Raw genomic sequence first — 57,671 nt, forward strand, 5'->3', positions numbered from 1 at the left:
TGCGCTGGGATGACGAGCAAAGGAGACACCCCTCATGCGCCTCTGGATCGACGCCGACGCCTGCCCCAACGTGATCAAGGAAATCGTCTTCCGCGCCGCCGAACGCACCGGCGTGGAGACGATCCTCGTCGCGAACCAGTACATCCGCACGCCGCCGTCGCGGCATATCCGCGCGATGCAGGTGCCCGGCGGCTTCGACGCGGCCGACGCCGCGATCGTCGAGCGTGTGGAAGCCGGCGATCTCGTCGTGACGGCCGACATTCCGCTGGCCGCGCAGGCGATCGCCAAAGGCGCCGGCGCGCTCAATCCGCGCGGCGAGCTGTACACGCCCGACACCATCGCGCAGCGCCTGTCGATGCGCAATTTCATGGACGAACTGCGCGGCGCCGGCGTCGACACCGGCGGTCCGGCGGCCTTCCATCCGCGCGACCGTCAGGCGTTCGCGAACCAGCTCGACCGCTGGCTGAGCGACGCGCAACGAACGTCGCATCGGTGAGCGTTTCGTACGAAGGAAGCTCTACACTTGGCGACCCCTCTCGACCAGGACTCGTCTCCATGCTTGCGATCCGCATCACCCGCTCCGTGCTTGCCGCCGCGCTCGTCGCCGCCGCGTCGTTCGCCGCCGCCGCCGACCCGTCGCCGCCGATCGAAAAGGAAATGACGCCCGAGCAGTTCAAGGCCGCGGGCCTGGATCTTCTGAGCCCGGAGCAGTTGGCCAATCTCAACGCGTGGCTCAACCGCAAGATCACGACCGAAACGAAGAAAGCCGCGACGCTGGCCGAGGACAAGGTCAAGACCGAGAACCGCGGCTATTTCAACTTCGGCAGCAGCGAACCGATCGTCAGCAAGCTCGTCGGCGAATTCAAAGGCTTTCGCCAGGGCCGGCTGTACGTGCTCGAGAACGGCCAGGAATGGTCGCAGATCGACCAGGCGACGCTCGCCGGCGTGCGCCTGACGAACCCGCAGGTGAAGATCGAACCGGGCATGATCGGCAATGCGTGGTACCTGTCGATCGAGGGCTACAACACCCGCGCGAAAGTGACCAGAAGCAAGTGACGAACCGGCCCGCGCTTCAGCGCGGCTTTGCCGGTTCGTCATCCCGGCGAAAGCCGGGATCCAACTCGATACTGCGTGCGTAGCGCGGCCTTCTACGAACCGGCCCGCGCTTCAGCGCGGCTTTGCCGGTTCGTCATCCCGGCGAAAGCCGGGATCCAACTCGATACTGCGCGCGTAGCGCGGCCTTCTACGAATTGGCCCGTGCGCGCAGCGCACGGCTTTGCCAATTCGTCATCCCGATGAAGATCGGGATCCAAGACAAATACTTCGCGCGTAGCGCGACCTTCTACGAACCGGCCCGCGCTTCAGCGCGGCTTTGCCGGTTCGTCACCCCGGCCCTGCGCCGGCACTTGCAATGCCTCGCGCCGATACGTACATTCGTACGTATGCACTCAAAAGCCGACCTCACCGCCAACCAGCAGCGCGTACTCGACTTCATCGCCGAGTACAGCGCCGAGCACGGCCGTCCGCCGGCGCTGCGCGACATCGCCGACGCGCTCGGCCTGCGCAGCCACAGTTCGGCGCAGGACTACGTCGAAGCGCTGGTACGCAAGGGCGCGCTCGAACGCCTGCCGCAGCATCGCGGCCTGCGCGCCGCCGAACGCCGCCCTGCCCCGGCGCTGCGCGAACTGCCGCTGATCGGGCGCGTCGCCGCGGGTACGCCGATCATGGCCGACGCGAACGTCGAAAACCACTACGCCGTCGACGCCGCGCTGTTTCGCCCGCGCGCCGATTTCCTGCTGCGCGTCGTGGGCCTGAGCATGCGCGACGCCGGCATTCTCGACGGCGATCTCATCGCCGTGCATCGCACGGACGACGCCGACGACGGCCGCATCGTCGTCGCGCGGCTCGACGACGAAATCACCGTCAAGCGCTTGAAGCGCGAGCGCGGACGCACGCTGCTGTTGCCGGAGAACCCGGATTTCGCGCCGATCGAAGTCGATCCGCGGCGCACCGATTCCTTCGCGATCGAAGGCCTTTACGTCGGCATGATTCGTCAGGGGTGAAGCATGAATGCCGTTGCGTTAAATGAAGTCCTGCGTCATCCCGGCATCTGGCGACGCGCGTCGTCGTCGCTGCCGGCGCAGCGCGCCCAGCCGACCGGCTTCGCCGCGCTCGACGCGATGCTGCCCGGCGGCGGCTGGCCGCTCGGTGCGCTGAGCGAAATCCTCGTCGCGCGCGACGGCCTGGGCGAGCTGAGCCTCGTCATGCCGGCGCTCGCTGAACTGACGCAGCGCCGCCGGCGCGTCGCCTTCATCACGCCGCCGTACCTCCCGTACGCGCCGGCACTGGCGGCGCACGGCGTCGATCTCGCGCACGTGGTCGACATCGACGCGACCGGCGGCGACGGCGCCTGGAGCGCCGAGCAATGCCTGCGTTCCGGCGGTTGCGGCGCAGTGCTGTTCTGGCTGCCGAAGGCCGACTACGCGCAGCTGCGCCGTTTGCAGCTCGCAGCGGAAACCGGCGGCGCGCTCGGATTCGCGTTCCGCCCCGCGTCCGTTGCGCACGGCGCGAGCCCGGCCGGTCTGCGGCTCGTCGTCGACAGCGACGGCACGACGACCGATATCGAGGTGATCAAGTGTCGCGGCGGCTTCGACGCCCGCCGCGCCGCGCGATTGCGATGGCGCGCATAAGAGGGCGTGCGCCGCTCATGCGAGCAGGCGGCACCGCCTGGTGCGATGCGATGGTTTCAGGCAGGGAGCACGACGGCCAGGGATGGCCTCCCGATGCAGCGTCCGATCCGACAAACCGCAGCGGCTGTAAAACGGCCGTCACGAGAACCGGATAGACGCAACGGTGGCAGTGGGTAATGCGGGAGCGGAGGCACTATCGCACGGCGAACTAGAGGCCGCCGTGCGATTGCCGCTCCCGCATTGCTCCTTACTTGCCCCGGTGCCGCGATTTGTCGTTGCGAAGCTCCTGCGACGCAGTCGCGTGTTGATGCGAAGCCACCGTCGCGCCCCAAGCGGTCTGCCACCTGCGTACTTGGTATCGTCGGCTTTACCGCGCGGCGCACCTGTTTCGCGCCGGTCCGTCACGACGCACGGTCCGCCGCATTCCGCACGCCGTTGCCGACGTGCCGCAGCAACTTTGAGTCGCGGTCGCGAAGCCCCCATGCACAGTGCCGCACCGATGGGCGTTCCCGGGCGTGGCGTCCCCGATCCGCATCGACTCATCCCGCAACGCTCCGCATCGCATCCGATCGTCCCACCGTTTGAGACGCACCGACCGCATCCTCGTCCTATCGCCATCAACGTTCGCGCCATGCTCTGGGCCTGTCTGCGCTTTCCCACGCTGCCGCTGGTCGCTGTCTTCGCCGATGCGGCGGCGAGCTCCGTGCCGTGCGCGCTGACCGAAGGCCCGCGTCAGCGACCGCTGATCGCGCAGGCCAACGCCGCCGCGCAGCAACGCGGCGTGCGGCGCGGCCAACCGGTCGCCGCGGCGCGTGCGCTATGCGGCGACGTGCATCTGTTGCCGCGCGACGTCGCGTCGGAGCGTGCCTCGCTTGAGCTCCTGGCCGCGTGGGCCTACCGCTTCAGCGGTCAGGTCGGCATCGCGGAACCGGCGACGCTGCGACTCGAAATCGGCGCCAGCCTGACCCTGTTCGGCGGCTGGCCTGCCCTGCAGCGCCGCTTGCGCGACGAACTGCGCGAACTCGGCTACGGCGAACACGCACTCGCCGTCGCGCCGATCGCGGCGGCGGCGGAAGTGTTCGCCGCGTGCCGCGACGGTCTTGCGATCCGTCAGCCGGGACCGATGCTCACCGCGCTCGGGCAGGCGCCGATCGCGCTGAGCGGGCTTGCGCCCGATGCGGTCGCGCTGCTGCTCGGCATGGGTTTTCGCTCGCTGCGCGACGTGTTCGCGCTGCCGCGCGCGGAGCTGACGCGACGCATCGGCCCGGCCGGCCTGCTGCATCTGGACCGCCTGCGCGGCGAAGCGCCGGAAGCATGGCCGCTGTACCGGCCGCCCGACCGCTTCGCGCGCCGCATCGAACTCGACGGCCATATCGACGGCTGGCAGCCGCTGCTGTTTCCGCTGCGCCGGCTCACGCGCGATCTGGCTCTGTTCCTGCTCGCGCGCGACGGCGGCGTGCAGCGCTTCGAACTCGTACTCGAACACGAAGGCCGCCCGGCGACGCGCATCGACGTGGGCCTGCTCAGCGCGCAGCGCGAAGCCGGCGACCTGTACGAATTCAGCCGCGGCCGTCTCGAACGCGCGCAGATTCCGGCCGAAGTCGAAGCGATCGCGCTGTATGCCGACGACCTGCCGCCGTTCCGGCCGCGCCATCGCGACCTGTTCGACACCGCGCGCGCCGAAGGCCTCGACTGGCCCGAACTGACCGAGCGCCTGCGCGCGCGGCTCGGCGACGATGCGCTGCGCGGCCTCGCCTGCGTCGCCGAGCACCGTCCCGAACGCGCCTGGCGCCACGCCGCGGTGCCGGCCGAACTGCCGCCGGAAAAAACCGCAAAATCCCAAGGTAAAAAAAGCATCAAACCGCAAGAGCCGCGCGGCGCCGGCGATGCGCGCGCCGCACCGCCTCGACCGCTGTGGCTGCTGCGCCGGCCGATTCCGCTGCGGCCGAAACCGGCGCAGATCCTGACCGGTCCCGAACGCATCGAAAGCGGCTGGTGGGACGGCGACGACGCGCGCCGCGACTACTACGTCGTGCGCTGCGCGAACGGCCAGCGCGCGTGGGCGTACCTGCCCGCGGGCGGTCGCGACGAGTGGATGCTGCACGGGTGGTTCGCGTGAGCGGCAAGACGATCGATCTGGCGGAGCGCAGAAGGCTGCGCGATGCGCGGCGCGCGGCGCAGGGCGATGCGGCGATCGAAGCCCCGAGCAACGCGATGACATTGCCAACGGCGACTCCTTCTCCCGCAAGCGCGCTTGGGGGAGAAGGATGGGATGAGGGGGCGACGCCAGATGCTTCGTCGAGCCTCCTTCAAGCGGAGACGTCGGCAGCTGCATCGATCTGCGCCATCGCAAACGACCGGGCCGGCGCCGCGACCGCACTGCCGCTCATCCCCTACGCCGAACTCCACTGCCTCTCCGACTTCAGCTTCCAGCGCGGCGCATCGAGCGCCCCCGAACTGTTCGACCGCGCGAAAAAACTCGGCTATCGCGCACTCGCGATCACCGACGAATGCTCGCTCGCCGGCATCGTGCGCGCGTTCAACGCGTCGCGCGACACCGGCGTGCCGCTCGTCGTCGGCAGCGAGTTCACGCTCGACGACGGCATCAAGCTCGTGCTGCTCGTCGAAAACCAGAATGGCTACACCGAACTGTGCCGCCTGATCACCGATGCGCGCCGCCGCAGCGAGAAAGGCGAATACCGCATCGCGCGCGGCGATTTCCGCGCCGCCCCCGAGGGCCTGCTCGCGCTGTGGCTGCCCTCTCCCGGCCATCGTGCGAACGACGATCAGGCCGCGTGGATCAAGGCGCAGTTCCCGGCTCGCGCGTGGATCGGCGTCGAACTGCATCGCGGCGCGGACGACACCGCGCGCCTCGACGCCTGGCAGGCGCTCGGCGCACGGCACCAACTGCCGCTCGTCGCGGCCGGCGACGCGCATATGCACGTGCGGCGGCGCCGTGCGCTGCAGGACGTCATGACCGCGATCCGTATCGGCACGACCGTCGCCAACGCCGGTGCGGCGCTGCATCCGAACGGCGAGCGGCATCTGCGCCGCATCGAACAGCTGCGCGCGATCTATCCCGAGGAACTGATCGCGCGGAGCGTTGCGATCGCTGCGCGCTGCACGTTCCGGCTCGGCGATATCCGCTACGAATATCCGCACGAAGTCGTACCGGCCGGCATCCGCGCATCGACGCATCTCGCGGCGTTGACGTGGGCCGGCGCGGCCGGCAAGTGGGAAGGCGGCCCCGACGAGCACACGCGCCGCCAGATCGAGAAAGAACTCGCACTGATCGAAAAACTGAAATACGAGCATTTTTTCCTGACCGTGCACGACATCGTGCGCTGGGCACGCGCGCAGGAGCCGCCGATCCTGTGCCAGGGCCGCGGCTCGGCCGCGAATTCGGCGGTGTGCTACTGCCTCGGCATCACGTCGATCGACCCGGTTCGCGGCAATCTGCTGTTCGAGCGCTTCATTTCCGAAGAACGCGACGAGCCGCCCGACATCGACGTCGACTTCGAGCACGAGCGGCGCGAAGAAGTCATCCAGTACGTGTTCGGCAAGTACGGCCGCCATCGCGCCGCGCTCGCGGCGACCGTGATCATGTACCGCCGCCGCAGCGCCGCGCGCGACGTCGGCCGCGCGCTCGGTCTTTCCGACGACCAGTTGAACCTGCTCAGCAACGTGTATTCGTACGGCCACGGCGAAGTGCCGCTGTTCCAGCGCCTCGCCGAAGCCGGCTTCGATCCCGACAGCCGCCTGATGCGCCAGCTGATCGTGCTCGTCGAAGAGTTGCGCGGCTCGCCGCGCCACCTGTCGCAGCACGTCGGCGGCTTCGTGATTTCCGAGCATCCGCTGACCACGCTCGTGCCGGTGGAAAACGCCGCGATGCCCGACCGCACCGTGATCCAGTGGGACAAGGACGATCTGGAATCGTTGAAATTGCTCAAAGTGGATTGTCTGGCGCTCGGCATGCTCACGTGCCTGCGCAAGTGCTTCGACCTGCTGCGCGCCCACGAGGGCGCCGACTACGAACTGCACACGCTGCCGCCCGAGGATCCGGCGACCTACGAGATGATCCGCAAAGCCGACACGATCGGCGTCTTCCAGATCGAATCGCGCGCACAGATGTCGATGCTGCCGCGCCTGAAGCCCGCGAACTTCTACGACCTCGTGATCGAGATCGCGATCGTGCGGCCGGGACCGATCGAGGGCGGCATGGTGCATCCGTTCCTGCGCCGGCGCGCGGGACTCGAAAAAATCGACTATCCGCGCTCGTCGCTGCCCGACGAGGCCGGCGACCTCGACAAGAAAGGCCGCATCGAGAAGATTCTCGAACGCACCTGCGGCGTGCCGATCTTCCAGGAGCAGGTCATGAAGCTCGTGCAGGAAGTCGCCGGGTTCACCGGCGGCATGGCCGACCAGCTGCGCCGTTCGATGGGCTCGTGGCGCAACGACGGCCAGGTCGAGATCTTTCGCGACAAGATCTACAAAGGCATGCACGACCGCGGCTACGGCGATTTCGCCGACCGGCTGTACAGCCAGATCAAGGGCTTCGGCAGCTACGGCTTTCCCGAATCGCATTCGGCGAGCTTCGCGCTGCTCGCGTACGCGTCGTCGTGGCTCAAATGCCATCGGCCCGCCGTGTTCGCTTGCGCACTGATCAACTCGCAGCCGATGGGCTTCTACGCGCCGACGCAGATCGTGCAGGACGCGCGCCGCCACGGCGTCGACATAAGGCCGCCCGACGTCGCGGCCAGCGACTGGGACTGCACGCTCGAACGCGCCGACGACGGCGCGCTCGCGCTGCGGCTGGGCCTGCGGCTGGTCAAGGGCATGTCCGAAACGGCCGCGCTGCGCATCGTCGCGGCGCGCGCGAACGCGACGTTCGACGGCGTCGCCGATATCGTCCGCCGCGCCGCGCTGACGCGGCGCGAGCGCGACTGTCTCGCCGAAGCCGGCGCTTTCAAGCAGGTCGCCGGACACCGTCATCGCGCGCGCTGGGACAGCGCCGGCGCCGAACGCGACCTGCCGGTGCTCGCCGGCGCCGCCGTCCGCGAAGCACGCATCGCGCTAAGGCCGCCGTCGACCGCCGAAAACGTGCTGACCGACTACGCGACGCTCGGCCTGTCGCTCGAACGGCACCCGATCGGCCTGATCCGCGGCGTGCTGGACGGCGAACACCGGCGCAGCTCGCGCGTGCTCGGCGAACTCGTCAACGGCACGCCGGTGCGCACGGCCGGCCTCGTCACGGTGCGACAGCGCCCGCCGGAAGCCGGCGGCGCGACGTTCATGACGCTCGAAGACGAATACGGGCAGATCAACCTCGTGATCTGGCGCGACGTCGCCGAGCGCTACCGCAGACCGCTGCTCGAATCGACGATTCTGGGCGTCGACGGCATGCTGCAGGAAGAGCAGAACGTGCGGCATGTGATCGCGCAGCGGCTGATCGATCTTTCCGGCCTGCTGCCGCAGATCGGCTCGCAGTCGCGCGATTTTCATTGACGCGCCCGTCCGCGACGACGCCCGTTCGAAGCGACACGCGGTCCACGGATGGACCGCGCGGCCTGCGACTGCGTAGCGGACGCAGGCCGGAGAACGTACGCAAGCTCCTCTTGCGTCGTTCGAGCGAACGCCGCGACGACGCCCGTTCGAAGCGACACGCGGTCCAGGGATGGACCGCGCGGCCTGCGACCGCGTAGCGGACGCAGGCCGGAGAACGTACGCAAGCTATGCTTGCGTCGTTCGAGCCGTGCAGGGGCAGGATGCCCCTGCACGGCCCAATTGCTGCGCAGCAAAGCAACTGGTACGGCGCGGGATACCGTGCTAGCTTTGCCGCATGGCACAAGTCCGAATCATCAAGAAGTATCCGAACCGTCGTCTCTACGACACCGAGATTTCGAGCTACATCACGCTGGAGGAAGTTCGCCAGCTCGTGGTCGACGGCGAGGAATTCGAAGTCCGCGACGCCAAGACCGGCGAAGAACTCACCCGCTCCGTGCTGCTGCAGATCATCGCCGAGCACGAGGAACGCGGCCAGCCGATGTTCACCACGCAGCTCCTGTCGCAGGTGATCCGCTTCTACGGCGATTCGCTGCAGGGCTTCATGGGCGGGTACCTGGAACGCAGCCTGCAGGTCTTTCTCGACCAGCAGCAGCAGTTCCGCAGCCAGCTCAACACGATGCTCGGGCAGACGCCGTGGTCGATGCTCAACGACCTCACCGAGCGCAATATGGACATGTGGAAGTCGCTGCAGCAAGGCTTTCTTAACGCCGCCGCCGGCACACTCAAGAACGCCAAGGACAAGGATCCGGGCAAGTCCTGATCCGCCGTCCGCCCCGCCCCGCCGTCCGTACGCCGGCGGGTTTGACACCCGCTCCCCGCCTTCCTACCATCGGCCGCCTGCTGCGCCGCAGCACGGTGCGGCGGCGCAATATCTGCGTGCGGTCGCGGCGCAACGAATCAGGGGGAGTGCAATGGGCAAGCGCGTAGCGGTGGTGACCGGCGGCATCGGCGGCCTGGGCACCGAAATCTGCAAGCATCTGGCCGACTCCGGCTGCGTCGTGATCGCCGCGGACCTCGCCAGCCGCGCCGAACGCATCGAGGCGTTTCGCGCCGAAGTCGCCGCCTACGGCGACGCGATCCGCTTCGAGCCGCTCGACATCGCCGACTTCGACGCCTGCGCCGCGCTGATCCGCAACGTGCAGAACGAGTTCGGCAGCCTCGACATTCTCGTCAACGCCGCCGGCATCACGCGCGACACGACGCTGCGCAAGATGACGGCCGACCAGTGGCACAGCGTTCTGACGATCAATCTCGACGGCGTGTTCAACATGTGTCGCAACGTCGTCGACAGCATGTGCGAGCGCGGCTACGGCCGCATCGTCAACATCTCGTCGGTGAACGGCCAGACCGGCCAGTTCGGCCAGACCAACTACGCCGCGGCGAAGGCCGGCATGCATGGCTTCACGATGGCGCTCGCACGCGAAGTGGCGCGCAAGGGCGTGACCGTCAACAGCGTTTCGCCGGGCTACTGCAAGACCGCGATGGTCATGTCGATGCCGGAAAACGTGCGCACGCAGATCGTCGCCGACATTCCGGTCGGCCGGCTCGGCGAGCCGTCGGAAATCGCGCGCGTCGTCGACTTCCTGATCTCGCCCGACTCGGGTTTCATCACCGGCGCGAACATTCCGGTGAACGGCGGCTATTTCATGGATTTCTGAGCCGCGCCCGACGCGACGCGCGTTTCTCCCGTTTCCTCAATACTGGAAATGGTCGATAAATAGAAAATCTTCGGGAATGCGCTCGCAGTCGTAGGTCAGCGGGAAACGCGCGCCGGTCTCAAGCACCTGGAAATCGCCGAGCTGCACGGCCGGGTTGCCGACGCCGGGATTGAAGATCTGCGACGTGACGCCGAGCGTCGACCATTTCGCGGTGGTGTAGCGGTCGCTCTCGGCCGTCAGCGCGATGCCGCCGCCGTCGGACAGCACGATCCCGTAGCGCTGCATCGTGCGCAGGATCACGCGGGCCGCGGGATTGTAGTTCGTCAACGGAAAGTCGGCGCGCAGCCGCAGCCGCGAACCGTACGGAATCTTCGACGACGCGCCGCTCGGCGCGCCCGCATGCGTCGCCGGGTGTACGTATGTCGCCGCCGCCATGCTCGGGTTCGGCAGGATGAAGCGGATCGCGTGCCCCAGATCGCCGTCCGGCAGCGCGGCTTGCACTTCGTCGGCGTTGAACAGCAGCGGCGCGACCGGAAAGCCCGCGGCGTCGGCGCTCGTGCATTGCTCGCCGCGACCTTCCGGCGGATACACGCGATCGAGGTTCCAGCGCAGTACGCAGCGCGCCTCGACGGCGCCGCCGACGACGTTCGTGCTGTACGCCTCGAACAGCGTGCGTCCGCGCACGACGATGAGATGGCAGTCGTCGCAGTCGTCGTCGACGCAGCGGTTGTCGCAGGTGTAACCCGCCTGTCCCTCGATCGCGCCGCCGACCGGCAGCGGGAACGTGGTCGACGGCTGGGCCGGGTTGTCGCAATCCGGCGCGTAGTACTCCTCGGGATTCGGCACGACGTCGACCATCGGCGCGGCGGCGGCCGGGTCGTTCAGCACATAGAACGAAAAATCGATCTGCAGCTTGTTGCCGTTGCCCCACCCGCCGGTCGCCGCGATCATCGTGGCGGAATCGGGATGCGGCGGCGCGGCGCTGATGTCGCGATTCCACACCGAGCCGGGCGGGAAACGCGGCAGCGGCGCCGCGGCAAGCGGCGCGCAGCAGACGACGAGAACGAACGACAACAACGCGCGCATGGCCGGCTCCCCCGGTTCGACGGAGCGATTGTGCCGCGCGGCATTTTCGCGCGCGCGGCAATCGATCACACGGGACGTGCCGCCGGTCGGCTTACCAGATCAGGTCGGCGGGTACGTCGTCCTCGGCCGGCGCGTTCGGATCGACCAGCAGCACGAGCGCTTCGGCGCTGAGCGCCTCGACGTCGCGCGCGATCTGCGCCGTCACGAGCAGATAGCGGCCGTTCTGCTGCACGACCGCGAGTTCGCCGCGATTGAGTGCGGCGAGCTGCTCGCTCGTGCAGTAGACGCGGCGGATCTTCGCGCCATGCGGGAAATGCCGCGGGTGCTCGGCGTCGGCCGCGTTGAGCGCCTTGCCGTCGAGCAGCTTCGCGATTTTTTCCTTGCGCTCGCGCTTCTCCTTCGCGCGCAGCTCGGCTTCGCGCTGCTCGCGCTCGCGCGCTTCGCGTTCCTCGCGCGCGCGCATCGCGTACGCCTGCGCCAGATCGGGCTCGCCGCCCGCCGGTTTCGGTTTGTGCTGCTGCGGCGGCTTGTTGTGGTGGTGCTGCGGCGGTTTGCCGCCATGCTTGTTCGGTGCGCCCTTGTTCGGCGCGGAGCCTTGCGGGCGCGGCGCCGGCGCGGCGGGTTTCGCTTCGGATTTCAGCTTTTGGACCAGGCCGCTCTTGAGCAGCTGGTCGCGCAGGGAATCGGCCATGGCGCGGAATCAATAGTGCGGCGGAGGTGGTTCGGAAGCGGCGTCGTGCGACAGCGACGAGCGCACGACGCCGAGCTCGCTGCGCATGCGGCGAAATTCTTCGCGCATGTCCATGAGCAGGCGATCGTGCGAGGCGATCGAGCTGTTCAGCGACGTGACCGCGTCCTCGAGAAAGGCGAAGCGGACCTCGAGCTCGGTCAATCGTTCTTCGAGCGATGTTGCGGACATTTCAACCCAGGCGTTCGATCAGATGTCGACCATGGCGCGATCCTACCAGCCCGGCGGCTTCGCGTTCGGCGAGCAGGAGGTCGGCGCGCGCCATTTCGTCGACGAGCGCGGCGAATCCGGTGCGCGGACGCCAACCGAGCTCGCGCCGCGCGAGGCTGGAATCGCCCACGAGTGTATCGACTTCGGCCGGCCGGAAATACTGCGCATGAATGCGTACGACGACGTCGCCGCGCGCGACCTTTGCGCCCGCGACGTCGCAGCGCGCGACGACGGCGTGTTCTTCGGCGCCGTCGCCGCGGAATTCGAGTTCGAGGCCGATCGCGCGCGCCGCGAGGTCAACGAATTCGCGCACGGTGTGCTGTTCGCCGGTCGCGATGACGTAGTCGCGCGGCGCCGCCTGCTGCAGCATCAGCCACTGCGCTTCGACGTAGTCGCGTGCATGCCCCCAGTCGCGCCGCGCGTCGAGGTTGCCGAGGTAGACGCAGTGCTGCAGCCCGTGCACGCAGCGCGCAAGGCCGCGCGTGATCTTGCGCGTGACGAACGTTTCGCCGCGAATCGGCGATTCGTGGTTGAACAGGATGCCGCTGCACGCGTACAGACCGTAGGCCTCGCGATAGTTCTGCGTGATCCAGTGCGCGTAGAGCTTCGCCACGCCGTACGGCGAGCGCGGATGAAACGGCGTCGCCTCGTTCTGCGGCGTCGCGGCGACCTTGCCGAACAGTTCCGACGTCGACGCCTGGTAGAAGCGGCAGCGCTCGCCGATGCCGAGCACGCGGATCGCCTCGAGCAGGCGCAGCGTGCCGAGCGCGTCGGCGTTCGCGGTGTATTCGGGCTCCTCGAACGACACGGCGACGTGGCTCTGCGCGCCGAGGTTGTAGACCTCGTCGGGCTGCACGAGCTGTACGAGCCGCAGGAGGCTCAGCGAATCGGTGAGGTCGCCGTAGTGCAGATGCACCTTCGGCACGGCCTCGTCGAGTTCGTGGTACAGGTGATCGATGCGCTCGCTGTTGAACGACGAGGTGCGGCGCTTGACGCCGTGCACTTCGTAGCCCTTGGCGAGCAGCAGCTCGGCGAGATAGGCGCCGTCCTGCCCGGTGATGCCGGTGACGAGCGCACGCCTGGTGCCGGTCATAGCCTTCCGTCCGTGTCGGCCGCGGGCAATACGTACTTCACGTCGTAGACGATCGAGCGCGGCTTGCCGAGCGCGCGGATCGCCGCGGCGCCCATGTCGCGAAACTCGCGATGCGCGACCGCCAGCACGATCGCATCGTAGGTGCCCGGCACGAGCGCGGGTATCGGCCGGATGCCGCATTCGCGCTCGCACTCGTCGGCGTCGGCGCGCGGATCGTAGACGTCGACGCGCGCGTTGAGCTGCGCGAGATCCTCGACGATTTCGCGCACGCGCGTGTTGCGCAGGTCCGGGCAGTCTTCCTTGAATGTGACGCCGAGCACCAGCACGCGGCTGTCGACGATATTGATTTGACTGAGCGTCATCAGGCGCAGCACCTGCCCCGTCACGTGCGTGCTCATGCCCTCGTTGATGCGGCGCGCGGCGCTGATCAGTTCCGGGTGATGGCGCGCGGCCTGCGCCTTGTGAATGAGGTAGTACGGATCGACGCCGATGCAGTGCCCGCCGACGAGGCCGGGGCGGAACGGCAGGAAATTCCATTTCGTGCCGGCGGCCTTGAGCACTTCTTCGGTGTCGAGGCCGAGCCGCGCGAAGATCAGCGCGAGTTCGTTCATCAGCGCGATGTTGACGTCGCGCTGCGTGTTCTCGACGGCCTTGGCCGCTTCGGCGACGCGGATCGACGTCGCGCAGTACGTGCCGGCGCGGATGATGCGCCGGTACAGCGCATCGACGAACCGCGCGGCGTCCGGCGTGGAACCGGCGGTCACCTTGACGATGTCGGCGAGGCGGTGCACGCGGTCGCCCGGATTGACGCGCTCGGGGCTGTAGCCGACATAGAAATCCACATTGAAACGCAGGCCGGAAGCGCGTTCGAGAGCCGGCACGCAGTGTTCTTCGGTCGCGCCGGGATACACGGTCGATTCGAAGATCACGACGGCGCCGCGGCGCATGTGCCGGCCGACCGCGTCGCTCGCGGCGACGAGCGGCGCGAAGTCGGGCCACTTGTGCGCGTTGACCGGCGTCGGCACGGCGACGACGAAGACGTTGCAGGCGTCGAGCGACGCCGCGTCGGCCGAGAAACCGAGCGACGTCGCGGCGGCGAATTCGGCCGCGTCGACTTCGCCGGTCGCGTCGATGCCGCGCGCGAGTTCGGCGATGCGCGCGGCGTCGACGTCGTAGCCGAGCGTCGGCAGCACGCCGCCGAACGCGACGGCGAGCGGCAGGCCGACGTAGCCGAGGCCGACGACGGCGATGCGGGTGTCGTCCTGCGCCGGCAGCGGCGCGAGCGCGGCGCTCACCGGCCGCCCTGCACGCGCACGCTGCGACCGCGGCCGATGCCGTAGTAAGCGATGCCGGCGCCTTCGACGGTGCGCGGCTCGTACATGTTGCGTCCGTCGAAGATCGTCGGCCGCGCGAGGCTTGCGGCGATGCGCTTGAAATCCGGACTGCGGAACGCCTTCCACTCGGTCACGATCGCCAGCGCGTCGGCGCCGTCGAGCACCGCGTAGGCTTCGTCGCAGACGACGAGGTCGGCGCGTTCGCCGAACACGTGCCGCGCTTCGGCGCGCGCTTCCGGGTCGTACGCGCGCACGCGCGCGCCGGCGTCCCACAGCTGCTGCAGCAGGCGCCGGCTCGGCGCTTCGCGCATGTCGTCGGTGTTCGGCTTGAACGCAAGGCCCCACACGCCGATCGTACGGCCGGCGAGATCGCCCGCGAAGTGATCGCGGATCAGTTCGAACAGGCGCGACTTCTGCGCATGGTTGACCGCCTCGACCGAACGCAGCAGACGCGCCTCGTAGCCGTGCGCGTCGGCGATGCGGTCGAGCGCCTGCACGTCTTTCGGAAAGCACGAACCGCCGTAGCCGGCGCCGGGATAGATGAAGTGATAGCCGATGCGCGGGTCCGAACCGATGCCGTGGCGCACGAGCTCGATGTCGGCGCCGACGCGCTCGGCGATGTTCGCCATCTCGTTCATGAAGCTGATCTTCGTCGCGAGCATCGCGTTCGCCGCGTACTTCGTCAGTTCCGCCGAGCGCACGTCCATCGGCACGATGCGTTCGTGGTTGCGGTTGAACGGCGCGTACAGGTCGCGCAGGCGAGCGACGGCGCGCGCGCTGTCCGAGCCGATGATGATGCGGTCGGGGCGCATGCAGTCGTTGACCGCATCGCCTTCCTTGAGAAATTCGGGATTGGAGACGACGTCGAATTCGATCGTCTCGCCGCGCGCGGCGAGCTCGGCCGAAATCGCCTCGCGCACCCTGTCGGCGGTGCCGACGGGCACGGTGGATTTGTTCACGACGATCGTATAGCCGCCCAGATGCCGCCCGATCGTGCGCGCCACCGCGAGCACGTGCGTGAGGTCGGCGCTGCCGTCCTCGTCCGGGGGCGTGCCCACCGCGATGAAGACGATGTCGCCGTGCGCGATCGCGGGCGCGGCTTCGATCGTGAAGCGCAGGCGGCCCGCGGCGTGGTTGGCGTGCACGAGATCTTCGAGGCCCGGCTCGTAGATCGGAATCTCGCCGGCTTCGAGCCGCGCGATCTTGTTCGCGTCGACGTCGACGCAGACGACGGTGTTGCCCATTTCGGCGAGGCACGTGCCGGTGACGAGACCGACGTAGCCGGTGCCGAAGACGGTGACATTCATGCAGTTCTGCCCTGAACGAAAGTACGCAGTTTATCCGTTCGCAACGCAACGGGGCGCGGCGATCGCTCGCCGCGCCCCGTTGGCGCCCACCGTACCGCTCGCGGGTCTTACTTCTTTTCGGCCGGCTTGGCCGCTTCCGCGGCCGGCTTGGCTTCGGCGGCCGGCGGCAGGATCTTGAGCAGCTCGACTTCGAAGGTCAGCGTCGCGTTCGGGCCGATCGGACCCGGGCCGTTTTCGCCGTAGGCGAGGTTCGCCGGGATGTAGAACTTGTACTTCGAACCGACCGGCATCAGCTGCAGGCCTTCGGTCCAGCCCGGGATCACGCCCTTGAGCGGGAACGAGGTCGGCTGGCCGCGGTCGACCGAGCTGTCGAACTTCGTGCCGTCGAGCAGCGTGCCGGTGTAGTGCACTTCGACGGTGTCGGTGTCCTTCGGCTTCGGGCCGGTGCCCTGCTTGATCACTTCGTACTGCAGGCCCGAGGCGGTCGTCTTCACGCCGGCCTTGGACTTGTTCTTGGCGAGGAACTCGTCGCCGGCCTTCTTGTTGGTCTCGGCCTTGGCCTTCTCTTCAGCCTGACGCTTGGCCGAGAGCTTGGTCATGAAGTCCTGGCGAATCTTGAGCGCTTCTTCCTGCGTCAGGGCGGTCTTGTCGCCCTTGATCGACGCTTCGATCGCCTGCACGACGACCTTCATGTCGATTTCGTCCTTGATCGAGGACAGGCCCTTGCCCACGTCCATGCCGACCATGTAGCTCACCTTGTCCTTTTCGGTCTTCAGCTCCTGGCCGAAGCTCGCGGTGGCGGCGCCGAGCGCCGCGACGACGGCAGCGGCGGTCAGGCTCTTGCGCAAAAACTGGCTCATGCAGTTGCTCCTAAGATTCTTTTGGATGGCGGCCCGACGGCCGCAAGGCGCTACGGGGCGGCGTATTGTGGCGACGCCCCGGTTCGAAGGCAAACGACGCGAGGGCTGCGACAGGCGCGTTTTCAAATGGTTCCCGGAAAACCTGAACGAATCCGCAGATTCGCCCCGGAACGGTCACCGGCGAGCGCTGCCGAGCCCGCCCCGGCTACACTAGCGGGATGCTCAAGTTCGATTCGGTCGCGCTGCGCCGCGGCTCCAAACTGCTGTTCGAGGACGCCACCGTCCAGTTGCACGCCGGCTGGAAGGTCGGCGTTACCGGGCGCAACGGCGCCGGCAAGTCGAGCCTGTTCGCGCTCGTCGGCGGCGAACTGGCGCCCGACAGCGGCGAATTTTCGCGGCCGCGCGACTGGACGCTCGCGCACGTGCGCCAGGAAACGCCGGCGCTCGCCCGGTCGGCGCTCGACTACGTCCTCGACGGCGACGTCGAATACCGCGCGATCGAGCGCGACCTGGCCGCCGCCGAAGCCGCGCACGACGCCGTGCGCCAGGCGGCGCTGCACGAACGCCTGCACGTGATCGGCGGTTACGCGGCGCCCGCGCGCGCCGGCGCGCTGATGCACGGCCTCGGCTTCGTCGCGGCCGACGAGCCGCGCCACGTGTCGGAATTTTCGGGCGGCTGGCGCATGCGCCTGAATCTTGCACAGGCACTGATGTGCCGTTCCGACCTGCTGCTGCTCGACGAACCGACGAACCACCTCGACCTCGACGCCGTGTTCTGGCTCGAAGAATGGCTGCGCCGCTATCCGGGCACGCTGCTCCTGATCTCGCACGACCGCGAATTTCTGGACAATGTCGTCAGCCACGTGCTGGAAATCGCCGACGAGCGCGTCGAACTCTTCGCCGGCACGCTGTCGGGCTTCGAGCGCAAGCGCGCCGAACGGCTCGTGCTGCAGCAGGCCCAGTACGAACGCCAGCAGCGCGAACGCGCCCATCTGCAAAGCTTCGTCGACCGCTTCAAGGCCAAGGCGAGCAAGGCGCGCCAGGCGCAAAGCCGCGTCAAGGCGCTCGAACGCATGGTCGAGATCGCGCCGGTGCGCGCCGCCTCGTCGATCCGCTTCGAATTTCGCGAACCCGAGGCGCTGCCGTATCCGCTCGCTCGGCTCGACGAGGCCGCAGCCGGCTACGGCGACCGCACGGTGCTCTCCGGCGTCAAGCTGAGCCTCGTGCCCGGCGACCGCATCGCGCTCCTCGGGGCCAACGGCGCGGGCAAGTCGACGCTGATCAAGCTGCTGTCCGGCGCGATCGCGGTGCGCGAAGGCGAGCGCTTCGAGGCCAAGGGCCTCAAGATCGGCTATTTCGCGCAGCACCAGCTCGAACAGCTCGATCCGCGCGCGAGCGCGGTCGAACACTTGAAGCGCCTGGACCCCGCGCTCGGCGAACAGGCCGCGCGCGACTTCCTCGGCGGCTTCGGCTTTCTCGGCGAGCGCGCGCTCGAACTCGTCGCGCCGTTCTCCGGCGGCGAGAAGGCGCGCCTGTGCCTCGCGCTGACCGTGTGGCAGCGCCCCAACCTGCTGCTGCTCGACGAACCGACGAACCATCTCGACCTCGACATGCGCGAGGCGCTGACCGAAGCGATCAACGGCTTCGACGGCGCGCTGGTGCTCGTCGCGCACGATCGCTCGCTGATCCGCACCTGCTGCGAGACGCTTTATCTCGTCGGCGGCGGACGCCTGCAGCCGTACGACGGCGATCTCGAAGACTACGCCCGCATCGTGCTCCGGCAGACGGCCGCGGCCGACGCCGAGGCGAGCGCGGCGGCGCCCGCCGGCGGCACACGCAAGGACGATCGCCGCGAACGCGCCGAGCAGCGCGCGCGGCTCGCGCCGATGAAGAACGAAGTCACGCGCATCGAAAAGCGCATGGCCGAGGTCGACGCGAAGAAGCGCAAGGCCGAGGAACAACTGCAGGACCCGGCGTTGTACGAGCAGCCGTCGTCGCCGCGCATCGGCGAGCTGACGCGCCTCGTCGCCGAGCTGCGCGCACAGTTCGCGCAGCTCGAGGAAGACTGGCTGCACGCGCAGGAAGCGCTCGAACAGGCATCCGGTTGAATATCACCATCCACTTTCATCAATCACTCTTTCACAGACCACTGGAACCCGCCACGCCATGAGCCAACTGATCGCGCCGCACGGCGGCCGTCTCGTCGATCTCTTCGTCGCCGCCGGCGAGCGCGAAGCGCTCAAGCACGCAGCCGCGCAACTGCCGGCGTGGGATCTCACGCCGCGCCAGCTGTGCGATCTCGAACTCCTCGCCAACGGCGCGTTCTCGCCGCTCGAAGGCTTTCTCGGGCGCGCCGACTATGAATCGGTGTGCCGCGACATGCGCCTCGCCGACGGCACGCTCTGGCCGATGCCGGTCACGCTCGACGTCAGCCGCGAATTCGCCGACAAGCTCGGCGACGGGGCGCAAGTGGCGCTGCGCGATCCCGAGGGCGTGATCCTCGCGATCCTCGACGTCGCCGACCGCTGGGAACCCGATCGGCAAGCGGAGGCTCGCGACGTGTTCGGCACGACCGACCGCCTGCACGCGGGCGTCGCGTATCTCGTCGACCGCGCGAACCCGATCTATCTCGGCGGTCGCGTGCGCGCGATCGAAGCGGCGCCGCACTACGATTTTCGCCACCTGCGCCTGTCGCCGCGCGAAGTGCGCGCGCATTTCGACAAGCTCGGCTGGCGCCGCATCGTGGCGTTCCAGACGCGCAACCCGATGCATCGCGCGCACCTCGAACTCACGTTCCGCGCCGCGCAGATCGCCGAGGCGAATCTCCTGATACACCCGAGCGTCGGCATGACCAAGCCCGGCGACATCGACCACTACACGCGCGTGCGCTGCTACGAGAAGCTGATCGCGCACTACCCCGAGCAGACGACGCTGCTGTCGCTGCTGCACCTGGCCATGCGCATGGGCGGCCCGCGCGAGGCGCTGTGGCACGCGATCATCCGCAAGAACCACGGCTGTTCGCATTTCATCGTCGGCCGCGACCATGCCGGCCCCGGCAACGGCGCCGACGGCAAGCCGTTCTACGGCCCCTACGATGCGCAGGAACTCGTCGCGCGCCATCACGACGAACTCGGCATCGCGATGGTGCCGTTCCAGGAAATGGTCTACGTGCAGGAGCGCGCGCAGTACGCGCCGGCCGACGAGATCGCGCCCGGCGAAACGGTGCTGAACATTTCCGGCACCGAACTGCGCCGGCGCCTGCACGAAGGGCTCGACGTGCCGGAGTGGTTCACGTATCCCGAAGTGATCGACGAGCTGCGCCGCACGCACCCGGCGCGGCACAAGCAGGGTTTCACGGTGTTCTTCACCGGCCTTTCCGGCGCGGGCAAGTCGACGCTCGCCAATGCGCTCCTCGTGCGCCTGCTCGAACTCGGCACGCGGCCGGTCACGCTGCTCGACGGCGACATCGTGCGCAAGCACCTGTCGAGCGAACTCGGGTTCTCGAAAGAACACCGCAACCTCAACGTGCAGCGCATCGGCTTCGTCGCGAGCGAGATCACGAAGAACGGCGGCATCGCGATCTGCGCGCCGATCGCGCCGTACGCGCAGGCGCGCCGCGAGGTGCGCGAGATGGTGTCGCAGTACGGCCTGTTCGTCGAAACGCATATCGCAACGCCGATCGACGTGTGCGAACAGCGCGACCGCAAAGGCCTCTACGCGCTGGCGCGCGCGGGCAAGCTCAAGGAATTCACCGGCGTCAGCGATCCGTACGAAGTGCCCGAATCGCCGGAGCTGCGCATCGATACGAGCGACATCGCTCCGGACGAAGCGGTGCAGCGCATCGTGCTGAAGCTCGAAAGCCTCGGCCTGATCCGGCCGAGAGACTGATCCTCGCGGGCGATCCGGCGTCGCGCCGGATCGCCCGTCCGCGACGCCGATTGCGTCGCGATTACTTCGGCGCCGCTATCGCCTTCTCGATCGCGCCGACGAGCTCGGGCGCGTCCGGCGCCACCTTGCTCGGGAAGTCGCCGATCACCTTGCCGTCGCGGCCGACGAGATATTTATAGAAGTTCCAAGTGGGATAACGCCCGCCGCTCGCGTCGGCGAGCTTCGCGTACAGCGGCGTCGCCTGCTCCTTCGTGACGTGCACCTTCTCGAACATCGGAAACTTCACGCCGTAGGTCAGCGTGCAGAAATCCTGAATCTCCTTTTCGGAGCCCGGCTCCTGCTGCTTGAAGTCGTTCGACGGAAAGCCGAGCACGGCGAAGCCCTTGTCCGCGTATTTCGCGTTGAGCGCCTCCAGGCCCTCGTATTGCGGCGTGAAGCCGCACTTGCTCGCGGTGTTCACGACGAGCAGCACCTTGCCCTCGTACTGCTTGCACAGGTTGACCTTTTCCTTGCCGGCGAGCGGCCGGTAATCGGCGTTCAACAGATCGCTGCACGCGTAGGCCGATGTCGAAACGAGGCCCAGGGCCAGCCAGATCACGGAAAAACGGCGCATAGCACACTCCGGCACGCGGTGAGAGAAGCGCGAGCATAGCGCGAGTGCGCAACAAGTGCTTGTGTCCGCAGCAGTTTTCGACTCCGCCGGCCGGCTGAGACACCGCTTGCGAAAAAGTGCTTGACCCTCGCAGATTAGGTGTTATAGTTCACTACAACACCAGTCAAATCGAACACCAGGAGCCGTCATGAAACCGCAGGTCGTCGCCACCGTACTGTTCGCCGCTTCGTTCTTCGCGATCGGCGCGTCCGTCGAACGTTCCGCGCGCGCACCGGTCGCCGCGCCCCGGCCCGCCGCTCCCGCGCCGCGCGTCGCTCCCGAGCGCATCGCCGAAATCGTCACGCTGCCCGAAGTGACCGTTCGCCCGAGCAAGGAAGACGTCGCGCTGGCCCGCGCAACGCCGGTCGCCGCGAGCGCCGCCGCGCCGGGTCCGACGCGCCTGGCCGCGAACGGATCGCCGAGACTCGCTTTCGACATGCCCTACTATTCGTTCGGCAAAGTACTGCCGCAAGTCAGCCGGGAATAACGACGTATGAGCATCACCTGGAACGACAGCGCCCCGATCTACCGCCAGCTGCGCGACCGCGTCGTGGCGATGATCCTGGACGGCGTGCTGAACGAGGGGGACGCCCTTCCCTCGGTTCGCCAGGTCGCCGCGGATTTCCAGTTGAATCCGATCACGGTGTCCAAGGCCTACCAGGAATTGGTGGACGAACAGTTGGTCGAGAAACGGCGAGGATTGGGTATGTATGTCAACGAAGGCGCACGGGACGCGCTGCTCAAGAACGAGCGCGAACGCTTCCTGCGCGAGGAATGGCCGGCACTGTACGCGCGCCTGAAGCGCCTGGGCCTCGACATGGACCGGCTGATGCAGGAAAGCCGCAAGCAGGAAGGAGAATCGGCATGAGCGCAGTGGTGCAAGCCCGAAACCTCGTCAAGCGTTTCGGCGCCAACCGCGCGCTCGACGGCGCGAGCTTTTCGATCGCGCCCGGCCGCATCGTCGGCCTGATCGGTCCGAACGGCGCCGGCAAGACCACCGCGCTCAAGGCGATGCTCGGCCTCACCGACGTCGAAGGCGAGCTGTCGGTGCTGGGTCTGGACCCCCGCAAGCAGCGCCACGAACTGATGCAGCAGGTGTGCTTCATCGCCGATGTCGCCGTGCTGCCGCGCTGGATCCGCGTGCGCGAGGCCGTCGATTTCGTCGCCGGCGTGCACCCGCGCTTCTCGCGCGAAAAGTGCCGGCATTTCATCGAACGCACCAAGCTCAAGCCCGACATGCGCGTGCGCGAAATGTCCAAGGGCATGATCGTGCAGCTGCATCTGGCGCTCGTCATGGCGATCGACGCGAAGCTGCTCGTGCTCGACGAACCGACGCTGGGCCTGGACATCCTGTATCGCAAGGAGTTCTACCAGAGCCTGCTGAACGACTACTTCGACGACGAGAAGACCATCGTCGTCACGACGCATCAGGTCGAGGAGATCGAGCACATCCTGACCGACCTCATGTTCATCCGCGACGGCAAGATCATTCTCGACACGTCGATGGACGATCTCGCCGAGCGCTTCGCCGAAGTCATGGTCGCGCCGGACAAGGCCGAACGCGCCCGCGCGCTGTCGCCGCTCGGCGAGCGGCAGATCTTCGGCAAATCGATCTTTCTGTTCGACGGCGTCGACAAGCCGCGTCTGGCCGAACTCGGCGAAGTGCACAAGCCGAGCATCGCCGACCTGTTCGTCGCCACCATGAAGGGGACCTACGCATGAACACGTTCACCTGGCTCCTCAAGCGCGAATACTGGGAGCATCGCGGCGGCTTCAAATGGGTGCCGCTGATCACCGGCGTGGTGCTCGTGCTGATGATCGCGTTCGCGCTCGTCACCGCGCTCATGACCGCGAACCGCCACGGCATCGTCGTGGGCAACCTCAATCTCGACGACATCAGCCGCGCGGCGACGCCGCAGCAGCTCGAACAGGTCGGCGCAGCGATCAACGTCAGCATGTACATGCTCTCGATACCGATCGCCTGCCTGCTCGGCATCGTCAGCTTCTTCTACCTGCTGGGTTCGCTCTACGACGAGCGGCGCGACCGCAGCGTGCTGTTCTGGAAGTCGCTGCCGGTGTCGGACGTGCAGACCGTGCTGTCGAAGGTCGTGACGGTGATGTTCGTCGCGCCGCTGCTCGCGCTCGTCGCGACGTTCGCGACGCTGCTCATCTACCTCGTGCTGCTGTCGATCGTGTTCGCGTTCTACGGCATCAATCCGTTCACGGTGATCTGGCTCAACGCATCGCCGCTGATGGTCGTCGTCAAGCTCGTGGCGCTCGTGCCGGTCAACGCGCTGTGGGCGCTGCCGACGATCGGCTGGCTGATGCTGTGCTCGGCCTTCGCCCGGCGCGTGCCGTTCCTGTGGGCCGTGCTGATTCCGGTCGGTACCGGCACCGTGCTCGCGATCTACGATGCGATCAACAACCTGCACGTGCCGAGCACGTGGTTCTGGCACCACATCGTCGGCCGCGCCCTGTTGAGCATCCTGCCGGGCGGCTGGATCGACTTCGACCACGTCGGCAACCAGATGGAGCGCTCGCGCCTGCCGTCCGACCTCGCCACGGTGTTCAACAGCACCGGCTTCGCCCACGTGCTGACGCTGCCGTCGCTGTGGATCGGCGCGGCGGCGGGCGCCGCGATGATTGCCGCCGCGATCTGGCTGCGCCGCTGGCGCGACGATTCGTAAGCGCCGCGCGACGCCAAAACGAAAAGGCCGCCCGAGGGCGGCCTTTTTTTGTCCCGAAACGCGATGCTCAGCGAATGTTGTCGCTCAGCACGCGGTACTTGCTCGCGCTGTCCTTGTCTTTCTGCAGGCCGCGCTGATTCAGGTCGATGCCGCCGTCGAGCCAGTAGCGCACGAGCGTCGTGCCGTCGCGGCGTACCACGACGCCGGCCGACTTGCCCAGATACAGGATGTCGCCCTGCTTCAACTGGTCGGCGCGTGCCGAACGCGTGATCGTGCGGCCTTCGCCGTAGGCTTTTTCCAGGTCCAGGCGCTCGGCATCGCCGTCGCCCGGAATCTTGCCCGTGAACAGCTGCGGCGCGCCGGTCGGGTCGTTGCGCAGCGACACTTCGCCGGCCGACAGCGGTTCGAGCACTTCGTAGCGGTTCTCGCCGAGCGGACGCAGTTCGGCGCGCTTGGGATTGAGCTCGCCGGCCAGCCAGTGCAGCGCGGTCTTCAGGCGGTCGCGACGCACGACGGCGCGCACGCTGCCTTCGATGTAGACGGTGTCGCCCTTCTGCAGCTGCGACACGTCGAGATCGCCCGCGGCCGGACGGCCTTCGTTCAGCGACTGCAGCAGGCGCTGACGCACGGCGACCGACGGATCGGCGGGCGATGCGACGGCCGGTGCCGGCGCGGCGGGTTTCGGCGCTTCGACCGGCGCCGGCGGCGGCGCGACAGGGGCCGGCGCGGGTTCGACCGGTGCGGGCGGCGGCGTTTCGACCGGCTTCGGCGCGGGCGCCGGCGGCGGTTCGACCGGCTTGGGTGCCGCAACGGGGGTGGCCGGCTTCGGCGTTTCGACCGGCTTGGGCGCTGGGGCCGGCTTCGGGGCGACGGCCGGCTTCGGCGGTTCGACGGGTTCGGCCGGCTTCGGCGCGGCCTTGTCGCTGACGCGCACGACGACGTTCTCGAAGAAGCTGTCGTTGAGCTTGACGTCGGCCTTGCCGCCGGCCTTCACCTTCGCGGCGATTTTCGCGTGCCATTCCTTCGGCGCGTTGACCACGACCTCGCGGCCGGTGACGGCGGCCTGACGGCCGAGTTCAGCGAGCTTGGCATCGGCCGCGCCGGACTCGATGTCCTTCGCGGTCAGCGCAAGCTCCTGTTGCGCCCAGGCGCTGCTCGCAAACAGTGCCATGGCGAGAGCCAGACGTTTCAGCATTTCAAAGTCTCCACAAGAATCAGCAAAAGAAACAAGATTGAGCCCAATCAATACGTCGAGCGAGCGCCGCCGGCAGACTTCCGCACGCTCCCACGCGGCGCGATCGCGCGATCGTGCCGCCGCAAAACCGAACGTCCGAACCCCGGAGTAAATCGCTCGCATTGTGCCGGGCGGGCGTTTCGGGGCATGTGCTGTTCGACATGACGCGTGTTTTTGCAACGGCCGCAGGACCGTCGCCGTCGCCACTCAGCCGCCGGCCGAACCTCCGCCGCCATGGATGCCGCCGCGGGTCAGCGCCGCCGGATCGAGCAGTCGCGCAAGCTCGGCGTCGGACAGGCCGCTTTCCTCGCGCGCGACGTCGAGGATCGGCCGCCGTTCGCGATACGCCTTCTTCGCCATCGCCGCTGCCTTTTCGTAGCCGACGACCGGGTTGAGCGCCGTCACCAGGATCGGGTTGCGCGCCAGCGCCTCGCGCACGCGGTCCTCGCGCACGGCGAGACCCGCGATGGCGGCGTCGGCCAGCTGCCGCGACACGTTCGCCGCGAGCTCGATCGACTGCAGCAGGTTGTACGCGATCACCGGCAGCATCACGTTGAGTTGAAAATTTCCACTTTGTCCGGCGATCGTGATCGTCGCGTGATTGCCGATGATCTGCGCGCAGACCATCGCCACCGCTTCGGGAATCACCGGATTGACCTTGCCCGGCATGATCGACGAGCCCGGCTGCAGCGCCGGCAGCTCGATCTCGCCGAGGCCCGCGAGCGGACCGGAATTCATCCAGCGCAGGTCGTTGGCGATCTTCATCAGCGTGCACGCGAGCGCGTTGAGCTGGCCCGACAGCTCGACGGCGGCGTCCTGCGACGCGATGCCTTCGAACAGGTTCGGCGCGCTTTCGAACTTGACGCCGGCGAGCGCCGTCAGCGCCTTCGCCGCGAGCTTGCCCTGGCGCGGATCGGCGTTGATGCCGGTGCCGATCGCCGTGCCGCCGAGCGGCAGCCGGCGCAGGCGCCGGGTGCTGTCTTCGAGGCGCTCGATGCCGGACGAAAGCTGCGCGGCCCAGGCGCCGAACTCCTGCGCGAACGTCAGCGGCATCGCGTCCATCAGGTGCGTGCGGCCGGTTTTCACGACCTTCGTCAGCGACTTGGCGCGTTTTTCTATGGTCGCGCGCAGATGCTTCAACGCCGGCAGCAACTGCTCGTGCACGGCCAGCACGCCCGACACGCCGATCGCGGTCGGGATCGCGTCGTTCGAGCTCTGGCCCATGTTGACGTGGTCGTTCGGGTGCACCGCGAGCTTGCCGCCGGCGCGGTTGGCCAGCGTCGCGATCACCTCGTTCGCGTTCATGTTCGTCGACGTGCCGGAGCCGGTCTGGAACACGTCGATCGGAAATTCGGCGTCGAATTCGCCGGCCGCGACGCGCTCGGCAGCCTTGCGGATCGCCTTGGCGACGCCGGGCTTCAAGTGCCCGAGGTCGGCGTTGACCTGCGCCATCGCGGCCTTGATCAGGCCCAGCGCGCGGATGAAGCCGCGCGGCATGCGCAGGCCCGAGATCGGGAAGTTCTGTACGGCGCGCTGCGTCTGCGCGCCGTACAGCGCAGCCGCGGGCACGCGCAACTCGCCCATGCTGTCATGCTCGGTGCGATAGTCGCTCATGCATCGGTCCGGAAGAGGAATGGGGGTCAGACCGGCAAGTATACCCGGTGTATCATTCCGCTTCTTGCCCGCCACTTTGCGCCCCCATGACCGCCAACAGCCTCACCGCCCTGTCGCCGCTCGACGGCCGCTACGCCGCCAAAGCCGACCCCTTGCGCCCGATCTTCAGCGAATTCGGCCTGATGCATCGGCGCGTTCTGGTCGAGGTGCGCTGGCTGCTGGCGCTGTCCGAGCATCCGGCGATCGCCGAAGTTCCGGCGTTCGGCGAGGCGTCGCGCCGCGCGCTGACGGCGCTGGCCGAAGGTTTTTCGCTCGACGACGCCGAGCGCGTCAAGACGATCGAGCGCGAGACGAACCACGACGTCAAAGCTGTCGAATATTTCATCAAGGAGCGCATCGCCGGCGACGCGGAACTCAAACCCGCGCTCGAATTCGTGCATTTCGCGTGCACCAGCGAGGACATCAACAACCTCGCCTACTCGCTGATGCTCGCCGACGCGCGCGAGCGCGTGCTGCTGCCGGCGATCGACAAGCTGACCGCGACGCTACGCCAGATGGCGCACGCGTTCGCCGGCCAGCCGATGCTGTCGCGCACGCACGGCCAGACCGCGTCGCCGACGACGCTCGGCAAGGAAATCGCGAACGTCGTCGCGCGCATCGAGCGCCAGCGCCGGCAGATCGCCGCGGTGGAACTGTCGGGCAAGATCAACGGCGCCGTCGGCAACTACAACGCGCACGTCGTCGCGTATCCCGACGTCGACTGGCCGGCGTTCGCGCAGACCTTCGTCGAAGGCCTCGGCCTTTCGTTCAACCCGTACACGACGCAGATCGAGCCGCACGACTGCATCGCCGAGATCGGCGACGCGATGCGCCGCCTGAACACCATCCTCGTCGACTTCGCGCGCGACGTGTGGGGCTACATCTCGCTCGGCTATTTCCGCCAGGCGCTCAAGGCCGGCGAAGTCGGCTCGTCGACGATGCCGCACAAGGTCAATCCGATCGATTTCGAAAACGCCGAAGGCAACCTCGGCATCGCCAACGCGTTGTTCGAGCACTTCGGCGCGAAGCTGCCGATCAGCCGCTGGCAGCGCGACCTCACCGATTCCACCGTGCTGCGCACGCTCGGCACCGCGTTCGGCCACAGCCTGATCGCGCTCGACGCGCTCGGCCGCGGCCTCGCCAAGCTCAAGGCCGATCCGGATCGTCTCGCCGCCGATCTCGACGCGAGCCAGGAAGTGCTCGCCGAAGCCGTGCAGACGGTCATGCGCCGCCACGGCCTGCCCAATCCGTACGAGCAGTTGAAGGCGCTCACGCGCGGCCACGGCATCACGCGCGAGGCGATGCGCGAGTTCGTCGCGGGTCTCGACCTGCCGGCCGACGCGAAGCGGCGCCTCGTCGACCTCACGCCGGCGACCTACACCGGCCTTGCCCAAACGCTGGCCCTCGCCGTCTGAGTTCGCGATGAAGCTACCGATCGAAGTCCGTGCGACGCAGGCGCTGCCGCTCGGCATGACGCCCGCGGCATTCCTGCGCGACTACTGGCAGAAGCGCCCGCTCCTGATCCGTGGCGCGCTCGCCGACTGGACCGTGCCGATCGCACCGGAAGATCTCGCCGGCCTCGCCTGCGAAGACGCCGCGCTGTCGCGGCTGATCCAGCACGACGTCAAGCGCGACCGCTGGTCGGTGCGTTCCGGCCCGTTCGACGAAAAAGACTTTGCCAAGCTTCCGCGCACGCACTGGACGCTGCTCGTGCAGGACGTCGACAAGTGGGACGCCGACATCGCGCAGCTGCTCGAACGTTTTCGCTTCCTGCCGCGCTGGCGCGTCGACGACGTGATGATCTCGTACGCCGTCGACGGCGGCGGCGTCGGCGCGCACGTCGACCAGTACGACGTGTTTCTCGTCCAGGGCCTCGGCAAGCGGCACTGGAAGATCAGCGACGATCCGGACGCGCCGACCGCGTTCCGCGACGACGTCGAGCTGAAACTCCTCGCGCAATTCGAACCGACGCACGACTTCATGCTCGAACCCGGCGACGTGCTGTATCTGCCGCCCGGCGTCCCGCACGACGGCGTCGCGGTCGGCGACTGCATGACCTTGTCGGTCGGCATGCGCGCGCCGGCGGTCTCGGAACTCCTCGCCGACCTCGTCGACACGGTCGCCGAACCCTTGACCGAGGACGATCGCTACGGCGACGCCGACCTTGCCGAACCTGCCGATCCGCACGAGATCGACGCCGCCGCGTTCGCGCGCGCGCGCCATGCGCTCGCCGCGTTGCGCGACCTCGACGACGCCGCGCTCGACGCCTGGTTCGGCCGCTTCATCACGCGCTACCGCTCGGCGCAGACGCCGCAGCCGCCGGCGAAACCCGTCACCGCGGCGCAGCTCGACGCCGCGATCGACAAAGGCGGTGGCGTCGCGCGCTACCCGTGGGCGCGCACGGCGTGGGCGCAGGCCGGCGACGGCGCGACCTTGTATACCGCCGGACACGCCTACACGTCGTCGCTCGCGTTCGCCAGGCTCGTCTGCGAACGCCGCGAGATCGACGCGAGCGCCCTCGCCGCGCTCGACGCGCGCGACCGCGCGGCGCTGCTCGCGCTCGTCAACGACGGCAACCACGTGATGACCCGACCGCGCCGGAGCCGCTGATGATCGACACCTCGCTGATGGACTCGGGCTTTCGCATCGAACCCGCCGACTGGAAGACCGAACGCGACCAGGCCGACCTGCGCCACGTGCGCACCGAAGTGTTCATCCTCGGCCAGAACATTCCCGCGCACGAGGAATGGGACGATCTCGACGCGCGCTCGATCCACGTCGTGGCGCGCGACGCGAACGACGCGCCGATCGGCACCGGCCGCCTGACGCCCGACCACAAGATCGGCCGCATGGCGGTACTCGCGTCGTGGCGCGGCAAGCACGTCGGCGACGCGATCATGCGCGCGCTGATCGAGCGCGCGCGGCAGATCGGCTACCCGGCGCTCGAAATGCACGCGCAGAGTTATGCGATCCCGTTCTATTCGCGTTTCGGCTTCGCGCCTTACGGCGACGAGTTCATGGAATGCGACATCCCGCACTGCATGATGCGGCTCGAACTCGCGCCCGCCGAGGCGCCGTACAAGCCCGTCGCGCGGCTCGACGAGACGCCGGAACCGAAACTCACGGTCGTCGAAAACCGCGAACAGGCGCTCGCCGCGGTGCTCGAACTCCTCGCGCAGGCGCGCCACGACGTGTGCATCTACACGCGCGATCTCGACGCCGACCTGTACGACAACGAGGCCGTGCTCGACGCGTTCAAGCGCATCGGCGTGTCGGGCCGCGGCGCGAGCGTGCGCATCGTGATCCAGCAGCCGGCCGTGCCCGCGCGCGACGGCCACCGCCTGATCCACCTCGCCCGGCGCCTGCCGAGCGTGTTCGTGCTGCGCACGCCGGACACCGAGGACGACCTGCACTACGCATCGGCATTCCTCATCACCGACCGGCGCGGCTACTACTTCCGCACGCTCGGCAGCCGCTACGAGGGCGAAGCGCACACCTACTCCCCGGGCCGGCACGCGCAGCTGCAGGAATACTTCAACCAAGTGTGGGAGCGCTCGACGCCCAGCGAGGAACTGCGCCAGCTGCACTTGTGACGCCGTTGCGCATCGGCGTGGCAAAACGCAAAAAACTTGTCGAAAACCCCGTACTTATGACCAACGTCGCCTTGCCGCATCGCAACACGTTGGGCGTATAATCCCGTAGTTTCGATCGACCCCGATCGTTCCATCAGGCGTGCATGCGGCACGCCGAAGCCCGGTGATTCCCGACGTGACCGCGAACCTGATCCAGCTGTTCCGTGAGACCTCCCAGCTTTCCGGCGGCAACGCCGGCTTCATCGAAGACCTGTACGAATCCTGGCTGCGCGACCCGAACTCGGTGTCGGTCGAATGGCAGCGCTACTTCGACGGCTTCAAAGGCCGCGGCGACGTGCCGCACAGCGACGCGATCGCGCGCATCGAAGCCGCGCAGAAAGCCAACGGCCGCGGCGTCGCGGCGACCTCGGCCGCCTCGCGCGTCGACGAAGCCGCCTCGCACAAGCAGGCCGGCGTGCTCAAGCTCGTCACGGCGTACCGCTCGCGCGGTCATCTCGCGGCGAACCTCGATCCGCTCGGCCTCGCCGCGAAACTGCCGGCGCCCGACCTGGAACTCGCGTTCCACGGACTCGACAACGGCGATCTCGACACCGAATTCTCGACCGGCTCGCTGTCCGGTCCGGCCCGCCTGAAACTCAAGGATCTCGTCGCGCTGCTCAAGGCGACGTACGCGGACACGATCGGCGCCGAGTTCATGCACATCAGCGACGCCGAGCAGCGCCGCTGGGTGCACGAGCAGCTCGAGCGCGCCGGCGGCCGCTTCGGCCTGTCGGCCGACGCGAAGAAGCGCCTGCTCGAACGCCTGACCGCGGCCGAAGGTCTCGAGCGCTACCTGCATACGAAATACGTCGGCCAGAAGCGCTTCTCGCTCGAAGGCGGCGACTCGCTGATTCCGCTCGTCGACGAACTCGTGCAGCGCGGCGGCGCCGACGGCGTCAAGGACATGATTCTCGGCATGGCCCATCGCGGCCGCCTGAACGTGCTCGTCAACACGCTCGGCAAGGCACCGCAGAAGCTGTTCGCCGAATTCGAAGGCAAGTTCGACCACCCGGACGATCCGGCGCATTCGGGCGACGTGAAGTACCACATGGGCTTCTCGGCCGACGTCAGGACGACCGGTCATACCGTCCACGTCGCGCTCGCGTTCAATCCGTCGCACCTGGAAATCGTCGACCCGGTGGTCGCAGGTTCGGTGCGCGCGCGCCAGACGCGCCGCGGCGACGCCGACCGCACGCAGGTGATGCCGGTCCTGATCCACGGCGACGCCGCGTTCGCGGGCCAGGGCGTGGTGATGGAACTCTTCAACATGTCGCAGGCGCGCGGTTTCGCGGTCGGCGGCAGCGTGCACATCGTCATCAACAACCAGGTCGGCTTCACCACGTCGAATCCGGAAGACGCGCGCTCGACGCACTACTGCACCGACGTCGCGAAGATGGTGAACGCGCCGGTGTTCCATGTGAACGGCGACGATCCCGAAGCCGTGCTGTTCGTCGCGCAGCTCGCGTTCGACTTCCGCCAGAAGTTCCGCCGCGACGTCGTGATCGACCTCGTCTGCTATCGCCGCCACGGCCACAACGAAGCCGACGAGCCGGCCGCGACGCAGCCGGTGATGTATCAGGTCATCCGCGCGCGTCCGACCACGCGCGAGCTGTACGCCAAGAAGCTGGCCGCCGACGGCGTGATCGCCGAGGGCGACGCGCAGGCGCTGGTCGACGGCTACCGCAAGAAGCTCGAAGCGGGCCAGCCGGTCGCCGAACTCGATCCGGGCTTCAAGGATCCTTACGCGCTCGACTGGTCGAAGTTCATCGACGGCAAGCTCGACCTGCCGGCGAACACCGGCGTCGCGAAGGACAAGCTCGTCGCGCTCGCCCAGAGCCTTCTGAACCTGCCGCCCGAACTCGTGCTGCATCCGCGCGTGGCGAAGATCTACGAAGACCGCGCCAAGATGGCCGCCGGCGCGCAGGCGCTCGACTGGGGCTTCGCCGAAAACCTCGCGTACGCGACGCTCGTCGCCGAAGGCTTCGACCTGCGCGTGGTCGGCCAGGACGTCGGCCGCGGCACGTTCTTCCATCGTCACGCGGTGCTGCACGACCAGAAGACCGACGGCACGTATCTGCCGCTCGGCAACGTGCGCGCGGGCGCCAACGTCGCGGTGATCGACTCGGTGCTGTCCGAAGAAGCCGTGATGGCGTTCGAGTACGGCTTCACGACGTCCGAGCCGAACACGCTGGTCGTGTGGGAAGCGCAGTTCGGCGACTTCGCCAACGGCGCGCAGGTCGTCATCGACCAGTTCATCAGCTCCGGCGAAGCCAAATGGGGCCGCCTGTCGAGCCTCGCGCTGTTCCTGCCTCACGGCTACGAAGGCCAGGGTCCCGAGCATTCCTCGGCGCGCCTGGAGCGCTTCCTGCAGCTGTGCGCGCTCAACAACATGCAGGTGTGCGTACCGACGACGCCGGCGCAGGCGTTCCACATGATCCGCCGCCAGCTCGTGCGCGACTGCCGCAAGCCGCTCGTGGTCATGACGCCGAAATCGCTGCTGCGCCACAAGCTCGCGGTGTCGACGCTCGACGATCTCGCCAGCGGCGGCTTCCAGCTCGTGATTCCCGACTCCACCGCGAAGCCGGGCCAGAAGGTGCGCCGCGTCGTGTTCTGTTCGGGCAAGGTGTACTTCGACCTCGTCGACGATGCCGAAAAGCGCGGCATCACCGACGTGGCGATCGTGCGCGTCGAGCAGCTCTACCCGTTCCCGCGCGCCGAGGTGAAGGCGCAGCTCGCGAAATATCCGGCGGCCCGGGAAGTGGTCTGGTGCCAGGAAGAGCCGATGAACCAGGGCGCGTGGTACCAGATCCAGCACCATCTGCGTTCGTGCATCGGCAACAACGAGCACAGCCTGTCGTACGCGGGCCGTGCGCGCTCGCCGGCGCCGGCCTGCGGCCACTACAACACCCATGTCGCCGAGCAGGCGGCCCTGGTCGAACAGGCGCTGGTCGCGCCGGCCGGCCTGGACCACGCGTCGGAATAGCGGTTGCGATCCGCCGCGCGGCGCGCGGCGGAGTAATATTTCGGGCTCGCCGCCGTCAGGGCGCGGCGCGTTTTCATGAGGGAGTCTTTCAAGATGGCCATCGAAGTCAAAGTGCCGGTTCTGCCGGAATCCGTGTCCGACGCGACCATCGCGAGCTGGCACAAGAAGCCGGGCGACGCGGTCAAGCGCGACGAAAACCTCGTCGACCTCGAAACCGACAAGGTCGTGCTTGAAGTGCCGGCGCCGGCCGACGGCGTGCTCAAGGAAATTCGCCGCAACACCGGCGACACGGTCAACAGCCAGGAAATCATCGCGGTGATCGAGGAAGGCGCGAGCGCCGCCGCAGCGCCGGCGAAGACCGAGGCGCCGAAGGCCGAATCGCCCAAAGCCGCCGCTCCGGCACCGGCCGCCGCCCCCGCCGCGCCCGCCGCGCCCGCCGCGAAGGTCGACGACCTGTCGCCGGCCGGCCGCCGCGTCGCGACCGAAAACGCGATCGACCCGGCCAACGTCGCCGGCACCGGCCGCGACAGCCGCGTGACGAAGGAAGACCTCGTCAACTTCATGCGCTCGGGCGGCCAGGCCGCCGCGGCGCCGGCTCCGTCGGCGCCCGCCGCGCCGGCCGCCAAGCCGACGCCGGGTTCGCGTCCGGAAGAACGCGTGGCGATGACGCGCATGCGCGCGAAGATCGCCGAGCGCCTGATGCAGTCGAAGAACTCGATCGCGATGCTGACCTCGTTCAACGAGATCAACCTCGGCAAGGTCATGGCGATGCGCAAGGAGCTCGGCGAGCAGTTCGAGAAGTCGAACGGCATCAAGCTCGGCTTCATGAGCTTCTTCGTCAAGGCCGCGGCCGAAGCGCTCAAGCGCCATCCGATCGTCAACGCGTCGGTCGACGGCAACGACGTGATCTATCACGGCTACCAGGACATCTCGGTCGCGGTGTCGACCGACAAGGGCCTCGTCACGCCGGTGCTGCGCGACGCACAGAACATGAGCTTCGCCGACATCGAGAAGGCGATCGCGAACTACGCGAAGAAGGCGCGCGAAGGCGGGCTGACGCTCGACGACCTCGCCGGCGGCACGTTCACGATCACCAACGGCGGCACGTTCGGCTCGCTGTTCTCCACGCCGATCGTCAACCCGCCGCAGAGCGCGATCCTCGGCATGCACGCGATCAAAGACCGCGCGGTCGTCGAGAACGGCCAGGTCGTCGCCGCGCCGATGATGTACGTGGCGATCAGCTACGACCATCGCATCATCGACGGCAAAGACGCCGTGCTGTTCCTGGTCGACATCAAGAACCAGCTGGAAAACCCGCACAAGATGCTGCTGGGCCTTTAAGCGCGGGGCTGCGAACCCATCTGCACGGCAGACGGGTTCGCGGAGCGCGCATCGACGTCGACACATCGGCTCGCTCCTGTCATCCCGGCCTCCGCCGGGATGACGAATCCGGCAAGACTGCCCTATTCACGCGCCCTGCTCGATGCGAGCGGGGCCACTGCCAGGGATAGAACATGAGCGAGAACTACGACGTCATCGTCATCGGCGCCGGCCCTGCCGGCTATGTCGCGGCCATCCGCGCCGCGCAACTGGGTCTCAAGACCGCCTGCATCGACGACTTCGTCGGCAAGGACGGCAAGCCCGCGCTCGGCGGCACCTGCCTGAACGTCGGCTGCATTCCGTCCAAGGCGCTGCTCGACTCGTCCAAGCAGTTCCATAATTTGACGCATAGCTTTGCCGTGCACGGCATCAGTGCTGCCAACCCTTCCATTGATGTAAACACGATGGTCGGCCGCAAGGACAAGATCGTCAAACAGTTCACCGGCGGCATCACGCTGCTGTTCAAGGCGAACAAGGTCACCCCGTACGCGGGCTACGCGACGCTGAAAGCCAACCGTGCGGTATCGGTGAAGGGCCTCGACGGCACGGTGACCGAGCTGACCGCGACCAACGTCATCATCGCGACGGGCTCGGTGCCGATCGAACTGCCGTTCGCGAAATTCGACAACAAATACATTGTGGACAATGCCGGCGCACTCGACTTCACGAGCGTGCCCAAGCGCCTCGGCGTGATCGGCGCCGGGGTGATCGGCCTCGAGCTCGGCAGCGTGTGGAAGCGCCTCGGCGCCGAAGTGACGATCCTCGAAGCGCTGCCGGACTTCCTTGCCGCCGCCGACCAGGACGTCGCCAAGGCCGCCGCGCGCGAGTTCAAGAAACAGGGTCTCGACATCCGCCTCGGCGCGAAGCTGTCGAAGGCCGACATCAAGGGCGAGGAAGTGCACCTCACCTACACCGATGCGAAGGGCGAACAGAGCCTCGTCGTCGACAAGCTGCTGGTGGCCGTGGGCCGCCGCGCGCACACGCGCGGTTTCCTGGCCGAAGGCACGGGCGTCAACGTCGACGAGCGCGGTCGCATCGCGGTCGACGAGCACTGCTACACGGGCGTCGAAGGCGTGTGGGCGATCGGCGACTGCGTGCGCGGTCCGATGCTGGCGCACAAGGGTTCGGAAGAAGGCATCGCCGTCGCCGAACTGATCGCGGGCAAGCCGGGCCACGTCAATCTCGACACGGTGCCGTGGGTGATCTACACGGAACCGGAAATCGCCTGGGTCGGCAAGACCGAAGAGCAGTTGAAGGCCGAAGGCGTGCCGTACAAGACGGGCTCGTTCCCGTTCGCGGCGATCGGCCGTGCGGTCGCAATGAACGAAACGGCGGGCCTGGTGAAGGTGATCGCGCACGCGGAAACCGATCGCCTGCTCGGCGTGCACATGGTCGGCGCGTGCGTGTCGGAAATGGTGCACGAGGCGGTGGTCGCGATGGAGTTCCACGGCTCGGCCGAGGACCTCGCGCGCATCTGCCATGCGCATCCGACGTTGTCCGAAGCGGTGCACGAGGCGGCGCTGGCGGTGGACAAGCGGGCGATTCACAAGACGAATTGAGGTTCTGCAGCGCCGTTCTCGCAACGAAAACCTTGGCGCCGCCCCCTCACCCAACCCTCTCCCCCAAGCAAGCTTGGAGGAGAGGGCTAAAGCGGCGCAAAGCGTGAATCCTCGACTCCTTCTCCCCCAACCGCGTTGGGGGAGAAGGATGGGATGAGGGGGTGACGCGCAAGATCGCGTCGAGCACCAGTCCCACGAAATCCGAGGACACCATGACCATCCCCGCCACCTTCCGCGCGTTCCGCATCCATAACGACGCCAAGGGTCATCGCGCCGGCCTCGAAGACATCGGCGTCGACGATCTCTCGCCCGGCGAAATCGTCATTAAGGCGGCCTACTCGTCGGTCAACTACAAGGACGCGCTCGCCGGTGCCGGCAAGGGCAAGATCCTGCGCCAGTTTCCGCTCAACGGCGGCATCGACGTCGCCGGCTACGTCGTCGCGTCGAACGATCCGGCGTTCAAGGAAGGCGACGCCGTGCTGTGTACCGGCAGCGGGCTGTCTGAAGGCCGCGACGGCGGCTACTCCGAATACGTGCGCCTCGAAGCCGCCTGGGCGATTCCGCTGCCGCCGGGCCTCACCTTGCGCGAATCGATGATCCTCGGCACCGCCGGCTTCACCGCCGCGCTGTCGCTGTATCGCATGGAGCAGAACGGCCAGACGCCCGAACTCGGCCCCGTCGTCGTCACCGGCGCGACCGGCGGCGTCGGGTCGCTCGCGATCGACATCCTCGTGCGCGCCGGCTACGAAGCGCACGCGATCACCGGCAAATTGGAACAATTTGATTTCCTGATCGGCCTCGGCGCGAGCCAGTGCATTTCGCGCAAGGAACTGTACTGGGGCCAGCGCCCGCTCGAGACGAGCCGCTGGGGCGGCGCGATCGACAACGTCGGCAGCGAAATGCTCGCGGGCCTGACGCGCGTGATCCATCCCTACGGCAATATCGCGAGCTGCGGCCTCGCCGGCGGCCACGATCTCGCCACCACGGTGATGCCGTTCATCATTCGTGGCGTGAGCCTGCTCGGCATCGCCTCGTCCGGCACGGCGCGGCCGATCCGCGACGCCGTGTGGGAACGCCTCGCCAGCGCGTGGAAGCCCGCGCACCTCGAAACGATCTGCACGCGCGAAGTCGCGCTCGACGAACTGCCCGGCGTTTTCGACACGATGCTCGCCGGCGGTTCGCTCGGCCGCACACTCGTGCGCATCGGCTGATTCAAAACGCGCCGGACCGCGGGGCGGCGAACCGCGTCACAGGTTTTCGGACACCGTTCGAACGAGTGTTGGACAACCCCCGGCCGCCCGGTAGAATGCCGAAGCCGCCGTGCGGCATACAGGGGCTATACGAGGCAATCATGGCGCGAATCCTGATCGTTGACGATTCCCAGTCCCAGCTTCTGGGGCTCAAACGCATCGTCGAGAAAATGGGCCACGACATCATCACCGCCGAAGACGGCGCTGCGGGCGTCGAGGTCGCCAAGCGGGAAATTCCGGATCTGATCCTGATGGACGTCGTGATGCCGAACTTGAACGGCTTCCAGGCGACGCGCACCATTTCGCGCGAGGCCAAGACGAGCCACATCCCGATCATCCTCGTCACGACGAAAGACCAGGAAACCGACAAGGTGTGGGGCATGCGCCAGGGCGCGAAGGCCTATGTCACCAAGCCGATCAACGAGGCCGAACTCGTCAAGACGATCAACGAGCTGCTGCCGGCGTAAACGCGGCGATCGGCGGAAGAAAGCAACGGGAGCCCGAAGGCTCCCGTTTTTGTTTCACCAACGTTGTTTCACCAGCGGCGAAACTCGAACGCCTGCGCCATCTGCTCGTACAGCTCGCGCTGCTCGTCGGTCGTCGCGGCCGGCGCACGCACTTCGAGCACGACGAACTGATCGCCCGCCTCGCCGCCCGGCATGCCGCGCCCCTTCAGGCGCAGCTTGCGACCGCTGTCCGAGCCGGCCGGAATTTTCAGGTCCACGTCGCCGGCGAGCGTCGGCACTTTCACCGTTGCACCGAGCGCGGCTTCCCACGGCGCCAGCGGCAGCGTCACGACGACGTTGCGACCGTCGAGCACGAAGCGCGGATGCGGCTCGATCAGGATCTCCAGCAGGAGATCGCCGGCCTGCGCGCCGTTCAAGCCAGGGTGCCCCTGCCCCGCGAGCCGGATCACCTGGCCGGTCAGGATGCCGGCCGGAATTTTTACATCGAGCTTGCGGCCGTTGATGTCCAGGCGCTGCTTGCCGCCCGCGAACGCGGTTTCGAGATCGATCGCGGCGTGCGCGCGCAGATCCTGCCCGCGGCGCGGACCGGCCGATCGCGCGCCGGGGGCGGCGCCGCGTCCACGACCGAACAACGATTCGAAGAAGTCGCTGAAACCGTCCGCGGCGCCGCCGAAACCGCCGCCGCCGAAGTCGCCGCCCGGCTGGAAGTCGTCGCCGGGCCGGTAGCCCTGCGCGCGCAGCTGGTCGTATTCGCGGCGCTTGGCCGGATCGCGCAGCGCTTCGTACGCCTCGTTGATCGACTTGAACTTGTCCTCGGCGCCCGCTTCTTTGCTGACGTCCGGATGATATTTGCGCGCGAGCTTGCGATACGCGCTCTTGATTTCGGCGTCGGTCGCTTCGGGTTTGACGCCGAGGGTGTCGTAGTAGTCCTTGAACTGCATTCGTCGACTCGTGCTGGGGTCATGCGCAATAGTACGACCCGCGGCAGCTTGCGCTGCCACGGGCCGTCGATACCGCGAAGGATACCGCGTCGGTCAGTGATTCTGGATCGCGATGCGGCGCGGCGTCGTTTCCGGCTTCTTCGGAATGGCGATCTCGAGCACGCCGTGCTTTCCCGTGGCGGTGATGCCTTCGGCATCGGCGCTGTCGGGCAGCGCGAAGCGGCGATAGAACGCGCCGTACGAACGCTCGACGCGCGTCAGCTTGCCGTCTTCGACGCTCGCCTCGTTCTTGCGCTCGCCCTTGATCGACAAAATCCCTTTGTCCATCTGGATTTCGATGTCGGCCGGATCGACGCCCGGAATGTCGGCGAGAATGACGAAGCGCTTGTCTTCCTCACGCACGTCGACGCGCGGCGACCACTGGCCGGTCGTGATACCGGACCGGTCCGCACCGTTGAAAAGATGTTCGAAAACCTGACGGAATTCCGTCGGAAAACCGGTACGGCCGACGCCGTGAAAACGCGCAATGCTCATGAACTTGTCCCTCGAATCCGATGGCGCGCCCAGTGCGCGCTGATGGCACGAACATAGGTCGCGCGTATTCCGATTCAAGGCCCGCTATCATCGGCTTTCTCATCCCCCGGAGTTTGCGCATGACCATCCAGATCGGCGACACCGTACCTTCCGCCACGCTCAATGTCGTTCGCGACGGCGTGCAGGCGATCACCACCGACGAAATCTTCAACGACCGCAAGGTCGTGCTGTTCTCGGTGCCCGGCGCGTTCACGCCGACCTGCTCGGCCAAGCATCTGCCGGGCTATGTGGAAAAGTTCGCAGAATTCAAGAATCGCGGCATCGACGTCGCGTGCGTCGCCGTCAACGACGCGTTCGTCATGAAGGCGTGGGCGAAGGATCAGAACGTGCCGACCGACCTCATGATGCTCGCCGACGGCAACGCGAACTTCGCGCGCGCGCTCGGCCTCGACTTCGACGCCACCGCGTTCGGCATGGGCGTGCGCTCCAAGCGGTTCGCACTGTACGCCGAGAACGGCGTGGTCAAGACGCTTTCCGTCGAAGCGCCGGGCGAATTCTCGGTGTCGGGCGCGCAGGTGATGCTGGACGCGATCGGATGAACCTCGATCCGGGCACGTTCGTCGCCATCTGGTTCGCACTGCTGTTCGTGATGAACGCGCTGCCGGCGATCATCGTGTTCGGCTCGAACCGCGCCGTCGGCAACGATCGCGTGCTGTGGATCGTCGCCGTGCTGTTCACGTCGTGGGTCGGCTTTCTCGCGTTCATGGTCGTCACGACGCTCAAGCCCGAAGGGCTCGCGCTCAAGCCGCCGCCGACACGGCGCTGACCATGCGGTGTAACCGTACTGTCGCCGCCGCACGCCATTCTCGCGGCGGCGGCCGTTGCGTCCCGCGGAGTACGCTCCGAGAATGACCGACGGACGCTGTCCGTCCATTCAGGGGCTACATCGATGAATCGTTCCTCGCGCTTGCCGCATCGGCGAGCCGCGCTCGTCTGCGCGCTCTCCACGCTTCTTGCTCCCTGTGCATTCGCGCAGGTTTCGCTGACGGCGCTCGACGCGCCGTACGCTCAGAACTTCGACACGCTGCCGGCCACCGGCTCGACGACCTGGTCGAACAACACCACGATCGCCGGCTGGTACCACGCGCGTACCGGCACCGGCACGACCGTCGTCGCGAACGACGGCGCGAACAACGCCGGCAACCTGTACAGCTACGGCACCGGCAGCGCGAGCGATCGCGCGCTCGGCTCGGTCGGTTCCGGCAACGCCGCAGTCGGCAGCCTGTTCTGGGGCGTGCGCCTGAAGAACAACACCGGCAGCACGATCACCTCGCTCGACGTCGCCTACACCGGCGAGCAGTGGCGCAACGGCGCCGCGGCCGCGCAGACCGTCGCCGTCTCGTACCTCACCGGCACGACGCTGACCGGCTCGCTCGCCGAATTCCAGAACGCCGGCACTGCCGTCGCCGCGCTCGATTTCGCCAGCCCGATCACGGGCGGCACGGCCGGCGCGCTCAACGGCAACGCCGCCGCGAACCGCACCGCCAAGAGCGCCACGATCACCGGCCTCAACATCGCCAACGGCGCCGAGATCATGCTGCGCTGGTCCGACCCCGATCACGGCGGCGCCGACCACGGCCTCGCGATCGACGACGTCACCGTCACGCCGCACGGCAGCGGCCCGCAGCCCCTGTCGATCAGCGTCGGCAACGCGAGCGTCAACGAAGGCAACAGCGGCACCGTGATCGCGTCGTTCACCGTCAGCCTCAACCAGCCTGCCGCAGCCGGCGGCGTGACCTTCGACATCGCGACCGCCGACGGCACGGCCACGGCCGCATCGAACGACTACGTCGCGCGTTCGCTGACCGGACAGACGATCGCGGCCGGCGCGACGAGCTACACGTTCGACGTGACGGTCAACGGCGACACGGCCCCAGAGTCCGACGAGACCTTCCGCGTCGTGCTGTCGAACGTCGCCGGCGCACAGGTCGCCGACGGCGAAGGCCAAGGCACGATCGTCAACGACGACGGCCTCACGATCGCGAAGATCCACGACGTGCAGGGCAACGGCGCCGTGTCGCCGCTCCCCGGCGGCACGTCGGTCACGGTCGAAGGCGTGGTCGTCGGCAACTACCAGGGCAGCGGCAAGCTGTCGGGCTTTTTCCTGCAGGAAGAGGACGCCGACGCCGACGCCGATCCGGCGACGTCCGAAGGCATCTTCGTGTTCTGCCAGGCATGCCCCACCGTCGTCGCCGAAGGCCAGCGCGTGCGCGCGACCGGCGTCGTCAGCGAGTTCTTCGGCCTGACCGAGATCACCGCGGACACCGCCGGTTCCGTCGTCATCACCGACGCCGGCAACAACCTTTCGAGCGTGACGCCCGCGACGATCAGCCTGCCGATCGCCGGCAGCGTCGACGCGTACTACGAAGCGCGCGAAGGCATGCTCGTGCGGTTCGCCGAACCGCTCGTCGTGTCGGAATACTTCGAGCTCGCGCGCTACGGCCAGATCGAGCTGTACCAGGGCGATCGCCCGCGCCAGTACACCGAGGACAACGCGCCGAACAACGCCGCCTACGCGGCGCATCTGGAAACGCTGTCGCGCCGCCGCGTCGTGCTCGACGATGAAAACAATGTGGAAAATTGGCCACTCACGCTGCCCGAAGGCAACCAGTACCTCTATCACCCGCACGCGAACGGCGGCTTCTCGGTCGGCACGCACGGCGCGGACTTCTTCCGCGGCGGCGACCGCGTCGACAACCTCACCGGCGTGCTGCACTGGTCGTTCGCCGGCGGTCCGAGCGAAGACGCGTGGCGCATCCGTCCGACGCAGGCGAACCCCGTGGTCTTCACGCCGGTCAATACGCGTTCGGCGACCGCGCCCGACGTCGGCGGCGCGATCAAGGCCGCGAGCGTCAACGTGCTCAACTACTTCACGACGATCGACACCACGTCGAGCACGTCGTCCGGCCCGTGCGGCCCGAGCGGCGGCCAGGACTGCCGCGGCGCCGACAGCGCGGTCGAACTTGCGCGCCAGCGCGAACGCACGTCGATCGTGCTGTGCGGCCTCGATGCCGACGTCGTCGGTCTCGTCGAAATCGAGAACGGTTCGACGACGGCGGCGCTCGACGACCTCGTCGGCGCGGTCAACACGCGCTGCGGCGGCGCGCATCCGTATGCGACCGTCAACGCCGGCAACTCGGTCGGCACCGACGCGATCCGCGTCGCGATCGCGTACCGCACCGGCGTGCTCTCGCCGGTCGGCACCGCGAAGATCGACACCGACGCGATCCACAACCGCCCGCCGACCGCGCAGACGTTCGACGTGGTCGACGCGACGAATCCGGCGTTCGGCGAGCGCTTCACGGTCGTGGCGAACCACTTCAAGTCGAAGAGTTGCTCGGGCGCGGGCGGCGGCGACGCCGACAGCGGCGACGGCCAGGCGTGCTACGCGAGCCGCCGCAACGCGCAGGCCGCGCGCCTTGTCACGTGGATCAACGCAACGGTGATTCCGGCCGCGGCCGACACCGACGTCCTGCTGCTCGGCGACTTCAACTCGTACGCGAAGGAAACGCCGGTGACGACGCTCGCGTCGAGCGGCTATGTCGACCTCCTGCGCGAGCTCGGCGGACCGACCGCGTACTCGTACCTGTTCGACGGCCAGCTCGGCCATCTCGACTACGCGTTCGCGAACGCGTCGCTCGCGCCGCAGGTGGTCGGCATCGCGCCGTGGCACATCAACGCCGACGAGCTGCCGCAGCTCGACTACAGCGACGACGTGAAGGACACCGGCGAAGCGGCGTACGAGGAAGAGCCGAACGGCGATGCGATGTCGCCGCCGCGCACGCTGTTCGAAGCCGCGACGCCGTACCGCGCGTCGGATCACGATCCGGTGCTGGTCGGGCTGTTCGCGACGGGCGCCCCGGACGTGATCTTCGAAGACGGGTTCGAGACGAACTGAGCGCTGTCCGCGACGTTTGAACGAAATCCCCGCGGGTGCGAGCCCGCGGGTTTTTTATTGACGCGACCGTCGAATCAGATCGTGCATTCCCAAAAAGAAACCCCGGCCGAGGGCCGGGGTTTCGACGAGAGCACGATGCGCGGGCCTATTCGCCGGCCGGCGGCGTCTCGTCTGCTTGCGGCGCCTCACCGTCAATGGACGGCGGGGTCACGTCGTCGGCGGGCGTCTCCGCGTCGCCTTCGTCGTCCTCGCCGCCGAGCGCCTCGATGCGCACGACGCCCGCGAGCGCTTCGCTGTCGGGCAGGCGGATCAGCGTGACGCCTTGCGTGTTGCGGCCCACGCGCGCGACTTCCGCGGCGCGCGTGCGCACCAGCGTGCCCTGGTTCGACACCAGCATCAGCTCCTGCGTGTCGCTGATCTGCACCGCCGCGACGAGCGCGCCGTTGCGCTCGGAGCACTGGATCGCGATCACGCCCTGCGTGCCGCGGCCCTTGCGCGGATAGTCGTCGAGCGGCGTGCGCTTGCCGTAGCCGCGTTCGGTCGCCGTCAGCACGTCGCCCTCGCCTTCGGTCACCACGAGCGACACCACTTCCGAGGCGTCCGTCAGCTTCATGCCGCGCACGCCGTGCGCGACGCGGCCCATCGGACGCACTTCGTCTTCGGCGAAGCGCACGGCCTTGCCGTTCGACGCGAACATCAGCACGTCGCGCGTGCCGTCGGTCAGCGCGACGCCGACGAGACCGTCGCCGTCGTCGAGATCGATCGCGCGGATGCCGTTCGCGCGCGGCCGCGAGTAGTCGGCCAGCGACGTCTTCTTGACCGTGCCTTGGCGCGTGGCGAAGAACACGTAGCGGTCGGCCGGAAATTCGCGCACCGGCTGCACGGCTTGAATCTTTTCGTCCGATTCCAACGGCAGGAGGTTCACGATCGGCTTGCCGCGCGACCCCGGGCCCGCGTCGGGAATCTGGTACACCTTGAGCCAGAACACGCGGCCGCTCGAGGTGAACGTGAGCAGCGTGTCGTGCGTGTTGACGATCCAGATCTGCGAGACGAAGTCTTCTTCCTTCACCGCCGTGGCCGAACGGCCCTTGCCGCCGCGCTTCTGCGCGCGGTACGCGCTGATCGGCTGGCGCTTGACGTACCCCGTGTGCGACAGCGTGACGACGACGTTCTCCGGCTCGATCAGGTCGAGCACGTCGAGGTCTTCCTGGCTCGCCTGGATCAGCGTGCGGCGCTCGTCGCCGAACGCCTCTTTCACCTCGAGCAGTTCGCCGCGGATCAGCGCGAGCAGCACTTCCGGATCGGAAAGAATCTCGATCAGGCCGCGGATCGTTTCGAGCAGCGCCTTGTATTCGTCGGTGAGCTTGTCCTGTTCGAGGCCGGTCAGGCGCGACAGGCGCATTTCCAGGATTTCCTTCGCCTGGATTTCCGACAGCTGGTAGCCGCCCTCGCCGAGGCCGTCGGTCGACAGCGCGTCTTCGGGCCGCGAGAAATCGGAACCGGCCGCCGCGAGCAGCGCGCTGACGAGACCCGGCTCCCAGCGCCGCGACAGCATGCGCTGGCGCGCGATTTCGGGCGACTGCGACGTGCGGATCAGCTCGATCATCTCGTCGATGTTCGCGAGCGCGACGGTCAGGCCTTCGAGGATGTGCGCGCGGGCGCGCGCCTTGCGCAGTTCGAAGATCGTCCGGCGCGTGACCACTTCGCGGCGATGGCGGATGAACGCCTCGAGGATTTCCTTCAGGCCGAGGAGTTTCGGCTGGCCGTCGACGAGCGCGACCATGTTGATGCCGAACGTCACCTGCAGCTGCGTCTGCTGGAACAGATTGTTGAGCAGCACGTCGGCCATCGTGTCGCGGCGCACTTCGATGACGACGCGCATGCCGTCCTTGTCGGACTCGTCGCGCAGGCCGTCCGGCGCGATGCCTTCGATGCGCTTTTCCTTGTGCAGCTCGGCGATCTTCTCGATCAGCCGCGCCTTGTTCACCTGGTACGGCAGCTCGTGGACGATGATCGCTTCGCGGCCGTTCGAATCGGTTTCGATCTCGACCTTCGCGCGCACGAGAATGCGGCCGCGGCCGGTTCTATACGCTTCCACAATGCCCGAAGCGCCGTTGATGATGCCGCCGGTCGGGAAATCGGGGCCGGTGACGTGGCGCATCAGTTCGTCGACGGTCAGTTCCGGCTCGTCGATCAGCGCGATCGTCGCGTTGATGACTTCGGACAGATTGTGCGGCGGCACGTTCGTGGCCATGCCGACCGCGATGCCGGCCGAGCCGTTGACGAGCAGGTTCGGCACGCGCGTCGGCAGCACCGTCGGCTCGAATTCCTTTTCGTCGTAGTTCGGCTGGAAATCGACGGTTTCCTTGTCGATGTCGGCGAGCAGTTCGGAGGCGATCTTTTCGAGGCGGCACTCGGTGTAGCGCATCGCCGCGGCTTCGTCGCCGTCGATCGAGCCGAAGTTGCCCTGGCCGTCGACGAGCGGGTAGCGCAGGGAGAAATCCTGCGCCATGCGCACGAGCGTGTCGTAGATCGACGAGTCGCCGTGCGGATGGAATTTGCCCATCACGTCGCCGACGATGCGCGCGCACTTGACGTAGGGGCGGTTCCAGAAGTTGTTCGCTTCGTACATGCCGAACAGCACGCGCCGGTGGACCGGTTTCAGGCCGTCGCGCACGTCCGGGAGGGCGCGTCCCACGATCACGCTCATCGCGTAATCGAGGTAGCTCTGTTTCATCTCGTCTTCGATGTTGACGCGAATAACTTCTTTGGCTAGTTCCGCCATCGGGGTTCCATGTCCACAGTGCTGCAAAGAGGCCGACGCCGGGGCGTGTCCCCGGGCGTTGAACGAACGCGGAAGCATACCATATGACGGAGGGTCAGGTCTGCACGGAAGCCTTTGTTTTCCCGGGGCAATTCACCCCCGAAACCGGGCCTACAGGCGCTTGAGTTCCTGTGCCAGAAACACCGGCAATTCCGCGGCCTCGAACTGCGTGCGGAACAGCGGCACGGCGAAGCGGTAGCGCTCGTCCGTGCGGGCGAGCACGAACGCGAGCGAAAGCCGCGCGAACGCGCGCCGCAGCGCTTCGACGTCGGCCGCGGCGCCCGCGCCTTCGACCAGCGCGACGATGTCGGCGAGCGTCGTTTCGCCGTTCGCGGCGACGCGGTAGACGACGATGCGGTCGAGCCGAGACGCGGCCTCGTCCTGGCTCAGCCGCCCCCAGCCGGCGATCGCGTCGAGCGTCGCCTGCGAGCGCAGCGCGCGGTCCAGATGCGGCGCCTCGATCACGGTTTCGCCGCGCTCGAGCGCTTCCAGGCACTCCTGGCACAGGATTGCGACGAGGTTCGCGCGCCGGCCGCTCGCCTCCACCAGCCGCTCGACCAGCGACGGATCGGCGAAGCGCAGGTTCAGGAGCGCGAGCGGCACGGTCGCCAGATCGCGGCAGGCGTCGGGTTCGAGCGCGCCGACCGTGATCACCTCGCCGAAGTTGCGCAGCGGCGACTGGTAGTCGAGCGCCGCCGCGGCGTACAAATCCCAAAATCCTGCGAGCAGGAAATGGCAGCGTCCCTCTTCGGATATCGCCCGCAGCGCCGCCAGTTCGCGATAGTCGTGCGCGGCGTCGTGCCGGAAGAACGGATCGGCCTCGTCGATCAGCAGCAACAGGCGCTTGCCGCCGTGCGCGCGCGCCAGATGCGCGACGATCGCGTCGAGACCGCTGTCGGCCGGCAGTTCGCATTGCGCGGCCAGGCGCGGCAGCAGGCGGTGATCGCGCAGCGAGACGTAGACGCACGCGAGCTGGGGATGCTCGCGCAGGCGCCGTTCGATCGCCTTCATCAGGCTGGTCTTGCCGAGCTGCCGACCGCCCACGAGGAGATAGTTGCCGGGCTCGCGCAGGATCACGCGCGACAACAGCGCCTCGCGGCCGAAGAACGACGAGGGCCGCGCGACGCCACCGCGCGTCTGGTAGGGCGAAATGCGCGTCACCTTGAGCTGCTGCGCCATCTGCCGCAGCAGCACGCGCACCGGATCGCGTTCGAGCAGCCAGGCGGTCTGCGCTTCCACGCCGATGCAAACGTACAAGTTGCTGCGATCGCCGCACCAGGCGCGCAGCGCGCCGGCGTCTGCGGCGGCGGGTACGAACGCGAGCAGTACGTCGAGTCCGGTCTGCACCTGGCGCAGCGGACGCACGAGTTGGGCGCCGTCGAGATCGTCCGGCGGAAACCACACGAGGCAGCGCTCCAGCGTCACCGGCAGTTCGAGCGGAAAGCGCCACTCGAACACGTCGCCGGGCAGCGGCCAGCCGCTCGCGCGTTCGCTGCGCGCGCCGACGCGCAGCGCGAGCATCGCCGCGCGCTGTTCGGCCGCGAGCGCGGCGTAGCCGATCGCGTCGCGCCAGTCGGCCGGCTGCACGCGCGCGGCGGCCAGCGTGTCGTCGCGGCGCCGCAGCAAGCCCAGTGCGCGGTCGATGCGCGCGAGCGCGCCGATCGGCTGGCGCAAGAGGCGCGACGGGTCGCGCTGGATCGGCGCGATCAACGGATGGCGCAGCACCAGCAGCAGTCCCAGCCCGATCGCGATCGCCACGCCGCCGAGCACGATCAGCGTCAGCCAGCGCGCGGTGGTGTCGACCGGCGGCGGCAGCGGCGCATGGCAGTTCAACGGCAGGTACGACTCGGGCAGCGGCGGCGAGCCGGGCATGCAATCCCAGTTCAGCGTTTTCGGGTCGAGACGATGCACGACGCGCAGGCCGCCCAGCGCCTCGGCATAGCGCACGTTGGGACGCACGGTCGCGACGATCTCGTAGTCGGCCGACGAAGTGACGTCGAACACCTTGCCCGACAGCGGCACGTCGAGCACGGCCAGATCGCGCGGCCACTCGCCGTTCTCGCTGGCGTACATGTTCAGGTGCATGCGCAGCGGCACCAGCTCGCTCCATCCGTTGGCGAGGATGGCCGCCGCGCGCGGGTCCGCCACGGCCTGCTTGCCGGCGCTCGCGGCCGGGTACCACTGGCGCATCGCGAGCGGAACGCCGATGAGCAGCAGCGCCACGGCGATCAGCGCGTAGCGCAGCCAGGCCGGCAGCGACCGGATCATGCGGCGCCGCCGGCGAGCACCTGCAGGCCCGCCTGCCGCACCGCGTCGCAGCGCCATTCGACGACGGCGCCCTGCTCGCCCGGCCGCACCGCGACGAGGTTCGCCCAGAACAGCCGGCGCAGATGGCGATCGAGCAGATACGGCTGCGCGCGGCCCAGGCGCGTGCCGCGCAGCCAGGCGCCGATGCGTTCGCGCGCGTCGGCGTCGTCGACGAGCGGCACGAAGCCCTCCCACAGGCGTGCGCTGGCGCCGAGACGATCGGCGAGATCGGCGTCGGTCAGCCGAGCGTCGCCCGCGATCGCACGCAGCGCCTCGTCGATCAGCGCCGGATGCCCGCCGCACAGCGCCGCGAGCCGCGCCACGAGCGCGGCGTCGACGCGCGCCGGATCGAGCTGCGCGCGCGCAAGGTCGCGCAGTTCGTCGGCGCCGGGATCGGGCCAGTATTCGACGCTGGCAATATTCAACAAGGACAGATCGCCACTTTGATACTTCAGTTCGGCCAGCGCCTCGCCGCCGCACAGCATCAGGTGCAGGCGGCCGCTGTACATCTCCGACAGGCTGCGCAGGATGCCGGCGAGCGCTTCGCGCAGCCGCGGCTCGCCCTGCTCGAAGCGGCTGACGAGGCAGAACACGCGCTCGCCGGCCGCGAGGCGCTTTTCGAGCGCCGCCTCGAACGCGAAGTCGGAATCGACGCCGGCGAAGCCGCACTGCGCGCCGAGCGCCTCGAAATAGTCGCGCGACTCGGCGCTGACGCTGTACGGCGGGCGGATGTGCAGCACCGCGCGCTCGCCGTACACGCCGCGCGCGGTCGCGAGCAACTGGTCGCGAAACGGCGGCTGGCCCCAGTGCGCCTGCGACAGCAGCATCAGGATCGGATACGGCGCGAGGCGCGCGAGGCGCTCGAACAGTCCGGCGATGTGCGCCGCATAGGGCTGCCCGGCCGGCTGGCCGCCGACCGGATATTCCGGCTCGAACCCGGCCGCCGTGAGCAGGCGGTCGGTTTCGCGCTCGGACAGGCGCAGGTAGCGCGCGCAGTCGAGCAGCCGGTGGCGATGCTTGCGGTTCGGCAGAGACAGCCCCTGGCGCCAGTTGTTGACGGCTTCGCGGCTCATGCCGATCTCGGTCGCGACGCCGGCCGCGCTCGCGCGGATGCGGCGCATGTAGCCGGAAAGGAGGTCGGCGAATTCGTCGTTGTGCATGGGCGGGGCGGGTCCGGCAACAGGACCGCGCACGCTACGCGACCGCTCGCGAATGTCAAACACGGCGGTCAGACCAGCGCCGCCTTCGCGACGAAGCCCCACACCGCGACGAGCAGCGCGTACTTGAACACCGTGACGGCCTTCGACGGCGCCGACCACGTGGCGGCCTGCACGAAGCGCAGGCGCTGCGGGCTGCGCAGACGCTGCGCGAGCACCAGCAGCGCGAGGAGGCACAGGATGCCGCCGATGATCGACACGCCGGTCGGCCCGAGCGTGTCGAGCACGCCGGCGAACAGCTTCTTCAGTCCCGCGCGGCGGCCGGTGATTTCCATCTCGCCGGCCGCCTGGATCGCCGCGGCGGCCTGGGCCAGCAGCACGGTGCCGAGTCCGAACACGGTCAGCGCGGTCAGCGATCCGACCGCGGCGCGCGGTCGCGTGTATTCGTCCACATATTCGCGCACTTTCGGGCCGAGCCGTTCGCGCAGCGCGGCGTAGACCGCGTCGCGCACGTCGTTTTCGGCGAAACGCAGGCTCGTGCGCGCGTCCTTGTCGCCGTCGGCGTGGAAGACGTCGACGTCGTTGTCGTTGTCGTCGATCTGCACGCGGCGTATCGTGCGCAGCGCGATGGCGCTCGCGCCCTTGCCGAACATCGCGTCGGGCGGCTTGCCGGCGGCGAGGTCGCGCACGTGGCGCTGGCAGTCGGCGGCGCTGAAGCTTTCGGCGTAGACCGCCTCGCCGGTGAGCACGACGAGCTGCGCCTTGGTACCGTCGCGGTCGATGAAGTGTTGCGTGGTCATGGTGCGTCCCCTGGGATTCGTTCGGCGCCGGACGGCGCGGTGGCGAAACTCTAGGGAGCGCGCGTCGGACGCTGAAGACGGAATCTGTCCGGCACGCGGTCGACGCGCTTGACGGACCGTCAAGTCGGACGGCGCAACCCTTCGGCGCCGAATGCGCACTCAGTACCGACGTTCGGTAGTCGGTTCCCCCATGATTTGACGTAAGGAAGCAAGCCCGGCCCCGCGCCGGGCGTCGCCGTTCACCCACCACGAGGGAAAGCCATGCACGCGTTTCATGCCCGCTCCTTGCTGCGCCCGTTTGCGGCGCTCGCTTTCGCGTTCGCCGTCGCGCCGGCCGTTCACGCCGGCGGCAATTCGTTCACCGTGACCAACAACGGCACCGGCGCCTGGGTGCTCGACGGCGTCGAGAATCCGCCGCTGACGCTCACGCGCGGCCAGTCCTACACGTTCCAGCTGCAGGGCGTCAGCGCGATCCACCCGTTCAACATCAACACGATCAACATCACCGGCAACGGCAACCGCTACAACTCGGGCGTGACCAACAACGGCGCGACCGGCAATACCGCGATCACGTTCGTCGTGCCGAACGACGCGCCCGATTCGCTGCACTACAACTGCGCGAACCACGGACTCATGAACGGCCCGATCACGGTCGTCAATGGCGTCGTCGACGCGATCTTCGCGGACGACTTCGAAGTCTGACGGCTACAACGCAAAAGGCGGCCCGAAGGCCGCCTTTTGCGGGAAGCATCGCCGCGGCGAGGTCAGGCCAGCGCGCCGCCGAGATCCTTTTCGATCTTTTCCGGCGAGTCGGTCGGCGCGTAGCGCTTGAGCACCTTGCCGTCGCGGCCGACGAGGAACTTGGTAAAGTTCCACTTGATGCCTTCGCTGCCGAGAAAGCCGGCCTTCTCACTCTTGAGCCAGCGATACAGCGGATGCGCCTTCTCGCCGTTCACTTCGATCTTCGCGAACAGCGGAAACGTCACGTCGTACTCGAGCGAGCAGAAGTTGCGGATCTCGTCGGCGTCGCCCGGCTCCTGGTGGCCGAACTGGTCGCACGGAAATCCGAGCACGACGAGCCCCTGGTCCTTGAACTTGCGATACATCGCTTCGAGGCCCGTGTACTGCGGCGTGAAGCCGCATTTCGAGGCGACGTTCACGATCAGCATCGCCTTGCCCTTGTACGCCTTGAGCGGCTGTTCGTCGCCTTCGAGCGTGGTCGCCGAGAAGTCAAACGCGGTGGTCATGGTCTGCCTCGCCTGTGGGGTTGCGCCTACGATAGCGCGCAGGGCCCGCCTAGTGTACGTGGGGCTCAGTGGACGTGGCCGCCCTCGCCGTGCACGTGGCCGTGCAGCACTTCCTCGACGCTCGCCTCGCGCACTTCGGTCACCTCGATCGCGAAATGCAGCGCGACGCCGGCCAGCGGATGGTTGCCGTCGACGGTCACCTCGTCGGCGTCCACGCGCGTGACGACCACCGACATCGGCCCCTGCGGGCCCTGCGCATGAAACTGCATGCCCGGTTCGATCGCGTCGACGCCCTGGAACGCCACGCGCGGCACGACCTGCACGAGGCCCGGGTGACGCTCGCCGTAGCCTTCGGCCGGGTCGACCACGACTTCGAAGCGGTCGCCGGCCGACTTGCCCGTCATCACTTTTTCCAGGCCCGGCACGATGTTGCCGGCGCCGTGCAGGTAGGTCAGCGGGCCGCGGCCGCTGGAGGAATCGATCACCTCGCCCTCGGCATTGGTCAGGGTGTAATGGAAGGAAGCGACGCAACGCTCGGCGATCTGCATGGGATTCTCACCAGATGGGGATGGGCCGGCGGGCGCCGGCGAACGCGCGAGCATGCGGGCTGTGCGGGCGATTTTCAACCGGATGCCGGCGCGGCCTCGGCTTCGGGATCGCGCGGCCCCCGCGCGAACGCCGCCTGCATTTTCGCATCGTCGCGCAGGCCTTCCCAGCGCGCGATCACCATCGTCGCCACGCCGTTGCCGATGAGGTTGGTGATGGCCCGCGCCTCGGACATGAAACGGTCGACGCCGAGCACCAGCGCGACGCCCTCGACCGGCACGCGCCCGCCGAGCGCGCCGAGCGTCGCCGCGAGCGTGACGAAGCCCGAGCCGGTGACGCCGGCGGCGCCCTTCGACGTCAGCAGCAGCACGGCGATCAAGGTGAGTTCCTCGCGCAGGGAGAGATCCACGCCGAGCGCCTGCGCGATGAAGATCGCGGCCATCGTGAGGTAGATGCACGTGCCGTCGAGGTTGAACGAGTAGCCGGTCGGCAGCACGAGACCGACGACCGAGCGGTCGCAGCCGGCCTGTTCGAGCCGCGTCAGCATGCGCGGCAGCGCCGACTCCGACGACGACGTGCCGAGCACCAGCAGCAGCTCGCCGCGGATGAAGACCAGAAATTTCCACAACGAGAAACCGGACAGGCGCGCGACCGCGCCGAGCACGACGAACACGAACAGCAGGCAGGTGAGGTAGACCGATGCGAGCAGCCAGGCGAGCGACGCAAGCGTGCCGAGCCCGAACTTGCCGATCGTGAACGCCATCGCGCCGAACGCGCCGATCGGCGCGAAGCGCATGATGATGCCGACGACGCCGAACAGCACGTCGCCCGTTTCCGACAGAAAGTCGAGCACGCGCCGGCCGGCCGCGCCGGCATGCGTCATCGCCGCGCCGAACAGCAGCGCGATCAGCAGCACCTGCAGCAGCTCGCCGTCGACGAACGCCGACACGAACGTGTTCGGAATGATGTGCAGCAGGAACGAGACGATGCCCTGCTCGGCCGCGGCCTTGCGGTAGCCCGCGACGGCGCTCGCGTCGAGTTCCGAGGCCTTCGCACCGAAGCCGGCGCCGGGTTCCGCGACGTTCGCGACGACGAGGCCGATCACGAGCGCCGCGGTCGTGAGCACTTCGAAATAGATCAGCGCCTTGAGTCCGATGCGCCCGACGTGGCGCAGGTCACCCATCTTGGCGATGCCGACGACGACCGTAAGAAAGATCACCGGCCCGATGATCATCTTGACGAGCTTGATGAAGCCGTCGCCGAGCGGCTTCATCGCCTCGCCGAACTCCGGCGTCGCGTGGCCGAGCACGATGCCGATCGCGATCGCGAACAGCACCTGGACGTAGAGGTTCTTCCACCACTGGCGCTGCATGCGTCGCTCCTCCCGCGGACGCGGTGACACTACCCAATGCCGAGCCGGAGCGGAACACCCCGCCCGCGCCGTATGATCGGCGTCCGCCGACCGCCGCCGACCGCCTCGTGCTGCCCGACACCGCCTTCGATCTCGCTGCCGCTTCCGCCTCGTTCGGCGTCACCGCGCTCAGCGCGGCGCTCGCCTGCGCCGCGGGCGACGGGCGCGCCGGACGCAGCCTCGCGGCGTTCTTCCTGTGCCTCGCGGCCAGCACGTTCGTCGGCATGGTGATGGTCGGCGCCGACACGTCGCTCGGCGCGGCGGGCATCCGCTGGGCGCGCACGATCAACATTCCGGCCGCTTATCTGCTCGGACCGCTCTTGTACCGCTACGTCGTCACGCTGCTGGCCGGTCCGCGCGCGATGCCGCCGATCCTGCGCTCGTGGCACGTGCTGCCGGCCGCGCTCGGCCTCGCGTTCGCGCTCGCCAACGCGATCGGCGCGCTCGACGAGACGCCGCTCGGCGCCGCGGTGCACCTGTTCGTGTTCCATGCGTGGGTGCTGCAGGGCGTCGCGTATCTCGTGCTCGCGGCATTGCGGCTGCGCGGCACGCGCGCGGCGCTCGAGGAGGTATCGGCCGACGAGGCGAACCTGCGGCTCGCGTGGCTGCGCGTGCTGGTGCCGGTGTTCGGCGCGCTCTGGCTCGTGCTCGGCGCCGACCGGCTGTTCACCGCGCTCGCCGCCGAGCGCTGGCGGCTGTTCGGTTTCGCGCTCGGCTGGGCCACGGTTTTCGCGGTGTACGCACTCGCGTGGTTCGGGCTGCGCCAGCGCATGCTGATGCCGGCCGAACTCGCGCCGCACTACGCGCCGGGCGCGGCGCCGCCGCCCGACGCGGCGAAAGACGCGCGCTACGAACGCTCGGGCCTGTCGACAGCCGAACTCGCGCAGATCGCCGCCGATCTCGAACGCGTCGTGCGCGACGAACGCCTGTACGCCGACAGCGCGCTCGACCTCGCGTCGCTGTCCGACCGCAGCGGCTGGCCGCCGAACTACATTTCGCAGGCGCTCAACCAGGCGCTCGGCCGCAACTTCTTCGAGTTCGTCAACGGTTTTCGCATCCGCGAAGCGGCGCGCTGCCTCGCCGATCCGGCCGACGGCCGCGCGATCCTCGACATCGCGATGGCCTGCGGCTTCGGCAGCAAGTCGACGTTCAACACCGTGTTCAAGCGCATGACGGGCGCCACGCCGAGCGACTACCGCCGGCGCGCGTTCGAGCCGGCCGGATCGGACGTCTGACCCGGCCAGTCCGGACGCGCGGGCGCACACGCCGCGCGAAGCTCGCGGCGTCACCATCGCTCCGAGGAAAACATGCGCCATCTGGGATTCGTACTCTGCCTCGCCGCCGGCAGCGCGAGCGCCGCCGCGCAACGCGAAGACGTCATGACGATACTCGGCAACGTCAGCGGCAAGCAGACCGTAACGCAGGGCCCCGCCGGCACGAACCGCGCGCACTTCCGCTACAACGACCGCGGCCGCGGCGACGACATCGTCGCCACGTGGAAGACCGACGCGAACGGCGTGCTCGTCGAGTACCGCGCGAAAGGCAACAACTATCTGAAGGCGCCGGTCGACGAGACCTACGCGCTCAAGAACGGCAAGGCGACATGGCGCTCGCTCGGCGAACGCGGCGAACGCGCGGTCGCCGCGCCGACGTTCTACGTGCCGGCCAATCCGCCGCCGGAACTGACCGGCGTGCTCGCACGCGCGCTGCTCAAGGCGCCCGACCGCCGCCTGCCGCTGCTGCCGGCCGGCGAGGCGAGCATCGCCGAAGCCGGCACGCTGCAGATCGACACCGCGGCCGGCAAACGCACGCTGACGCTGTATCGCATCAGCGGGCTCGATTTCGTCGCGACGTCCGTCTGGCTCGACGCCGACGGCACGACCGCGGCGCTCGTCAACGGCTGGGGCGGCGTCGCCGGCAAGGACGTCGCCGCGTCGGTCGAGGCGCTGACGCAGCGGCAGACAGCGGCGAACGCGCAATGGTCGGCGCAGCTCGCGCAGCGCGAAACGCACCGGCCCGCCGGCCCGCTCGTCATCCGCAACGCGCGCGTGTTCGATCCGCGCAGCCTGACCGCGACGACCGGCACGAGCGTGCTCGTCGTCGGCGAACGCATCGTGCGCGTCGCGCCGGACACCGAGGTCCAGGTGCCTGACGGCGCCGAGACGTTCGACGCGAACGGCCGCTTTCTGATGGCCGGACTGTGGGACGTGCACAAGCACTACGGCGATGCCGACGGCCTGCTCGACATCCTCGCGGGCATCACCAGCGCCCGCGATCTCGCCAACGACACCGAGGCGTTTCCCGAACGGGTCAGGCGTTTCGACGCCGGCACCGAAATCGGCCCGCGCGTGCTGATGGCCGGATTCATCGACGGCACCGGGCCGAACGCGGGTCCGACCAAGGCGCGCGTCGACAACGCGGCCGACGCGCTCAAGTGGGTCGACTGGTACGCCGACCACGGCTACGTGCAGATCAAGGTGTATTCGTCGCTCAGGCCCGAACTCGTGCCGATCATCGCCGACCGCGCGCACGCGCGCGGCCTGCGCCTCTCCGGCCACGTGCCGTCGAAGATGTCGGCGAAAACCTTCGTCGAAGCCGGCGCCGACGAAATCCAGCATTTCAATTTTATCTTCCTGAGCTTTTTGTATCCGCGCGTGCAGGAAACGCACGACATGACGCGCTTCACCGAAGTGGCGCAGCACGCGCGCGAATACCCGCCCGAGCGCGCCGAGGTGCGCGACCTCATCGCTTTCCTGAAGGCGCGCCACGTCGCGCTCGACCCGACGATTCACTTCTTCGAGGACATGTTTTCGGGCGACCCGACGAGCAAGGTGCCGGCGGCGCTCGCCGACGTCGCGCCGCGTCTGCCGCCGCAGGTGCAGCGCAACCTGTCGTGGGGCGCGCTGGTCGTGCCGAAGGGCCAGGAGGCGCAATACCGCGAGGCGTTCCCGGCGATGCTCAAGCTGCTCAAGGCGTTCCACGACGCCGGCATTCCGCTGATGCCCGGCTCCGACGCGCTCGCCGGCTATTCGCTGCAATACGAGCTGATGCTGTATGCAAAGGCCGGCATACCGAACGGCGAAGTGCTGCGCCTCGCCACGCTGACGCCCGCGCAGGTGCTCGGCGTCGCGGGCGACCGCGGCATGATCGCGCCGGGCAAGCTCGCCGACATGGTGCTGATCGACGGCGACCCGCTCGCGAACATGGCCGACATCCGCAAGGTCGCGCGCGTGTACAAAGGCGGCAGCTGGTTCGATCCGGCCGCGCTCGAACGCGCGCTCGGCATCTCGCCGCGACCGGCGCGATAACGCCACGACAAACCCAAGGAGACCTCGATGTCAGATTCGATCTTCGCCGGCCGCCGGCATTTTCTCGCCGCGACGGCCGCGCTGACCGCCGCCGCGGCCCTGCCCGCGGTCGCCGCCGCGGCGCGCACGACCCGCGCATGGCGCGGCTATCGCGACGCGATCGTCGTCGACACGCTGAGCGGCGGCCCGTCGAACGCCGACGCGACCGAACCGTACGCGACGCTCGACGCACGCGCGCTCGGCGAGGCGCGCGCGTCGGGCATGACCGCGTGCAACGTCACGGTCAGCGGCGTCGGCAGCTACGCCAACGACTACGCCGAAACGATCCGCGCGATCGCGTACTGGAACGGAGAGATCGCGGCGCACCCGGAGCACCTGTCGCTCGTGCGGCGCGCGGCGGATCTTGCCGACGCGAAGAAGACCGGCCGGCTCGGCCTGATCTACGGCTTTCAGGATGCGACGCCCTTCGGCGATGACGCCAAGCGCCTCGACGAGTTCTGGGGCCTCGGCGTGCGCGTGTTCCAGCTCACCTACAACCGGCGCAACCTCGTCGGCGACGGCTGCCTCGAACCCGGCAACGCGGGACTGTCGACGTTCGGCCTGGAACTCGTGGAAAAAATCAACGCGAAGCGCGGCCTCGTCGACCTGTCGCACAGCGGACAGCGGACCGCGCTCGAGGCGATCGCCGCGTCGAAGGCGCCG

The 57,671-nt window shown here is 68.0% G+C and carries 48 protein-coding genes (1 of these 48 running past the window's edge); 29 read left to right on the forward strand and 19 right to left on the reverse strand.

Annotated elements, in window-relative coordinates; genetic code table 11:
• Window positions 1-34: 34 nt before the first annotated feature.
• The 8 genes from OD750_RS06935 to phbB all read left to right on the forward strand — a co-directional run bounded on the left by OD750_RS06935 (window position 35) and on the right by phbB (window position 9,913).
• Complete coding sequence (locus OD750_RS06935) at window positions 35-496, forward strand: YaiI/YqxD family protein (protein WP_263543775.1); 462 nt, start codon at window positions 35-37, stop codon at window positions 494-496.
• Between the two features lie 59 nt (window positions 497-555).
• Entirely contained in the window at window positions 556-1,056 is a 501-nt protein-coding gene (locus OD750_RS06940) for a hypothetical protein (RefSeq protein WP_263543776.1), read from the forward strand.
• Window positions 1,057-1,442: 386 nt separating this feature from the next.
• A complete protein-coding gene (gene lexA, locus OD750_RS06945) occupies window positions 1,443-2,063 on the forward strand; it encodes a transcriptional repressor LexA (RefSeq protein ID WP_263543777.1) in 621 nt (206 codons plus the stop codon).
• 3 nt (window positions 2,064-2,066) lie between these two features.
• A complete protein-coding gene (gene imuA, locus OD750_RS06950; protein WP_263543778.1) occupies window positions 2,067-2,690 on the forward strand; it encodes a translesion DNA synthesis-associated protein ImuA in 624 nt (207 codons plus the stop codon).
• Window positions 2,691-3,321: 631 nt separating this feature from the next.
• Window positions 3,322-4,809: a Y-family DNA polymerase gene (locus tag OD750_RS06955; protein ID WP_263543779.1), complete on the forward strand. Its 1,488-nt coding sequence runs from the start codon at window positions 3,322-3,324 to the stop codon at window positions 4,807-4,809.
• A gap of 95 nt (window positions 4,810-4,904) precedes the next feature.
• Complete coding sequence (locus OD750_RS06960) at window positions 4,905-8,195, forward strand: error-prone DNA polymerase (protein ID WP_425508221.1); 3,291 nt, start codon at window positions 4,905-4,907, stop codon at window positions 8,193-8,195.
• A 334-nt stretch (window positions 8,196-8,529) separates the two neighbouring features.
• Window positions 8,530-9,015, forward strand: a complete 486-nt coding sequence (gene phaR, locus OD750_RS06965) for a polyhydroxyalkanoate synthesis repressor PhaR (RefSeq protein ID WP_263543781.1) — start codon at window positions 8,530-8,532, stop codon at window positions 9,013-9,015.
• 151 nt (window positions 9,016-9,166) lie between these two features.
• On the forward strand, window positions 9,167-9,913 hold the full coding sequence (gene phbB / locus OD750_RS06970) for an acetoacetyl-CoA reductase (protein ID WP_263543782.1): 747 nt from the start codon (window positions 9,167-9,169) through the stop codon (window positions 9,911-9,913).
• 36 nt (window positions 9,914-9,949) lie between these two features.
• Here phbB and OD750_RS06975 read toward each other — a convergent pair whose 3' ends face one another.
• The 7 genes from OD750_RS06975 to bamJ form a co-directional block, all read right to left on the reverse strand.
• Window positions 9,950-10,999 (reverse strand): hypothetical protein, encoded by a 1,050-nt coding sequence (locus OD750_RS06975; RefSeq protein WP_263543783.1) that lies wholly within the window; start codon window positions 10,997-10,999, stop codon window positions 9,950-9,952.
• A 91-nt stretch (window positions 11,000-11,090) separates the two neighbouring features.
• The gene (locus OD750_RS06980) at window positions 11,091-11,690 is read right to left on the reverse strand and encodes a DUF2058 family protein (RefSeq protein ID WP_263543784.1); all 600 of its coding nucleotides are present in this window, start codon (window positions 11,688-11,690) and stop codon (window positions 11,091-11,093) included.
• A gap of 9 nt (window positions 11,691-11,699) precedes the next feature.
• Entirely contained in the window at window positions 11,700-11,918 is a 219-nt protein-coding gene (locus tag OD750_RS06985) for a SlyX family protein (protein WP_263543785.1), read from the reverse strand.
• A gap of 1 nt (window position 11,919) precedes the next feature.
• Complete coding sequence (gmd, locus tag OD750_RS06990; protein WP_263543786.1) at window positions 11,920-13,050, reverse strand: GDP-mannose 4,6-dehydratase; 1,131 nt, start codon at window positions 13,048-13,050, stop codon at window positions 11,920-11,922.
• The gene (locus OD750_RS06995) at window positions 13,047-14,345 is read right to left on the reverse strand and encodes a nucleotide sugar dehydrogenase (RefSeq protein ID WP_272841844.1); all 1,299 of its coding nucleotides are present in this window, start codon (window positions 14,343-14,345) and stop codon (window positions 13,047-13,049) included. The genes gmd and OD750_RS06995 overlap by 4 nt, the downstream gene beginning before the upstream one ends.
• Window positions 14,342-15,691, reverse strand: coding sequence for a UDP-glucose dehydrogenase family protein (locus OD750_RS07000; RefSeq protein ID WP_263543787.1), 1,350 nt, complete (start codon window positions 15,689-15,691; stop codon window positions 14,342-14,344). Before OD750_RS07000 ends, OD750_RS06995 begins: the two co-directional genes overlap by 4 nt.
• Before the next feature lie 107 nt (window positions 15,692-15,798).
• Window positions 15,799-16,551, reverse strand: coding sequence for a BamJ family beta-barrel-assembly machinery protein (gene bamJ, locus OD750_RS07005; protein ID WP_263543788.1), 753 nt, complete (start codon window positions 16,549-16,551; stop codon window positions 15,799-15,801).
• A gap of 218 nt (window positions 16,552-16,769) precedes the next feature.
• Between bamJ and OD750_RS07010 the strand changes: the two genes are divergently transcribed.
• Window positions 16,770-18,659 (forward strand): ATP-binding cassette domain-containing protein, encoded by a 1,890-nt coding sequence (locus tag OD750_RS07010; RefSeq protein WP_263543789.1) that lies wholly within the window; start codon window positions 16,770-16,772, stop codon window positions 18,657-18,659.
• 58 nt (window positions 18,660-18,717) lie between these two features.
• The gene (locus tag OD750_RS07015; RefSeq protein ID WP_263543790.1) at window positions 18,718-20,439 is read left to right on the forward strand and encodes a bifunctional sulfate adenylyltransferase/adenylylsulfate kinase; all 1,722 of its coding nucleotides are present in this window, start codon (window positions 18,718-18,720) and stop codon (window positions 20,437-20,439) included.
• A 61-nt stretch (window positions 20,440-20,500) separates the two neighbouring features.
• Here the strand turns inward: OD750_RS07015 and OD750_RS07020 are convergent, their stop codons facing one another.
• On the reverse strand, window positions 20,501-21,052 hold the full coding sequence (locus tag OD750_RS07020; RefSeq protein WP_263543791.1) for a glutathione peroxidase: 552 nt from the start codon (window positions 21,050-21,052) through the stop codon (window positions 20,501-20,503).
• Between the two features lie 187 nt (window positions 21,053-21,239).
• On the opposite strand from OD750_RS07020, the gene OD750_RS07025 reads away from it, so the two are divergent.
• From OD750_RS07025 to OD750_RS07040, 4 genes are read left to right on the forward strand one after another with little or no spacing between them, the layout of a single operon-like run.
• A complete protein-coding gene (locus OD750_RS07025) occupies window positions 21,240-21,578 on the forward strand; it encodes a hypothetical protein (RefSeq protein ID WP_263543792.1) in 339 nt (112 codons plus the stop codon).
• 6 nt (window positions 21,579-21,584) lie between these two features.
• On the forward strand, window positions 21,585-21,959 hold the full coding sequence (locus tag OD750_RS07030) for a GntR family transcriptional regulator (RefSeq protein WP_263543793.1): 375 nt from the start codon (window positions 21,585-21,587) through the stop codon (window positions 21,957-21,959).
• Window positions 21,956-22,813, forward strand: coding sequence for an ABC transporter ATP-binding protein (locus OD750_RS07035; RefSeq protein ID WP_263543794.1), 858 nt, complete (start codon window positions 21,956-21,958; stop codon window positions 22,811-22,813). The genes OD750_RS07030 and OD750_RS07035 overlap by 4 nt, the downstream gene beginning before the upstream one ends.
• Complete coding sequence (locus OD750_RS07040; protein ID WP_263543795.1) at window positions 22,810-23,778, forward strand: hypothetical protein; 969 nt, start codon at window positions 22,810-22,812, stop codon at window positions 23,776-23,778. The genes OD750_RS07035 and OD750_RS07040 overlap by 4 nt, the downstream gene beginning before the upstream one ends.
• A gap of 67 nt (window positions 23,779-23,845) precedes the next feature.
• Here the strand turns inward: OD750_RS07040 and OD750_RS07045 are convergent, their stop codons facing one another.
• Complete coding sequence (locus tag OD750_RS07045) at window positions 23,846-24,973, reverse strand: hypothetical protein (protein WP_263543796.1); 1,128 nt, start codon at window positions 24,971-24,973, stop codon at window positions 23,846-23,848.
• Between the two features lie 246 nt (window positions 24,974-25,219).
• Window positions 25,220-26,626 (reverse strand): class II fumarate hydratase, encoded by a 1,407-nt coding sequence (locus OD750_RS07050; protein WP_263543797.1) that lies wholly within the window; start codon window positions 26,624-26,626, stop codon window positions 25,220-25,222.
• A gap of 86 nt (window positions 26,627-26,712) precedes the next feature.
• On the opposite strand from OD750_RS07050, the gene purB reads away from it, so the two are divergent.
• The 8 genes from purB to pilH all read left to right on the forward strand — a co-directional run bounded on the left by purB (window position 26,713) and on the right by pilH (window position 37,936).
• A complete protein-coding gene (gene purB / locus OD750_RS07055; RefSeq protein WP_263543798.1) occupies window positions 26,713-28,080 on the forward strand; it encodes an adenylosuccinate lyase in 1,368 nt (455 codons plus the stop codon).
• A gap of 7 nt (window positions 28,081-28,087) precedes the next feature.
• Window positions 28,088-29,275, forward strand: a complete 1,188-nt coding sequence (locus tag OD750_RS07060) for a cupin domain-containing protein (protein ID WP_263543799.1) — start codon at window positions 28,088-28,090, stop codon at window positions 29,273-29,275.
• Window positions 29,275-30,258: a GNAT family N-acetyltransferase gene (locus tag OD750_RS07065; RefSeq protein ID WP_263543800.1), complete on the forward strand. Its 984-nt coding sequence runs from the start codon at window positions 29,275-29,277 to the stop codon at window positions 30,256-30,258. Before OD750_RS07060 ends, OD750_RS07065 begins: the two co-directional genes overlap by 1 nt.
• A gap of 175 nt (window positions 30,259-30,433) precedes the next feature.
• A complete protein-coding gene (locus OD750_RS07070; protein WP_263543801.1) occupies window positions 30,434-33,280 on the forward strand; it encodes a 2-oxoglutarate dehydrogenase E1 component in 2,847 nt (948 codons plus the stop codon).
• 93 nt (window positions 33,281-33,373) lie between these two features.
• Window positions 33,374-34,621: a 2-oxoglutarate dehydrogenase complex dihydrolipoyllysine-residue succinyltransferase gene (gene odhB, locus OD750_RS07075; protein WP_263543802.1), complete on the forward strand. Its 1,248-nt coding sequence runs from the start codon at window positions 33,374-33,376 to the stop codon at window positions 34,619-34,621.
• A 173-nt stretch (window positions 34,622-34,794) separates the two neighbouring features.
• Window positions 34,795-36,219 (forward strand): dihydrolipoyl dehydrogenase, encoded by a 1,425-nt coding sequence (gene lpdA / locus OD750_RS07080; protein ID WP_263543803.1) that lies wholly within the window; start codon window positions 34,795-34,797, stop codon window positions 36,217-36,219.
• 212 nt (window positions 36,220-36,431) lie between these two features.
• A complete protein-coding gene (locus OD750_RS07085) occupies window positions 36,432-37,430 on the forward strand; it encodes a YhdH/YhfP family quinone oxidoreductase (protein WP_263543804.1) in 999 nt (332 codons plus the stop codon).
• A gap of 140 nt (window positions 37,431-37,570) precedes the next feature.
• A complete protein-coding gene (pilH, locus tag OD750_RS07090; protein WP_263543805.1) occupies window positions 37,571-37,936 on the forward strand; it encodes a twitching motility response regulator PilH in 366 nt (121 codons plus the stop codon).
• Between the two features lie 68 nt (window positions 37,937-38,004).
• Here the strand turns inward: pilH and OD750_RS07095 are convergent, their stop codons facing one another.
• Both OD750_RS07095 and OD750_RS07100 read right to left on the reverse strand, forming a co-directional pair.
• Window positions 38,005-38,877, reverse strand: a complete 873-nt coding sequence (locus tag OD750_RS07095; protein ID WP_263543806.1) for a DnaJ C-terminal domain-containing protein — start codon at window positions 38,875-38,877, stop codon at window positions 38,005-38,007.
• 93 nt (window positions 38,878-38,970) lie between these two features.
• Entirely contained in the window at window positions 38,971-39,411 is a 441-nt protein-coding gene (locus OD750_RS07100; RefSeq protein WP_263543807.1) for an Hsp20/alpha crystallin family protein, read from the reverse strand.
• 119 nt (window positions 39,412-39,530) lie between these two features.
• Here OD750_RS07100 and OD750_RS07105 point away from each other — a divergent pair, with 119 nt between their 5' ends.
• From OD750_RS07105 to OD750_RS07115, 3 genes are all read left to right on the forward strand, one after another.
• Complete coding sequence (locus tag OD750_RS07105) at window positions 39,531-40,010, forward strand: peroxiredoxin (RefSeq protein ID WP_263543808.1); 480 nt, start codon at window positions 39,531-39,533, stop codon at window positions 40,008-40,010.
• Window positions 40,007-40,237, forward strand: coding sequence for a hypothetical protein (locus OD750_RS07110; protein WP_263543809.1), 231 nt, complete (start codon window positions 40,007-40,009; stop codon window positions 40,235-40,237). The genes OD750_RS07105 and OD750_RS07110 overlap by 4 nt, the downstream gene beginning before the upstream one ends.
• 123 nt (window positions 40,238-40,360) lie before the next feature.
• Window positions 40,361-43,369, forward strand: coding sequence for an ExeM/NucH family extracellular endonuclease (locus OD750_RS07115; RefSeq protein WP_263543810.1), 3,009 nt, complete (start codon window positions 40,361-40,363; stop codon window positions 43,367-43,369).
• A 145-nt stretch (window positions 43,370-43,514) separates the two neighbouring features.
• Here OD750_RS07115 and gyrA read toward each other — a convergent pair whose 3' ends face one another.
• From gyrA to OD750_RS07135, 4 genes are all read right to left on the reverse strand, one after another.
• Window positions 43,515-46,154, reverse strand: a complete 2,640-nt coding sequence (gyrA, locus tag OD750_RS07120; protein WP_263543811.1) for a DNA gyrase subunit A — start codon at window positions 46,152-46,154, stop codon at window positions 43,515-43,517.
• Window positions 46,155-46,304: 150 nt separating this feature from the next.
• Window positions 46,305-48,461, reverse strand: coding sequence for an ATP-binding protein (locus tag OD750_RS07125; RefSeq protein WP_263543812.1), 2,157 nt, complete (start codon window positions 48,459-48,461; stop codon window positions 46,305-46,307).
• Window positions 48,458-49,660, reverse strand: coding sequence for a hypothetical protein (locus tag OD750_RS07130; protein WP_263543813.1), 1,203 nt, complete (start codon window positions 49,658-49,660; stop codon window positions 48,458-48,460). Before OD750_RS07130 ends, OD750_RS07125 begins: the two co-directional genes overlap by 4 nt.
• 68 nt (window positions 49,661-49,728) lie before the next feature.
• Complete coding sequence (locus OD750_RS07135; RefSeq protein WP_263543814.1) at window positions 49,729-50,457, reverse strand: hypothetical protein; 729 nt, start codon at window positions 50,455-50,457, stop codon at window positions 49,729-49,731.
• A gap of 261 nt (window positions 50,458-50,718) precedes the next feature.
• On the opposite strand from OD750_RS07135, the gene OD750_RS07140 reads away from it, so the two are divergent.
• Window positions 50,719-51,159, forward strand: coding sequence for a hypothetical protein (locus OD750_RS07140; protein ID WP_263543815.1), 441 nt, complete (start codon window positions 50,719-50,721; stop codon window positions 51,157-51,159).
• A 62-nt stretch (window positions 51,160-51,221) separates the two neighbouring features.
• Here OD750_RS07140 and OD750_RS07145 read toward each other — a convergent pair whose 3' ends face one another.
• From OD750_RS07145 to OD750_RS07155, 3 genes are all read right to left on the reverse strand, one after another.
• Window positions 51,222-51,704, reverse strand: coding sequence for a glutathione peroxidase (locus OD750_RS07145; protein ID WP_263543816.1), 483 nt, complete (start codon window positions 51,702-51,704; stop codon window positions 51,222-51,224).
• Window positions 51,705-51,769: 65 nt separating this feature from the next.
• Window positions 51,770-52,252 (reverse strand): FKBP-type peptidyl-prolyl cis-trans isomerase, encoded by a 483-nt coding sequence (locus OD750_RS07150; protein WP_263543817.1) that lies wholly within the window; start codon window positions 52,250-52,252, stop codon window positions 51,770-51,772.
• Window positions 52,253-52,326: 74 nt separating this feature from the next.
• Complete coding sequence (locus tag OD750_RS07155) at window positions 52,327-53,622, reverse strand: dicarboxylate/amino acid:cation symporter (protein WP_263543818.1); 1,296 nt, start codon at window positions 53,620-53,622, stop codon at window positions 52,327-52,329.
• Window positions 53,623-53,645: 23 nt separating this feature from the next.
• On the opposite strand from OD750_RS07155, the gene OD750_RS07160 reads away from it, so the two are divergent.
• The 3 genes from OD750_RS07160 to OD750_RS07170 all read left to right on the forward strand — a co-directional run.
• Window positions 53,646-54,896 carry a helix-turn-helix transcriptional regulator gene (locus OD750_RS07160; protein ID WP_263543819.1) on the forward strand — a complete coding sequence of 417 codons (1,251 nt, stop codon included), beginning with the start codon at window positions 53,646-53,648 and terminating at the stop codon, window positions 54,894-54,896.
• Between the two features lie 72 nt (window positions 54,897-54,968).
• Window positions 54,969-56,969: an amidohydrolase family protein gene (locus OD750_RS07165; protein ID WP_263543820.1), complete on the forward strand. Its 2,001-nt coding sequence runs from the start codon at window positions 54,969-54,971 to the stop codon at window positions 56,967-56,969.
• Between the two features lie 27 nt (window positions 56,970-56,996).
• Window positions 56,997-57,671 carry the 5' portion of a dipeptidase gene (locus OD750_RS07170; protein ID WP_263543821.1) on the forward strand. 474 nt of this gene lie beyond the right edge of the window, so 675 of the gene's 1,149 nt are visible here — the first part of the coding sequence; the start codon lies at window positions 56,997-56,999; its stop codon lies off the right edge, out of view.

The sequence above is a fragment of the Tahibacter soli genome (assembly GCF_025717065.2).
In the GTDB taxonomy this organism is placed as follows: Bacteria; Pseudomonadota; Gammaproteobacteria; order Xanthomonadales; family Rhodanobacteraceae; genus Tahibacter; species Tahibacter soli.

Bases quoted from the DNA above. Each gene is read 5' to 3' on its own strand.
- OD750_RS06935 (WP_263543775.1), top strand. From the start codon at position 35: ATGCGCCTCTGGATCGACGCCGACGCCTGCCCCAACGTGATCAAGGAA.
- OD750_RS06940 (WP_263543776.1), top strand. From the start codon at position 556: ATGCTTGCGATCCGCATCACCCGCTCCGTGCTTGCCGCCGCGCTCGTC.
- lexA (WP_263543777.1), top strand. From the start codon at position 1,443: ATGCACTCAAAAGCCGACCTCACCGCCAACCAGCAGCGCGTACTCGAC.
- imuA (WP_263543778.1), top strand. From the start codon at position 2,067: ATGAATGCCGTTGCGTTAAATGAAGTCCTGCGTCATCCCGGCATCTGG.
- OD750_RS06955 (WP_263543779.1), top strand. From the start codon at position 3,322: ATGCTCTGGGCCTGTCTGCGCTTTCCCACGCTGCCGCTGGTCGCTGTC.
- OD750_RS06960 (WP_425508221.1), top strand. From the start codon at position 4,905: ATGACATTGCCAACGGCGACTCCTTCTCCCGCAAGCGCGCTTGGGGGA.
- phaR (WP_263543781.1), top strand. From the start codon at position 8,530: ATGGCACAAGTCCGAATCATCAAGAAGTATCCGAACCGTCGTCTCTAC.
- phbB (WP_263543782.1), top strand. From the start codon at position 9,167: ATGGGCAAGCGCGTAGCGGTGGTGACCGGCGGCATCGGCGGCCTGGGC.
- OD750_RS06975 (WP_263543783.1), bottom strand. From the start codon at position 10,999: ATGCGCGCGTTGTTGTCGTTCGTTCTCGTCGTCTGCTGCGCGCCGCTT.
- OD750_RS06980 (WP_263543784.1), bottom strand. From the start codon at position 11,690: ATGGCCGATTCCCTGCGCGACCAGCTGCTCAAGAGCGGCCTGGTCCAA.
- OD750_RS06985 (WP_263543785.1), bottom strand. From the start codon at position 11,918: ATGTCCGCAACATCGCTCGAAGAACGATTGACCGAGCTCGAGGTCCGC.
- gmd (WP_263543786.1), bottom strand. From the start codon at position 13,050: ATGACCGGCACCAGGCGTGCGCTCGTCACCGGCATCACCGGGCAGGAC.
- OD750_RS07000 (WP_263543787.1), bottom strand. From the start codon at position 15,691: ATGAATGTCACCGTCTTCGGCACCGGCTACGTCGGTCTCGTCACCGGC.
- bamJ (WP_263543788.1), bottom strand. From the start codon at position 16,551: ATGAGCCAGTTTTTGCGCAAGAGCCTGACCGCCGCTGCCGTCGTCGCG.
- OD750_RS07010 (WP_263543789.1), top strand. From the start codon at position 16,770: ATGCTCAAGTTCGATTCGGTCGCGCTGCGCCGCGGCTCCAAACTGCTG.
- OD750_RS07015 (WP_263543790.1), top strand. From the start codon at position 18,718: ATGAGCCAACTGATCGCGCCGCACGGCGGCCGTCTCGTCGATCTCTTC.
- OD750_RS07020 (WP_263543791.1), bottom strand. From the start codon at position 21,052: ATGCGCCGTTTTTCCGTGATCTGGCTGGCCCTGGGCCTCGTTTCGACA.
- OD750_RS07025 (WP_263543792.1), top strand. From the start codon at position 21,240: ATGAAACCGCAGGTCGTCGCCACCGTACTGTTCGCCGCTTCGTTCTTC.
- OD750_RS07030 (WP_263543793.1), top strand. From the start codon at position 21,585: ATGAGCATCACCTGGAACGACAGCGCCCCGATCTACCGCCAGCTGCGC.
- OD750_RS07035 (WP_263543794.1), top strand. From the start codon at position 21,956: ATGAGCGCAGTGGTGCAAGCCCGAAACCTCGTCAAGCGTTTCGGCGCC.
- OD750_RS07040 (WP_263543795.1), top strand. From the start codon at position 22,810: ATGAACACGTTCACCTGGCTCCTCAAGCGCGAATACTGGGAGCATCGC.
- OD750_RS07045 (WP_263543796.1), bottom strand. From the start codon at position 24,973: ATGCTGAAACGTCTGGCTCTCGCCATGGCACTGTTTGCGAGCAGCGCC.
- OD750_RS07050 (WP_263543797.1), bottom strand. From the start codon at position 26,626: ATGAGCGACTATCGCACCGAGCATGACAGCATGGGCGAGTTGCGCGTG.
- purB (WP_263543798.1), top strand. From the start codon at position 26,713: ATGACCGCCAACAGCCTCACCGCCCTGTCGCCGCTCGACGGCCGCTAC.
- OD750_RS07060 (WP_263543799.1), top strand. From the start codon at position 28,088: ATGAAGCTACCGATCGAAGTCCGTGCGACGCAGGCGCTGCCGCTCGGC.
- OD750_RS07065 (WP_263543800.1), top strand. From the start codon at position 29,275: ATGATCGACACCTCGCTGATGGACTCGGGCTTTCGCATCGAACCCGCC.
- odhB (WP_263543802.1), top strand. From the start codon at position 33,374: ATGGCCATCGAAGTCAAAGTGCCGGTTCTGCCGGAATCCGTGTCCGAC.
- lpdA (WP_263543803.1), top strand. From the start codon at position 34,795: ATGAGCGAGAACTACGACGTCATCGTCATCGGCGCCGGCCCTGCCGGC.
- OD750_RS07085 (WP_263543804.1), top strand. From the start codon at position 36,432: ATGACCATCCCCGCCACCTTCCGCGCGTTCCGCATCCATAACGACGCC.
- pilH (WP_263543805.1), top strand. From the start codon at position 37,571: ATGGCGCGAATCCTGATCGTTGACGATTCCCAGTCCCAGCTTCTGGGG.
- OD750_RS07095 (WP_263543806.1), bottom strand. From the start codon at position 38,877: ATGCAGTTCAAGGACTACTACGACACCCTCGGCGTCAAACCCGAAGCG.
- OD750_RS07100 (WP_263543807.1), bottom strand. From the start codon at position 39,411: ATGAGCATTGCGCGTTTTCACGGCGTCGGCCGTACCGGTTTTCCGACG.
- OD750_RS07105 (WP_263543808.1), top strand. From the start codon at position 39,531: ATGACCATCCAGATCGGCGACACCGTACCTTCCGCCACGCTCAATGTC.
- OD750_RS07110 (WP_263543809.1), top strand. From the start codon at position 40,007: ATGAACCTCGATCCGGGCACGTTCGTCGCCATCTGGTTCGCACTGCTG.
- OD750_RS07115 (WP_263543810.1), top strand. From the start codon at position 40,361: ATGAATCGTTCCTCGCGCTTGCCGCATCGGCGAGCCGCGCTCGTCTGC.
- gyrA (WP_263543811.1), bottom strand. From the start codon at position 46,154: ATGGCGGAACTAGCCAAAGAAGTTATTCGCGTCAACATCGAAGACGAG.
- OD750_RS07125 (WP_263543812.1), bottom strand. From the start codon at position 48,461: ATGATCCGGTCGCTGCCGGCCTGGCTGCGCTACGCGCTGATCGCCGTG.
- OD750_RS07130 (WP_263543813.1), bottom strand. From the start codon at position 49,660: ATGCACAACGACGAATTCGCCGACCTCCTTTCCGGCTACATGCGCCGC.
- OD750_RS07135 (WP_263543814.1), bottom strand. From the start codon at position 50,457: ATGACCACGCAACACTTCATCGACCGCGACGGTACCAAGGCGCAGCTC.
- OD750_RS07140 (WP_263543815.1), top strand. From the start codon at position 50,719: ATGCACGCGTTTCATGCCCGCTCCTTGCTGCGCCCGTTTGCGGCGCTC.
- OD750_RS07145 (WP_263543816.1), bottom strand. From the start codon at position 51,704: ATGACCACCGCGTTTGACTTCTCGGCGACCACGCTCGAAGGCGACGAA.
- OD750_RS07150 (WP_263543817.1), bottom strand. From the start codon at position 52,252: ATGCAGATCGCCGAGCGTTGCGTCGCTTCCTTCCATTACACCCTGACC.
- OD750_RS07155 (WP_263543818.1), bottom strand. From the start codon at position 53,622: ATGCAGCGCCAGTGGTGGAAGAACCTCTACGTCCAGGTGCTGTTCGCG.
- OD750_RS07165 (WP_263543820.1), top strand. From the start codon at position 54,969: ATGCGCCATCTGGGATTCGTACTCTGCCTCGCCGCCGGCAGCGCGAGC.